Annotated in this window: 44 protein-coding genes, 2 tRNA genes and 2 riboswitches (2 of these 48 cut by a window edge); of the genes, 42 read left to right on the plus strand and 4 right to left on the minus strand. The window is 63.3% G+C overall.

The genetic code is table 11. The features are described from left to right. From ACW4LP_RS03670 to ACW4LP_RS03695, 6 genes are all read left to right on the plus strand, one after another. Positions 1 to 1,592: the 3' portion of a homocysteine S-methyltransferase family protein gene (locus ACW4LP_RS03670; RefSeq protein ID WP_241521307.1), read on the plus strand. The gene continues 1,285 nt to the left of window position 1, outside the view; the window shows 1,592 of its 2,877 coding nt (coding positions 1,286-2,877); its start codon lies off the left edge, out of view; its stop codon occupies positions 1,590 to 1,592. A gap of 84 nt (positions 1,593 to 1,676) precedes the next feature. Beyond that, a complete protein-coding gene (locus tag ACW4LP_RS03675) occupies positions 1,677 to 1,994 on the plus strand; it encodes a hypothetical protein (RefSeq protein ID WP_022738605.1) in 318 nt (105 codons plus the stop codon). A gap of 158 nt (positions 1,995 to 2,152) precedes the next feature. Next, the gene (locus tag ACW4LP_RS03680; RefSeq protein WP_455803471.1) at positions 2,153 to 3,001 is read left to right on the plus strand and encodes a P-loop NTPase; all 849 of its coding nucleotides are present in this window, start codon (positions 2,153 to 2,155) and stop codon (positions 2,999 to 3,001) included. A gap of 109 nt (positions 3,002 to 3,110) precedes the next feature. Further along, positions 3,111 to 3,186: transfer RNA gene (locus ACW4LP_RS03685), tRNA-Ala, on the plus strand. A gap of 357 nt (positions 3,187 to 3,543) precedes the next feature. Continuing rightward, entirely contained in the window at positions 3,544 to 4,941 is a 1,398-nt protein-coding gene (locus ACW4LP_RS03690) for a peptidylprolyl isomerase (protein ID WP_114548193.1), read from the plus strand. Positions 4,942 to 5,232: 291 nt separating this feature from the next. Further along, complete coding sequence (locus tag ACW4LP_RS03695; protein ID WP_114548192.1) at positions 5,233 to 6,669, plus strand: amidohydrolase; 1,437 nt, start codon at positions 5,233 to 5,235, stop codon at positions 6,667 to 6,669. 368 nt (positions 6,670 to 7,037) lie between these two features. Here the strand turns inward: ACW4LP_RS03695 and ACW4LP_RS03700 are convergent, their stop codons facing one another. Further along, positions 7,038 to 7,994 (minus strand): hypothetical protein, encoded by a 957-nt coding sequence (locus ACW4LP_RS03700; RefSeq protein WP_114548191.1) that lies wholly within the window; start codon positions 7,992 to 7,994, stop codon positions 7,038 to 7,040. Between the two features lie 595 nt (positions 7,995 to 8,589). Here ACW4LP_RS03700 and fusA point away from each other — a divergent pair. The 3 genes from fusA (at position 8,590) to ACW4LP_RS03715 (ending at position 18,972) form a co-directional block, all read left to right on the plus strand. Continuing rightward, positions 8,590 to 10,668, plus strand: coding sequence for an elongation factor G (gene fusA, locus ACW4LP_RS03705; protein WP_455803472.1), 2,079 nt, complete (start codon positions 8,590 to 8,592; stop codon positions 10,666 to 10,668). A gap of 350 nt (positions 10,669 to 11,018) precedes the next feature. Beyond that, positions 11,019 to 14,546 (plus strand): DNA-directed RNA polymerase subunit beta, encoded by a 3,528-nt coding sequence (gene rpoB, locus ACW4LP_RS03710; RefSeq protein ID WP_418686414.1) that lies wholly within the window; start codon positions 11,019 to 11,021, stop codon positions 14,544 to 14,546. Positions 14,547 to 14,550: 4 nt separating this feature from the next. Continuing rightward, positions 14,551 to 18,972, plus strand: coding sequence for a DNA-directed RNA polymerase subunit beta' (locus ACW4LP_RS03715; protein WP_455803473.1), 4,422 nt, complete (start codon positions 14,551 to 14,553; stop codon positions 18,970 to 18,972). A 373-nt stretch (positions 18,973 to 19,345) separates the two neighbouring features. Here the strand turns inward: ACW4LP_RS03715 and ACW4LP_RS03720 are convergent, their stop codons facing one another. After that, positions 19,346 to 19,957: a LysR family transcriptional regulator substrate-binding protein gene (locus ACW4LP_RS03720; RefSeq protein WP_278980950.1), complete on the minus strand. Its 612-nt coding sequence runs from the start codon at positions 19,955 to 19,957 to the stop codon at positions 19,346 to 19,348. Between the two features lie 39 nt (positions 19,958 to 19,996). Between ACW4LP_RS03720 and ACW4LP_RS03725 the strand changes: the two genes are divergently transcribed. From ACW4LP_RS03725 to ACW4LP_RS03770, 10 genes are all read left to right on the plus strand, one after another. Continuing rightward, entirely contained in the window at positions 19,997 to 20,833 is an 837-nt protein-coding gene (locus ACW4LP_RS03725) for a molybdopterin dinucleotide binding domain-containing protein (protein ID WP_241521306.1), read from the plus strand. Between the two features lie 18 nt (positions 20,834 to 20,851). Continuing rightward, positions 20,852 to 21,469, plus strand: coding sequence for a 4Fe-4S dicluster domain-containing protein (locus tag ACW4LP_RS03730; RefSeq protein ID WP_270356413.1), 618 nt, complete (start codon positions 20,852 to 20,854; stop codon positions 21,467 to 21,469). Positions 21,470 to 21,472: 3 nt separating this feature from the next. Beyond that, on the plus strand, positions 21,473 to 22,342 hold the full coding sequence (locus tag ACW4LP_RS03735; RefSeq protein WP_455803474.1) for a dimethyl sulfoxide reductase anchor subunit family protein: 870 nt from the start codon (positions 21,473 to 21,475) through the stop codon (positions 22,340 to 22,342). A 68-nt stretch (positions 22,343 to 22,410) separates the two neighbouring features. Then, entirely contained in the window at positions 22,411 to 23,277 is an 867-nt protein-coding gene (locus tag ACW4LP_RS03740) for a DUF6273 domain-containing protein (RefSeq protein WP_114548184.1), read from the plus strand. A 76-nt stretch (positions 23,278 to 23,353) separates the two neighbouring features. Continuing rightward, a complete protein-coding gene (locus ACW4LP_RS03745; protein ID WP_455803475.1) occupies positions 23,354 to 24,037 on the plus strand; it encodes a 4Fe-4S dicluster domain-containing protein in 684 nt (227 codons plus the stop codon). 9 nt (positions 24,038 to 24,046) lie between these two features. Beyond that, complete coding sequence (locus ACW4LP_RS03750; protein WP_455803476.1) at positions 24,047 to 25,057, plus strand: 4Fe-4S binding protein; 1,011 nt, start codon at positions 24,047 to 24,049, stop codon at positions 25,055 to 25,057. A gap of 263 nt (positions 25,058 to 25,320) precedes the next feature. Then, a complete protein-coding gene (locus ACW4LP_RS03755; protein WP_114548181.1) occupies positions 25,321 to 25,851 on the plus strand; it encodes a phosphoribosyl-ATP pyrophosphatase in 531 nt (176 codons plus the stop codon). Between the two features lie 115 nt (positions 25,852 to 25,966). Further along, entirely contained in the window at positions 25,967 to 27,394 is a 1,428-nt protein-coding gene (locus tag ACW4LP_RS03760) for a phosphoglucosamine mutase (RefSeq protein WP_114548180.1), read from the plus strand. Between the two features lie 406 nt (positions 27,395 to 27,800). Then, positions 27,801 to 28,058, plus strand: coding sequence for a PqqD family protein (locus ACW4LP_RS03765; RefSeq protein WP_022738692.1), 258 nt, complete (start codon positions 27,801 to 27,803; stop codon positions 28,056 to 28,058). 415 nt (positions 28,059 to 28,473) lie between these two features. Then, the gene (locus ACW4LP_RS03770) at positions 28,474 to 29,541 is read left to right on the plus strand and encodes a hypothetical protein (RefSeq protein ID WP_455803477.1); all 1,068 of its coding nucleotides are present in this window, start codon (positions 28,474 to 28,476) and stop codon (positions 29,539 to 29,541) included. A gap of 123 nt (positions 29,542 to 29,664) precedes the next feature. Here the strand turns inward: ACW4LP_RS03770 and ACW4LP_RS03775 are convergent, their stop codons facing one another. After that, complete coding sequence (locus tag ACW4LP_RS03775) at positions 29,665 to 29,967, minus strand: hypothetical protein (protein WP_147270611.1); 303 nt, start codon at positions 29,965 to 29,967, stop codon at positions 29,665 to 29,667. Positions 29,968 to 29,977: 10 nt separating this feature from the next. Between ACW4LP_RS03775 and ACW4LP_RS03780 the strand changes: the two genes are divergently transcribed. The 22 genes from ACW4LP_RS03780 (at position 29,978) to ACW4LP_RS03885 (ending at position 54,220) form a co-directional block, all read left to right on the plus strand. Beyond that, entirely contained in the window at positions 29,978 to 31,405 is a 1,428-nt protein-coding gene (locus ACW4LP_RS03780) for a sodium-dependent transporter (protein ID WP_237974370.1), read from the plus strand. Positions 31,406 to 31,421: 16 nt separating this feature from the next. After that, complete coding sequence (locus tag ACW4LP_RS03785) at positions 31,422 to 31,640, plus strand: hypothetical protein (protein WP_147270610.1); 219 nt, start codon at positions 31,422 to 31,424, stop codon at positions 31,638 to 31,640. 624 nt (positions 31,641 to 32,264) lie between these two features. Then, positions 32,265 to 32,990 carry a B3/B4 domain-containing protein gene (locus tag ACW4LP_RS03790; RefSeq protein ID WP_114548178.1) on the plus strand — a complete coding sequence of 242 codons (726 nt, stop codon included), beginning with the start codon at positions 32,265 to 32,267 and terminating at the stop codon, positions 32,988 to 32,990. Next, a complete protein-coding gene (locus tag ACW4LP_RS03795) occupies positions 32,990 to 33,316 on the plus strand; it encodes a DMT family transporter (RefSeq protein WP_114548177.1) in 327 nt (108 codons plus the stop codon). Before ACW4LP_RS03790 ends, ACW4LP_RS03795 begins: the two co-directional genes overlap by 1 nt. 80 nt (positions 33,317 to 33,396) lie before the next feature. Next, positions 33,397 to 34,725: a DNA-binding protein gene (locus tag ACW4LP_RS03800; protein ID WP_114548176.1), complete on the plus strand. Its 1,329-nt coding sequence runs from the start codon at positions 33,397 to 33,399 to the stop codon at positions 34,723 to 34,725. A gap of 201 nt (positions 34,726 to 34,926) precedes the next feature. Continuing rightward, complete coding sequence (locus ACW4LP_RS03805) at positions 34,927 to 35,385, plus strand: argininosuccinate lyase (protein WP_418380146.1); 459 nt, start codon at positions 34,927 to 34,929, stop codon at positions 35,383 to 35,385. Beyond that, positions 35,382 to 35,789 (plus strand): type II toxin-antitoxin system VapC family toxin, encoded by a 408-nt coding sequence (locus ACW4LP_RS03810; protein WP_455803478.1) that lies wholly within the window; start codon positions 35,382 to 35,384, stop codon positions 35,787 to 35,789. Before ACW4LP_RS03805 ends, ACW4LP_RS03810 begins: the two co-directional genes overlap by 4 nt. Before the next feature lie 191 nt (positions 35,790 to 35,980). Next, positions 35,981 to 38,845, plus strand: coding sequence for a polyphosphate kinase 1 (gene ppk1, locus ACW4LP_RS03815; RefSeq protein WP_256156547.1), 2,865 nt, complete (start codon positions 35,981 to 35,983; stop codon positions 38,843 to 38,845). A 64-nt stretch (positions 38,846 to 38,909) separates the two neighbouring features. Next, positions 38,910 to 40,643 carry a polyphosphate--AMP phosphotransferase gene (locus ACW4LP_RS03820; RefSeq protein ID WP_117284199.1) on the plus strand — a complete coding sequence of 578 codons (1,734 nt, stop codon included), beginning with the start codon at positions 38,910 to 38,912 and terminating at the stop codon, positions 40,641 to 40,643. A 442-nt stretch (positions 40,644 to 41,085) separates the two neighbouring features. Next, on the plus strand, positions 41,086 to 41,997 hold the full coding sequence (locus tag ACW4LP_RS03825; protein ID WP_173111657.1) for a class B sortase: 912 nt from the start codon (positions 41,086 to 41,088) through the stop codon (positions 41,995 to 41,997). Beyond that, a complete protein-coding gene (purF, locus tag ACW4LP_RS03830) occupies positions 41,997 to 43,478 on the plus strand; it encodes an amidophosphoribosyltransferase (RefSeq protein ID WP_173111660.1) in 1,482 nt (493 codons plus the stop codon). The genes ACW4LP_RS03825 and purF overlap by 1 nt, the downstream gene beginning before the upstream one ends. 17 nt (positions 43,479 to 43,495) lie before the next feature. After that, complete coding sequence (gene purM, locus ACW4LP_RS03835; RefSeq protein WP_455803479.1) at positions 43,496 to 44,572, plus strand: phosphoribosylformylglycinamidine cyclo-ligase; 1,077 nt, start codon at positions 43,496 to 43,498, stop codon at positions 44,570 to 44,572. Between the two features lie 28 nt (positions 44,573 to 44,600). After that, entirely contained in the window at positions 44,601 to 45,218 is a 618-nt protein-coding gene (gene purN / locus ACW4LP_RS03840; protein WP_114538792.1) for a phosphoribosylglycinamide formyltransferase, read from the plus strand. A gap of 203 nt (positions 45,219 to 45,421) precedes the next feature. Further along, entirely contained in the window at positions 45,422 to 46,414 is a 993-nt protein-coding gene (locus ACW4LP_RS03845; protein ID WP_117284195.1) for an XdhC family protein, read from the plus strand. Positions 46,415 to 46,513: 99 nt separating this feature from the next. Further along, positions 46,514 to 46,596, plus strand: a riboswitch (ZMP/ZTP riboswitch). A 125-nt stretch (positions 46,597 to 46,721) separates the two neighbouring features. Continuing rightward, complete coding sequence (locus ACW4LP_RS03850) at positions 46,722 to 47,357, plus strand: IMP cyclohydrolase (RefSeq protein WP_173111665.1); 636 nt, start codon at positions 46,722 to 46,724, stop codon at positions 47,355 to 47,357. A 258-nt stretch (positions 47,358 to 47,615) separates the two neighbouring features. Beyond that, entirely contained in the window at positions 47,616 to 48,797 is a 1,182-nt protein-coding gene (locus ACW4LP_RS03855) for a phosphoribosylaminoimidazolecarboxamide formyltransferase (protein ID WP_455803480.1), read from the plus strand. Positions 48,798 to 48,952: 155 nt separating this feature from the next. Beyond that, positions 48,953 to 49,068: riboswitch (adenosylcobalamin-variant (AdoCbl-variant) riboswitch) on the plus strand. 31 nt (positions 49,069 to 49,099) lie between these two features. Then, a complete protein-coding gene (locus ACW4LP_RS03860) occupies positions 49,100 to 49,609 on the plus strand; it encodes a DUF4430 domain-containing protein (RefSeq protein WP_302223718.1) in 510 nt (169 codons plus the stop codon). A gap of 90 nt (positions 49,610 to 49,699) precedes the next feature. Continuing rightward, on the plus strand, positions 49,700 to 50,866 hold the full coding sequence (locus tag ACW4LP_RS03865; RefSeq protein WP_022738822.1) for an ATP-grasp domain-containing protein: 1,167 nt from the start codon (positions 49,700 to 49,702) through the stop codon (positions 50,864 to 50,866). Positions 50,867 to 50,909: 43 nt separating this feature from the next. Next, positions 50,910 to 52,109 carry a lysylphosphatidylglycerol synthase transmembrane domain-containing protein gene (locus ACW4LP_RS03870; RefSeq protein ID WP_302223720.1) on the plus strand — a complete coding sequence of 400 codons (1,200 nt, stop codon included), beginning with the start codon at positions 50,910 to 50,912 and terminating at the stop codon, positions 52,107 to 52,109. Positions 52,110 to 52,152: 43 nt separating this feature from the next. After that, positions 52,153 to 52,635: a PaaI family thioesterase gene (locus ACW4LP_RS03875; protein WP_114548164.1), complete on the plus strand. Its 483-nt coding sequence runs from the start codon at positions 52,153 to 52,155 to the stop codon at positions 52,633 to 52,635. A 76-nt stretch (positions 52,636 to 52,711) separates the two neighbouring features. After that, positions 52,712 to 52,788, plus strand: a tRNA-Pro gene (locus ACW4LP_RS03880). 217 nt (positions 52,789 to 53,005) lie between these two features. After that, positions 53,006 to 54,220 (plus strand): acetate/propionate family kinase, encoded by a 1,215-nt coding sequence (locus tag ACW4LP_RS03885; RefSeq protein ID WP_302223722.1) that lies wholly within the window; start codon positions 53,006 to 53,008, stop codon positions 54,218 to 54,220. Between the two features lie 148 nt (positions 54,221 to 54,368). Here ACW4LP_RS03885 and ACW4LP_RS03890 read toward each other — a convergent pair whose 3' ends face one another. After that, positions 54,369 to 56,168, minus strand: coding sequence for an FAD-binding protein (locus ACW4LP_RS03890; RefSeq protein ID WP_302223723.1), 1,800 nt, complete (start codon positions 56,166 to 56,168; stop codon positions 54,369 to 54,371). Between the two features lie 342 nt (positions 56,169 to 56,510). Between ACW4LP_RS03890 and ACW4LP_RS03895 the strand changes: the two genes are divergently transcribed. Further along, positions 56,511 to 57,671: the 5' portion of a helix-turn-helix transcriptional regulator gene (locus ACW4LP_RS03895; protein ID WP_114548161.1), read on the plus strand. The gene runs 510 nt beyond the window's last position; 1,161 of the gene's 1,671 nt are visible here — the first part of the coding sequence; its start codon is at positions 56,511 to 56,513; its stop codon lies off the right edge, out of view.

A 57,671-nucleotide genomic window follows, 5' to 3' on the forward strand; every position in this document is an offset into this window, starting at 1 on the left:
TGTCGCAGGTCACGCGCGCGTTGCAGGCCACCGTGCCTCTGCCGCTGCAGCTGGACTCATCGGATCCGGCCGCCATCGAAGCCGCGGCTCGCGCCTATGCGGGCCGCCCCATGGTGAACTCCGTGAACGGCAAGGCCGACAACCTCGCCACCGTGCTGCCCGTGGTGGCGCGCTACGGTTGCACGGTGGTCGGCCTCACGCTGGACGAAAACGGTATCCCTCCCACGGCCGAAGAGCGCCTGGCCATCGCCGAGCGCATTGTGGCTGCCGCCGAGGCTCACGGCATCCCGCGCGAGGACGTGGCCATCGACTGCCTCGTCATGGCCGCCGCCACCAACCAGGATGAGGTGCGTGAGATTCTGCGTGCAGTGACCTTGGTGAAGGAACGTCTCGGCGTGCGCACGGTGCTCGGCGTGTCGAATGTCAGCTTCGGTCTGCCAGCGCGGCCGCTCGTGAACAGCACGTTCCTCGCTGCCGCCTTCGGGGCCGGCCTCGACATGCCCATTTTGAACCCCCTGAACGTCCGCTACCGCGACACCGTGGCGACGTTCCGCATCTTGAACGGCCAGGATACGGGCTGCCGGGCATTTTTGGAAGCCTACGCGAACGCGAGCGACCCTTACGAAGTTGCCGCCGGATCCACCCCCGTAGGGGGCGACCTCGGTCGCCCCTCGGCTGCGGACGCGGCTACCACTCGGGAGGGCGGCGCAAGCACCGCCCCTACGGAGGGGATGCGCAACGGCGTCGCAGCCACCGGCTCCACCCCCGTAGGGGGCGACCTCGGTCGCCCCTCGGTTCCAAAGGGCTGTCCCGTTCCGATAACGGAAGCCTTCACCGATGCGGCGGACACCGTCGCCCATCTGGCCGAATGCGTGCTGGAAGGACGCAAGGCACCGGTGGCAACGGCCACGGAGCGGCTGTTGGAGACCCACGACGGCCTGGCCATCATCAACGATATCTTCGTTCCCATCCTCGACGTGGTCGGCCAGAAATACGACGAGGGCGCGTTCTTCCTGCCCCAGCTCATGGCCTCCGCCGAAGCCGTGAAAGCCGGCTTCGATCTCATTCGCGACCGCGCTCGGGCAGTCGGCGCAAGTGCCGCTGAAGCCACCCCCGTAGGGGGCGACCTTGGTCGCCCCTCGGGCTCGAGTGCAGTCACCCCTCGCAAGGGCTGCGCAAGCCCCGCCCCTACGGAAGGCGACGCGCACGTCCCCGCCGAAAGCGACCGCGCCATTATCGTGGCCACGGTGCAGGGCGACATCCACGACATCGGCAAGAACATCGTGAAGATGCTTCTGGAAAACTACGGCTTCACGGTCATCGATCTGGGCCGCGATGTCGCCCCCGAGGCCATCGTGGCTGCCGCCCGCGACACCGGCGCGCGTCTCATCGGGCTTTCGGCGCTCATGACCACCACGGTCGGCGCCATGGAGCGCACGATCGCTCTCGTTCACGAGCAGCTTCCTGGTGTGGCGGTCATGGTGGGCGGCGCGGTCATCACGCAGGAGTTCGCCGAGCAGATCGGCGCCGACTTCTATGCAAAGGACGCCGCCGCTTCCACTCGCGTTGCCTCGACCTTCTTCGATGACTAATTCGCGTAGATACGTCCACAGGCCGCCGATCGCGCTATCATAGAACCAGCAGTGACCCACCCTCATCGGAGCAAAGGAGCCTTAATGGGGAAGAAGGACGTTGAAGCCCTCGAGATCACCATCGACGAGCTGCCCACCTACCTGCACACGAATCACTCGGCTTATATGGAAGTGGCCGACGGGCTGTACTACCTGACCGACGTGAACGACCAGTACTGGCGCGCGCAGGATACCAACCAGTTCAACGAGAAGGGTCACTACGTCGATTGCAGCCCGCTCGTGCCCACCATCGCCGAGTTCCTGGATCTGCCGTTCCACGAGGGAAAATCGATCCGCGATTTGGCTGCCGAGGCCACCTTCTACGCATCCGGCGATGGCAAGGACATGCCCGAGGATTTCTAAGCGCCGGCGCGTGTTTTCCGAAGCGGTCTGTCTTTTGTTCTTACGACGTTCAAGAACCCCGAGGTGTCGAAAGGATGCCTCGGGGTTTGTGCTATGATGCCCTGCGAACTACCCTGGTCGCGAAGTGCGCGGCCACTCGAGAAGAGAAAGAAGGAATCATGGCAGAAGAATGTTCCCACGAGTGCTCCAGCTGCGGCGTCTCCGGCTGCGGCGATCGCACCGCCGAGGCTGGCCCCAGCACCCTTGCGCCCAACAAGCGCACCAACGTCAAGCATGTGATCGGCGTCGTGTCCGGCAAGGGCGGCGTGGGCAAGTCCCTCGTCACCAGCCTGCTCGCCTCCGAGATGAACAAGCGCGGTCACAAAGTGGCCATTCTGGATGCCGACATCACCGGCCCGTCCATTCCGAAGTCCTTTGGCGTGGACAGCCGGCTTACGGCCGACGCCGACGGCATTAATCCGGCGAAGTCCGCCAGCGGCATCGAGGTTATGTCCGTGAACCTGATGCTCCCCGAGGGCGACATGCCCGTGGCCTGGCGCGGCCCGGTCGTCACCGGCGCCATCAAGCAGTTCTGGCAGGAGGTGAACTGGGGCGATGCGGACTACATGTTCGTCGACATGCCTCCGGGAACTTCCGACGTGTTCCTGACGGTCTTCCAGTCGTTGCCCGTGGACGGCATCGTCACCGTGTCGGCTCCCCAGGAGCTTGTGGCCATGATCGTTGGTAAGGCCGTGAACTTGGCGAAGTCGCTGGAGGTGCCGGTGGTGGGCCTCGTGGAGAACATGGCCTACTTCAAGTGCGACGAGTGCGGCAAGGAGCACCACATCTTCGGCGAGCCCCAGGGCGCGGCCGTGGCCGAGAAGTACGACATCCCTGCGGTGGCCACGCTGCCGATGGATCCGACCTTCGCCCGTCTGGTGGACGAAGGCAAGGTAGAGGCCTACGAGGTGGAAGGCGCCCTGGACGGCATCATCGACCAGATCGTCGCCGCATCTGAGGCCGAGTAAAGCCGGAGCTGCGAGGGACGCGAGCGCCGCTAGCGGGAATTTCCAAAATTCCTGAAAAAAGTTCTTGCGCGTCGCGTCCGTTGTGTTAATATAGTCCTCGCACTTTTTCGGGGCCTTAGCTCAGCTGGGAGAGCGCATGGCTGGCAGCCATGAGGTCAGGGGTTCGATCCCCCTAGGCTCCACCACATGTTCTACGACCGCCTTCGGGCGGTCGTTTTTTTGTTGATACTGCGGTTCCGGCAGGCACCTGGAAAATGACCCTTCACCTCAGGTTTTAAGGAATCCTTTCAGGAACTTTACAGGTATGTGCGATTATTGTTGACACCGTGTGTGGACTAAGTAATTCGCTTTATACGGTGCGCGCGCATTGAAATAATAGCTCCCTGACCTTACGAAACGTTAAAGAACGTTACGCTAGGGTTGCAACATTCAGTTAGCGCTCATGAAGGAAGGGCGGGAGTCCCGCGGAGGGAGTGGGAGCGCGCTCGATGAGCCTGCGCCGGCAATAGGGCTGACGCAATGTCATGAAAGGTTGAGGACACATGAAATTTGCCTCGTTCAAGAGCTCTGCTCTGAAGAGCGTGGGAGCGGTTTCGCTCTGCGTCGCTCTCGGCGCCGGTCTCGTGGGCTGCGGCGGTAATGGCGCCGGCGGCGGCGCAGTGGCTGCCACGGTCAACGGCCAGGAAATTATGGAGCAGACGGTCACCGACTACATCGCCAACTTCCGCACCTCCAGCTCGCTGGAGTCCGATGAGGCGTGGGGCGAGTGGATGGTCGCCAACGGCTACACCCCCGAGTCCGTGCGCGAAGAGGTCATTGACTACTACGTCAACCAGGATCTCTACGACCAGGCTGCCAAAGAGTACAACGTGACGGTCGAGCAGGCCGACATCGACGCTGCCCTGGATGAGACCAAGGCGATGTTCGAGTCCGATGAGGCCTTCCAGGAGGCTCTCGAGGCGTCCAGCATGACCGAGGAGTCCTACATCGAGGACGTCATTCGCCCGAATCTGCTTCAGACGAAGCTCGCCGAGGCCGTGGCTGCCCAGGATACCGAGGCTGAGGGCGACGACGCTACGCTCGCCCAGGCCCAGGCCATGAGCGAGCAGTTCAACGGCGCTAAGCGCTCGAGCCACATCCTGCTGACCGCCGAGGAAGGCGAGGACGACGCCGCTCTGGCCGCCCGCGCCCAGGAGCTGCTCGATCAGATCAACGCCGGCGAGATCTCCTTCGAGGATGCCGCCTCCCAGTATTCCACCGACACCGGCTCCGCTGCTAACGGCGGCGATGTGGGCTGGGACGCGCTGAGCACCTTCGTCACCGAGTACCAGGACGCTCTGGCCGGCCTTGAGAAGGATCAGATCGTTGCTGCTCCCGTGAAGAGCGAGTACGGTTACCACATCATCAAGGTGACCGATGTCTACGAGGTTCCCGAGGGCGGTATCACGTCGGTTGACCAGCTGCCGACCGAGTTCCAGGAGTATCTGACCTACATGGAGCAGAGCAACGCCTCCCAGAACTTCTCCACCTGGTTCGAGGAGTATCGCAACAACGCCGAGATCACCGTTAACCCGATGCCCGAGGGCCTGCCCTACGACATCGACCTTGCTCCCTACGAGGAGGCTGCTGCCCAGAACGCCGAGGGCGACGCTGCCGCCACCGAGGGCACTGAGCAGCCTTCCGACGAGACCATGTCCGCCGAGGATCAGGCCGCTGCCGACGCCGCCGCTGCCGATGCGGCCGCCGACGAGGCCGCTGCTGGCGAGGCTGGCGCTGATGCCGCTGCCGCCGATGAGGCCGGCGACGCTGCTGCTGCCGATCAGGCCGCCGATGAGGCCGCTGCTGACCAGACGGCTGCCGACCAGGCCGGTGCTGACGCTGCTGCCGACCAGGCCGCTGCCGATCAGGCCGCCGAGGGCGCCGAGGGTACCCAGCAGTAAGCTGCTCTCGACAACCCAGGCGTTTCCCAAGGACCCGCGCTCAGGCACGGGTCCTTTTTCGTGGCAGCGCATGATGCCTCAAGAGGGAATTCCCCCGAGGACGCACTCTCGGCCGCGCAGCCAGCAGCGAGCTTTGCCGACGAAGGGTTCGCTCTCTGCCGGCGGCATTCGAAAGCAGCCAAAGGCGCCGTGTCCATTTGTGGAGGAGCCGCCGCGAAAACCGTTCTCGTCCGCGAAATGCGTTATGCTTCTTCCCTAGAGCCACGTTCCACTCTCTTCGAAAGGCCTTCCATGCTCTTCTGCGATATCGATCTTCTCGACGCCGACTTTGCTATCAAGCACCACCAATGGGTAGGAGTGCGCGACGGCCGTATCGCCTATATTGGCTCGGTGCCTCCCGCACCCGATGAAGCTGCCACCTTCGGCGAGACTTACGATGGCACGGGACGTCTGCTCGTGCCCGCGCTCTACAACGCCCATGCCCATGCCCCCATGACGCTTCTGCGCGGTTACGCCGAGAACTTGCCGCTGCAGCGTTGGCTCGAGGAGAAGTGCTTCCCCTTCGAGGCCAAAATGACCGCCGAGGATTGCTATTGGGGCACGGTGCTCGCCTGTGCCGAGATGGCGCGCTTCGGCGTGGTCAGCTTTTCGGACATGTACTACGCGACCGAGGAGCGTGCCCGTGCGGTGCTCGAGGCCGGCATGAAGGCCAACATGTGCGAGGGACTGGTGGCCTTCGAGGAGAAGCCCTACGCGGAGTACCCCATCTGCGCTCAGATGGAGGCCCTCGTGCGCGACTGGCACGGGGCGGCCGACGGGCGCATCCGCATCGATTACAACATCCATTCCGAGTATCTGTCCACCGAGACGGTCTGCCGCGACATCCTGGACATCGTGCGCGGCACCGACTTACGCCTGCATATCCACCTGTCTGAGACCGAGAAGGAAGTGCGCGAGTGCCGCGAGCGCCATGGCGGAATGTCGCCGGTGGCCTACTTCGACAGCCTGGGGCTGTTCGACGTGCCCGTGACGGCGGCCCATTGCGTGTGGGTCGATGAGGCCGATCTGGATATTCTGCAAGCTCATGGCGTGTTCGTCGCCAACAACCCGGCTTCCAACATGAAGCTCGGCAGCGGTTTCGCGCCCATTCCCGAGATGCTGCGCCGCGGCATTCCCGTGTGCCTGGGCTCCGATGGCATGGCGTCGAACAACAACCACAACCTGTTCCACGACATGTACTTGCAGGCGCTTATCTACAAGGGCGCGACGCTTGATCCGACGGCGGTCACGCCCCAGCAGGCGCTGGCGGCGGCGACGCGCACCGGCGCGCTTTCTCAGGGCCGCGAGGATTGCGGTGTGGTGGCGGAAGGCGCCCGTGCTGACCTGTGCGTGCTGGACATTACGGGCCCGTCGTGGTGCCCGGCGCCCGATCCGGTTTACAACCTGGTCTATGCGGGCGACGGGGCCGATGTGGTGCTCACAATGTGCGATGGCGAGGTGATCTATCGCGCCACCTCCGCCGTGGCTGTTTCCGCCGGCGCCTCCGGTGCTGCCTCCGCCGATGCCTCTGGTGCCGCCTCCGCTGGCGTCCCCGGTGCCACCTCCGCTGGCACCGCTCGTGGCTGTATTCAGCATGCCGTCACGAACGCCGAATGGCCCACCATCGACATCGAGCGCGCCAAGGCCGAGTGCGCCGCCCGCACCGCCCGCATCATCAGCGAGCTCTAACTTGGGGTGGCCCAGCTGCTCCGTCCGCGCTGCGTCATCGGGGGACGCGGCGCTCCGTCTCCGACTGCCTTTCGCGCCACAGCCTGAGGCCTCATTTTGCCATCTAGGTTTGGAGCGAACGGCGCATCGGCCTTCGATCCGCAGCCCGGGGCGCCTTTTTGTCGCATGGTTCTGAAAGGTGCGACATTTTGGCCCCTCGGGCTGCGGTGTTAACCATGAAAAACAAAGTCGCAGCAAGAAAAGTACCAGTTCACAGCTTTGTTCCTTCAAACCTCTCCCCGGCAACCCGCAGCCAGACCGGCAAAAATGTCAGAACGAGGAGGGACGTCTGACAAAAATCGTTCTCGGGCTACGGCTGGCGGTGCTCATTATTGCCAGCAGGGGAGCCCCATGGCTGCTCGCAGGTGTTTGTGCTTTGCATCGAAGTCGCCTATGCGAAATCGGATCGGTTTGCCAAGTATGCGGGCAACCGAGAGTGCGATTTTCCTTGTTTCGCTAACCGAATTGAGCTGTAGTCGTCCCACGGTGATAATCCGGTAGTTCATGGCCTGCAGCGCCATGCGTTTAACGGCGTCTTCCTGCAGCTGTTCGGACGTAAGGTGCCGCTCGTCGCTGTCGTACTCGAGAACGAGCCTTTGGGCGGGCCAGCAAACGTCCGCGACATAGTACTCTTTTCGGGAGAGCGGGCGAGCGAGGCTGGTGAGCTCGATGGAGTAGTTCAGTGTCGGTCGGGCAAAGTGGTAGCCGCCGAGATGGTTGGGGAGCGTCATGAGAAGAGCGAGGGCTGCTTCTCTCGGCGAGGCAGCGTTATTGAGAATCCAAGGAGCGGCGCGTCTCGTCATGGCGCAGCCTCGTATGTCCCGATGGGCTAAAAGAGCTTCTCGAATGCGCTCGGATGAAGTAAGCGCGGGACGATTAAAGACGGTGTCGAAAGGGGGTGTTAGACCGTAGGTGCCGCAAAGGGCGCTTCCTTTGAAGATCACTTCGGCAAGATCGCGACTCCAGTTGCTTTGGAGAAAAGCGATCTCGGGGGAAGGAGCAAAAAGCCCTTGCTCGATACGCAAATAGCAATTTTGCCAAAGGGACTCCTCTGCAACATGGCAGCGCGCGTCTTTGAGATTGCGCTTTTGTTGACGCGAGGGAACGATGACATGAAAAGGCTTGCTCAGCCAAGGGAGCCTATCCTCTAGGTACTGAACGGCGGCAGCGTTGGGGGCGATGTCCTCCTGGTGGGCGATATCGAGCCACAGGGTGGGGAGAGAGGCGAAATCGCCGTGTTGATAGAAGTCGAGGGCGCTTAAGCCCCATAGTATCAGTTTCGACATTGGCCGTCCTTTTCCAATCGATGATGAAGCCGTATGGTGGTGAGGGGTTGCTGGCACGATCCCTCCGCGCTCCGCGCGTTCGAGCAGATTACTCTTTCCGAACCGCATTAATGACGCGAGAATGTCCCGGTTGGCTCCTCGCGCCAACCGTAGCGGAGTCGCATGGGGCGGCGGTGGGGCGTTCGGGCCAGCTCGCGGACCAGCTTGCGGATCGGCTCGCGGATCAACTCGCGAATCAAACCCTGAGAAGCTCCCCCTGAGAAAAGCGCACGAACTTCGTCTCGCGAATTTCTCGCTGTACCCCGCGGACGCGGTGCCCTCTGCTAATATGGATGCCACGGAAAAGACGCCGTTCGTCGGCGCTGAAAGACCGCTCGCTGGCGATGTGCCAGGAGCTCGCAGGCCGCAGACCTGCCAGCCAAGAGCTCGCGGGTCGCGGACCTATCAGTTGGCGCAGCCCCGTCGTGGGCATTTGCGGCAACGGGAATTCAGCGTAGCGTTTGGCGAGAAGGCGCGCGGCCGATGGGCAGCGCGCCCGGGTTAGACCCGCGCAAGGGGTGCGGGCGCCCTCTACTAGGAAGGCAGGTGGTCGCTCATGGCAGCTCCGGCTCCCGAACACGTCAGAAACATCGTCCTTGTGGGACAGGATGGCGCCGGCAAGACCTCGCTGGCCGAGGCCATGCTCTTCGTTTCCGGCAAGACGCCGCGCATGGGCACGACGCACGACGGCAAGTCGTACCTCGACTACGATCCCGAGGAAATCAAGCGCAAGTTCACCATTTCCACCTCCATCGCCCCCATCCCCTACAAGGACTACAAGATCAACGTGCTGGACACCTCCGGCCACCCCGACTTCATCGGCGACACGCTGGCCACCATGCAGGCGGCCGAAATGGCCCTGTTCGTGGTGGACGCCGTCGATGGTCCCCAGGTCATGACGACGAAGCTGTGGCGCGAGGCCGAGGACATGCGTCTGTCGCGCGCGGTGTACATCAACCACATCGATCGCGAGAACGCCAACTTCGACGCCGCCATGGCGCTGCTGCACGCCCGCTTCGGCGGCCGCTTGGGCGCGGTGACCATCCCCATCGGCCAGGCCGAGGAGTTCCAGGGCGTCATCGACATCATCCGCATGGAGGCCCGCTATTTCGAGGACGGCGGCGAGCGCGTGGAAGCGGTGGACACGCTGCCGGCGAAGTACCAGGAAGAAGCGCGCATCGCCCGCGACAAGCTGTGCGATCTGGTGGCCGAGGCCGACGACGAGCTTATGATGAAGTACCTCGAAGGCGAAGAGCAGCTCACCCAAGAGGAGCTGGAAGGCCTGCTGGACAAGGCTATCGCCCAGGAGCTCATCATCCCGGTGTTCGTGGGTTCCACCATCATCATGCAGGGTGTTCAGGGTCTTATGGAAGACATCTGCACCTATTTCCCGCACCCGAAGAGCCATGGCCGTTTCCGCATGGCCGACGACGTGACGGTGCGCATCGACGAGACGAAGCCCCCCTGCGCCTTCGCCTTCAAGACGGTGTCCGACCCGTTCGTCGGGCGCCTCACGTTCCTGAAGGTCATCTCCGGTTACCTGGAGCCGGGGCTCGAGCTCGTCTGCGGGCGCACCGGCAAGAAGGAGCGTCTCGGCAAGATCCAGGTCATGATGGGCAAAGAGGCCGTGGACGTGAAGAGCGCCAAGGCCGGCGACATCGTGGTCGTGCCGAAGCTCTCCGATGTGCGCGCGGGCGACACGCTCTCCTGCGAGGGCACCATCGCCATCGAGCCTCTGCCTTTGCCCGAGCCTTTGTACCCCGTGGCCATCGAGGCCGTGTCGAAGAAGGAAGAGGACAAGCTCGGCACCTTCCTCGCCCGTGCCGCCGAGGCCGATCCCACGCTGCGCATCACCCGTGACGAGGACACGCACCAGACCATCATCCACGCCATGGGCGAGGCCCAGGTGGATATGCTGCTCTCCCGCCTGAAGGAGCAGTCCGGCGTGGAGGCGAAGCTCGTGCCCGTGCGCATTCCCTACCGCGAGACCATCACCAAGCAGGCCGAGGCCCAGGGCCGTCACAAGAAGCAGACCGGCGGCGCCGGCCAGTTCGGCGACTGCTGGCTGAGGTTGGCCCCCATCCCCGGCGAGGGCTACGAGTTCGTGGACGAGATCAAGGGCGGCGCCATTCCCAATGGCCTCATTCCGGCCGTCGACAAGGGCGTGCGCGAGGCCATGGAAGAGGGCTTCCTGGCGGGATATCCCATGGTGGACATCAAGTGCACGGTGTTCGACGGCTCGTACCATTCCGTCGACTCCAACGAGATGGCTTTCAAGACCGCGGCCCGCATCGGCTTCCGCGCTTGCTGCCAGAACGCCGGCCCCATCATTCTGGAGCCCTGGGCCACTATGGAAGTGACCGTGGGCGAGGAGTACGCCGGCACCATCATGGGCGACATCTCCACGCGCCGCGGCCGCATCGTGGGTACCGATGCGGGCTTTGCGGCCGGCGAGACCGTCATCAAGATGCGCGCGCCCTATGCCGAGGTCATCAACTACACCAAGGATCTGCGCTCCATGACCCGCGGCTCCGGCTCCTACACGCTCACCTTGGAAGGCTACGAGCAGGCGCCGGCCGACGTGACGAAGAAGCTCGTGGAAGCCTACGAGGCCGCCCGCGCCGCCGGAAACTAACGGCATTCTCATAGCAGAATGGGACGGAGCGAAAACGCTCTGCCCCATCCCACAAGGGCGGACTTCGGTCCGCCCTTTTCGTTGCGCGAGAGCGTGGCGCTCCAATCCGTAGGGGCAGACCTTGGTCTGCCCTCCTCAAGCGCGGCGCCCTCACCTGAGGAGGGGCGACCAAGGTCGCCCCCTACGGAGGACGGAACGCAACAACGCCCAGCTCCGAGCCCTATTTTCCAGAAAATTTCCATGGCTTGTAAAAATTTTTCTTGACTCGGCCTTCACGCCGTAGTATTTTAGCAAATTGCAACTTTTTTGCAGATTTGCGATGGACGTGAAGGAGGAACAGCCTCGTGGCAATGGATAAGAAATCCGCTCCCACCAGCCTTTACAGGGATCGCCGAAGCTTCGCGAAGATTCCCGACGTCATGGACGTCCCGAACCTGATCGCTATCCAGACGGAAAGCTTCGACTGGTTCAAGAACGAGGGCTTGGCCCAGGCGTTCGCCGATGTGTGCCCGATTGAGAACAACACCGGCGACATGTGCGTGGAATTCGGTAAGCACGAGTTCGGCGAGCCCAAGTACACGGTGGACGAATGCAAGGAGAAGGACGTCACCTATCAGGCGCCGCTCTTTGTGGAGATCCGCTTCATCAACCGTGAGACCGGCGAGATCAAGGAGCAGGAGGTGTTCATGGGCGACTTCCCGCTCATGACGCCGCGCGGCACCTTCATCATCAACGGCACCGAGCGCGTGGTCGTCTCCCAGCTCGTGCGCTCCCCGGGCGTGTACTTCGCCTCTGAGCGCGACAAGACCTCCGACAAGACCATCTATAACGCGAAGGTCATCCCTTCCCGTGGTGCCTGGCTCGAGTTTGAAACCGATAAGCGCGACCTGCTCTCCGTGCGCATCGACCGCAAGCGCAAGCAGCCGGCCACCCTGCTCGTGCGCGCCCTCGGCCTGGCCGAGACCCGCGAGGAGATCATCGAGCTTCTGGGCTCCTCCGAGATGGTGCTGCGCACGCTCGACCGCGACCCCGCCACCACCAAGGAAGAGTCGCTCATCGAGCTGTACAAGCGCTTCCGCCCCGGCGAGCCGCCGACGATCGATTCCGCCCGCACGCTGCTCGACGGCCTGTTCTTCAACCCGCAGCGCTACGACTTGGCCAAGGTCGGTCGCTACAAGATGGACAAGAAGCTCGGCTTCACCCCCGAGGAGAACGACTCCTCCACGCTGACCAATGAGGACATCATCCGCACGATGCGCTACATCATCGGTCTGCACAACGGCGACGAGGGCTTCGTCACCGACGACATCGACCACTTCGGCAACCGCCGCATCCGTTCCGTGGGCGAGCTGATCCAGAACCAGTTCCGCATCGGATTGTCGCGTATGGAGCGCGTGGTGCGCGAGCGCATGTCCATGCAGGAGCCCGACGAGATCACGCCGCAGTCGCTCGTGAACATCCGTCCCATCGTGGCTGCCATCAAGGAGTTCTTCGGAAGCTCCCAGCTCTCGCAGTTCATGGACCAGTCCAACCCCGCCGCCGGCATTACGCACAAGCGCCGTCTGTCGGCTCTGGGCCCGGGCGGTCTGTCCCGCGAGCGCGCCGGCTTCGAGGTGCGCGACGTCCACACCTCCCACTACGGCCGCATGTGCCCCATCGAGACGCCTGAAGGCCCGAACATCGGCCTTATCGGCTCTCTGGCCACCTATGGCCGCATCAACCCCTACGGCTTCATCGAGACGCCCTACCGTCGCGTGATCGACGGCAAGGTGACCGACGAGATCGACTACCTGACCGCCGATGAGGAAGAGAACTTCACCATCGCCCAGGCCAACGACTTGTTCGATCTGGAAACCCGCGAGTTCGGCTACACCGACGAGGACGGCGTCTTCCACAAGTCCGCCCGCGTGCTCGCCCGTACCACCGACACCAACGGCGTGTTCGGCGAGGCCATGGACGTGCCGCCGGAGATGGTCAACTACATGGACGTGTCGCCGCGCCAGATGACCTCCGTGGCTACCTCGCTCATTCCGTTCCTCGAGCACGACGACGCCAACCGCGCCCTCATGGGCTCGAACATGCAGCGCCAGGCTGTGCCGCTGCTGCGCCCGAGCGCTCCGCTCGTAGGTACCGGCATCGAGCACCGCATCGCGGTGGACTCCGGCGAGATCCTCGTGGCCCAGCGCCCCGGCGTGGTCGACTATGTGGACGGCCAGACCATCATCATCCTGAACGACGACGGCGAGTACGACGAGTACCTCATTCCGAAGTTCCAGCGCTCCAACCAGTCCGGCTGCATCAACCACCGTCCCATCGTCCGCAAGGGCGACGAGGTGCAGGCCGGCGACGTACTGGCCGACGGCCCGTCCTGCGACGGCGGCGAGCTGGCGCTCGGCCAGAACCTCATGATCGCCTACATGCCGTGGGAAGGCTACAACTACGAGGACGCTATCATCGTGTCCGAGCGCGTCGTGGCCGAGGACCTGCTGACCTCCATCCACATCTCCGAGTACGAGGTGGACGCCCGCGATACGAAGCTGGGCCCCGAGGAGATCACCCGCGAGATCCCCAATATCTCCGAGGACATGATTTCCGACCTGGACGCCGGCGGCATCATCCGCGTGGGCGCCGAGGTGTTCCCGGGAGACGTGCTGGTGGGCAAGGTCACCCCGAAGGGCGAGACCGAGCTCACCGCCGAGGAGCGCTTGCTTCGCGCCATCTTCGGCGAGAAGGCCCGCGAGGTGCGCGATACGTCGCTGAAGGTGCCCCACGGCTCCGGCGGCCGCGTCATCGGCATCTACCGCTCCTCCCGCGAGGCCGGCGATGATCTGGCCCCCGGCGTGAACGAGCTCGTGCGCATCTACGTCGCTCAGAAGCGCAAGGTGCAGCAGGGCGACAAGCTGTCTGGCCGTCACGGCAACAAGGGCGTTATCTCCCGCGTGCTGCCGGTCGAGGACATGCCCTACCTCGCCGACGGCACCCCGATCGACGTCATCCTGAACCCCCTGGGCGTTCCGTCTCGTATGAACGTCGGCCAGCTGCTCGAGAACCACCTCGGCTGGGCCGCCAAGTGGGGCTGGTCGGACGCCGAGGAAACCGACGAGGTCGTGGAGGGCCCGATGTACGTGGCCACGCCCGTGTTCGACGGTGCCACCGAGGAAGAGATCTCGGACGCCATCGAGAAGGCGAACCGCAACCTCATCAACATGAACCATGCGAAGTACGGCGACATGGCCCGCGACGAGCTGGTGCCCCAGCTGACGCGCACCGGCAAGACGTGGCTGTACGACGGCCGCACCGGTGAGAAGTTCCGCGAGCCCATCACCGTCGGCCAGACCTACATCCTGAAGCTCGGCCACATGGTGGACGACAAGATTCACGCCCGCTCGACCGGCCCCTACAGCCTCATCACCCAGCAGCCCCTCGGCGGCAAGGCCCAGTTCGGCGGCCAGCGCTTCGGCGAGATGGAGGTGTGGGCGCTGTACGCCTACGGCGCCTCCAACGTGCTGCAGGAGATCCTCACGGTGAAGTCCGACGACACGTCGGGCCGCGTGAAGAGCTACGAGGCCATCGTGAAGGGCGAGAACATCCCGGCGCCGGAGGTGCCCGAGTCCTTCAAGGTGCTCGTGAAGGAAATGAAGTCCCTGTGCTTGAACGTCGAGCTCGAGGGCCACGATATGCAACCCATCAGCGAGGACGAGATCGAGGACTACAGTGCCGACCAGGCGCTTTACGCCGCACTTGCCGCTGATGCCAAGAAGACCGAAGACGAAGAGGCCAACGCCATCGATGCCCTGGCTGCCGAGCTGGGCGACCTGATGAGCGGTCTTGAGTCCGACCTGAACACCGACCTCATCGGTGGCGGAGAGGAGGCCTAACCCCATGACGGAATTCGACGTCAACAACTTCGACGCCCTGCGCATTTCGCTCGCTTCCGCCGAGGACGTGCGCAGCTGGTCCCGCGGCGAGGTGAAGAAGCCCGAGACCATCAACTACCGTACCTTGAAGCCTGAGAAGGACGGCCTGTACTGCGAGAAGACCTTCGGTCCCACCAAGGACTGGGAGTGCGCCTGCGGCAAGTACAAGCGCGTTCGCTTCAAGGGTATCGTCTGCGAGCGCTGCGGCGTGGAGGTCACCCGCTCCAAGGTGCGCCGCGAGCGCATGGGCCACATCGAGCTGGCCGCGCCCGTGAGCCACATCTGGTACTTCAAGGGCTCCCCGTCGCGTCTGGGCTACCTTCTGGACATTCCGCCGAAGGAGCTTGAGAAGGTTCTGTACTTCGCCAGCTCCATCATCACCTCGGTGGATAAAGAGGCCCGCGAGGAGGACATCGACGACTTGCGCGACGAGCTGGCCGCCGACATGGAAGAGCTGGACGCCGAGCGCGACCGCCTCATCGAGGCCACCCGCAAGCTGTCCACCGACTACGTGCCCGAGGAGGACGATTTCGTCGACGACCTCGATGACGACGAGCGCTTGACCCCCGAAGAGGTGGAAGAGGAGATCGCCGACATTTACGAGGAGTTCAACGAGCGCAAGGCCCTGCGCCAGGACGCGTTCGACGCCTTCCTGAAGATCGAGCCGAAGCAGCTCATCGGCGACGAGGCCCTTTACCGCGAGATGCGCGCGAACTACCGCGACTACTTCACTGGCGGCATGGGCGCCGAGTCGGTGCGCGACCTTCTGGACGCCATGGATCTGGAGGCGACCTCTGAAGAGCTGCGCGAGGTCATCGCCACGGGCAAGGGCCAGAAGCGCGCCAAGGCCGTGAAGCGCCTGAAGGTGGTGGATGCGTTCCTCAAGTCGGACAACAAGCCTTCCGACATGATCCTGGACGTCATCCCGGTCATTCCGCCCGATCTGCGCCCCATGGTGCAGCTCGACGGCGGCCGCTTCGCCACGTCGGATCTGAACGATCTGTACCGCCGCGTCATCAACCGCAACAACCGCCTGAAGCGCCTGCTCGACCTCGGTGCTCCCGAGATCATCATCAACAACGAGAAGCGCATGCTGCAGGAGGCCGTGGACTCGCTGTTCGACAACGGCCGTCGCGGTCGCCCCGTGACCGGCCCCGGCAACCGTCCGCTGAAGTCCATCTCCGATATGCTCAAGGGCAAGCAGGGCCGCTTCCGCCAGAACCTGCTCGGCAAGCGCGTCGACTACTCCGGCCGTTCCGTTATCGTCGTCGGCCCGTCGCTGAAGCTGCACCAGTGCGGTCTGCCTCAGCAGATGGCGCTGGAGCTGTTCAAGCCCTTCGTCATGAAGCGCCTGGTCGAGCTTGAGTATGCCGCCAACATCAAGGCCGCCAAGCGTGCCGTCGATCGCGGTGCCAGCTACGTGTGGGACGTGCTGGAAGAGGTCATCGTCGACCATCCGGTGCTGCTGAACCGCGCACCAACCCTGCACCGTCTGGGCATCCAGGCCTTCGAGCCGGTGCTCGTCGAGGGCAAGGCCATCAAGCTGCATCCGCTCGTCTGCACCGCCTTCAACGCCGACTTCGACGGCGACCAGATGGCTGTGCACGTGCCGCTGGGCGCCGAGGCTCAGGCCGAGGCCCGCGTGCTGATGCTGTCCTCTAACAACATCAAGTCCCCGGCCCACGGCCATCCGCTGACCGTGCCGACCCAGGACATGATCATCGGCCTGTACTACCTGACGGCCATGCGCGACGGCTTCCCCGGCGAGGGTCGCATGTTCATCGATTTCGATGACGCCCTGAACGCCTACGACGCCCGCGCCGATCTGGACCTGCAGGCCAAGATCCAGGTGCGTCTGCCCTACAACACGAAGGTGGCCACCGCCTTCGGCGTGTTCGAGGACCACAAGGAAGGCGAGCGCATCGAGACCTCGGTCGGCCGCATCATCTTCAACGATGTGCTGCCGCCGGACTATCCCTTCCTGAACTATGAGATGAACAAGAAGGAGATCAGCCGCCTGGTCGAGGACGTCACCAACACCTACGATCTGTCCGAGGTGCCGCCGATTCTCGACGGTCTGAAGGACGCCGGTTTCCACTACGCCACCCGCGCCGGTGTTACCGTGTCGGTGTACGACGCCACCATCCCGCCCTCCAAGCCGGCCATTCTCGCCCAGGCCGATGAGCGCGTCGCCGCCATCGACGAGGACTACGAGATGGGCCTCATGTCCAACGAGGAGCGCCACAAGCAGGTCGTCGACATCTGGAACGATGCCAACGAGGAAGTCGGCGAGGCCATGGCGGAGAACTTCGACAAGTTCAACCCCATCTACATGATGGCCTTCTCCGGCGCCCGAGGCAACATCAAGCAGATTCGCCAGCTCGCCGGTATGCGCGGCCTTATGTCCGACCCGAAGGGCGAGATCATCGACCGTCCGATTAAGGCGAACTTCCGCGAGGGTCTGTCCGTTCTGGAATACTTCATTTCCACCCACGGCGCCCGCAAGGGCCTGGCCGACACGGCGCTTCGTACCGCCGACTCGGGTTACCTGACCCGTCGTCTGGTGGACGTGGCCCAGGACGTCATCATCCGCGAGATCGACTGCGGCACCACCGAGGGCGTGCCCTACCGTGTGCGCAACGAGAAGAACGAGGTGGACGAGAACCTCATCGGCCGCTGCCTTCTGGAAGATGTGGTGGCGCCCGAGACCGGCGAGATCCTCGCCGAGGCCGGTACCTACTTGCACTCCATGGCTCAGCTGCGCGAGCTTGATGCGGCCGGCATCGAGGAGGTCACGATCCGTACGATCATGACCTGCCATGCCGAGCACGGCGTCTGCCAGAAGTGCTACGGGTGGGATCTGGCCACTGCCCGTCCGGTGAACATCGGCACGGCGGTGGGCATCATCGCCGCCCAGTCCATCGGCGAGCCCGGCACCCAGCTGACGATGCGTACGTTCCACACCGGCGGCGTTGCCGGCGAGGACATCACCCATGGTCTGCCCCGTGTTCAGGAGCTGTTCGAGGCCCGCAAGCCCAAGGGCCAGGCGGTGCTCGCGGAAATCTCCGGCACCATGCAGGTCACCGGCGACAAGATGTCGAAGACCATCACCATCCACGACCAGGAGGGCAACTACCGCGAGTACGTGGTGAGCGCCCGTGCCCAGCTTCTGCCGGGCGTGTTTGACGGGTGCGAGGTGCGCGTGGGCCAGCAGCTGACCAAGGGTTCCGTGAACCCCCACGACCTTTTGCGCCTCACTGATCCGAACACGACGCTGCGCTACATCGTGGGCCAGGTTCAGGACGTGTACGTGTCCCAGGGCGTGGATATCAACGACAAGCACATCGAGGTCATCGCGCGCCAGATGCTGCGCAAGGTGGCCGTGCTTGATGCCGGCGACTCCGACTTCCTGCCGGGCCGTCAGGTGAACCGCTTCGAGTTCGAGAAGGTGGCCAACGAGCTGATCGCCGAGGGCAAGGAGCCGCCGGTGGGCCAGCCGCTGCTGCTCGGCATCACCAAGGCGTCGCTGGCAACGGATTCGTGGCTGTCCGCCGCGTCGTTCCAGGAGACCACCAAGGTGCTCACCGACGCCGCCATCGAGGGCAAGACCGATCACTTGGCCAGCCTGAAGGAGAACGTCATCATCGGCAAGCCCATTCCCGCCGGCACGGGTCTGCGTCGCTACCGCGATGTGGGTCTCACCTACAAGGGCCGTCCGGTGGAGAAGGTCACCGGGGACGCGCTGCCCGACTTCGCGCCGGATGCGCTGCGCGAGATCGAGGATCTGCTGCCCCAGCCTCAGGATTGGTCGCTCGACAGCGACGGCTACTTCAACTCCTCGGGCTCGTTCGGTGGCTACTACAGCGCTCTTTCGGGGCACCGCGGCCACAACCTGTCCGACGAGGACGCGCGCCTGTACATCTACGACGATCTGGGCGTGTCCCAGCGCTGGGCGAACAAGTTCTCCGAGGCGGGCATCGAGACCGTGGCCGACCTGCTGGGTCATACCGAGGAGGATCTGCTGCGCATCGAGGGCATCGGCGTGAAGGCCATCGAGGAGCTGAAGGAGGGCTTGGCGGCCCGCGACCTCATGCACGTCATCGAGGACGACCTGGCGGCTTCTTCCGACGACATGAGCCAGCTGCTCGACATGGTGTTCTCGCCTGACGACACCATCCTCATCGGCGGCGACGAGCCCCCGACGTTCAACACCGACGGCGAGGAGATGCTCGGCGAGGCCCTGCCTCCGCGCTCCTACCAGCGCAACCTTGAGGAGCTGGACGCGCTACTCGGTAACATGGGCGGCTTGAGCTCCCTCGGCTTCGGCTTCACCAGCGCCGAGGACGAAGCGGCTTCCAACCAGGCCATGGAAGACGGCGAGGAGTAAATTGGTTTCGCCTGTCCTTGCGAAGCATCACTGACTTCCTTGGACGAACTCGGGAGTTTTCTATTGGGGCGACCTTCGGGCCGCCCCTTTTTTGTGTTTGCTGTTCCCGCGGGGCGCCAAATGGCCAAAAAGTAGCTGCCAGCTGGCAGCTAGGTACCTGTTTTTGACCATGGAGGCTATAGCGACGAAATCAGGCTGGCTGCTCGGAAAGTATTCCCAGGTCAGTGCGTCGACGAATATTGGTACAAAGCAAGCCGCCTTTTCGGTTTGCAGCTAACGACCGATAATTGACCAAAACGTCGCTTCAAGCTCTTCGAACTTGCAGCTGACATTCGGAATTTGGCCACTGAGCGCAGCTTTCCTTTGTGCACGGCTACTCGCTGTCGACCAGGGTGCCGCCTTTGCCATGGTTGAGGATGATCTTGCGAGCGCGGGTGTAGGCGTCCAGGGCCGGCTGCACGCGTTCGTAGTTGTCCTTCTTGTAGATGGCGTACAGTCGGAAGGCCGCATCGTCGTCGGTCACGGGAAGCACCGTCACGCGGGAGAAGTCCGACAGGTAGCGCAGCTGGGGCATGGATGCCTGCAGGATCATGACGTCTTCCACACCCAGCGGAATAGCGCAGTAGTTCATGTAGGTGCGCCCGAGTACCGCCCGGGTGCGGGGCGTGTAGCCGTGCTCTTGGCAGACGCGTTCGATGTTGGTCCAGCCCGACAAGGCATAGCTGTCGGCGAATTTCACGAAGCGGTAGCTGCGCAGATCGTCCATGGTCACCGACTTCATAGAGGCCAGGGGGCTGTCCATAGAGACCATGGCAACGAAGGGCGAACGAATGAGCGGAATGTAGGCAAGTCCCAAATTATCGAGCTTGTCCAGTTCGGCATAGGCCAGCAAGATGTCGGCATCGCCTTCCACCAATTGCTCCAGGTAGTTCGTATCGTTCAGGCTGTTGTAACTGGCAGGAGCCTCGCCCTCGACGCCGAGCACGGCGGCGGCTGCGCTCCCTATGACTCCTGGGACGACTTCGTGGCCGCCTACCAGGAGCACGGCACCTGGAACATGAAGGAAGTGTTCCCGGACGACTGGGGCTCCTACCGCCGCTACGAGATCGGCCAGGCCTACCGCAAGGCGCCGTATCAGCAGCCGACGAAGCTGGACATCAACATTCCCGGCTTCCCCACGCCGACCATGAAGCACGAGCTGTGGGCCACCACCATCGAGTCCCACTTCCCTGAGGGCTCCGACGGCCCCGAGGTGACGCCGGGCTTCCACACCGAGGCTCTGCCCTACTACGTGGAGGGCATCCACTCCCGGGTGCGCGACGCGGAAACCTACGAGGAGTACCCGATCCTCTGCATCACCGGCCGTCGCATCCCCGTGTACTTCCACAGCGAGCATCGCCAGCTGCCCTGGTGCCGCGAGCTGTGGCCGGTGCCCCGCATGGAGATCAACCCGGAGACAGCCGCCGAACTCGGTCTGGAGCAGGGCGACTGGGCCTGGATCGAGAGCCCCTGGGGCAAGGTGCGCCAGACCGTGGACCTCTACTACGGCATCGCGCCCGGCACCATCAACTGCGAGCATCAGTGGTGGTATCCGGAGCTGGCCCAGGCCGACAAGGGCTTCAAACTGTCCTGCATCAACTGCATCGTCGACCGCACGGCCCAGGACAAGTACAACGGCTCGTCCACGGTGCGCGGCTATCCGGTGAAGGTGTACAAGGCCACGCCCGAGAACAGCCCCTTCGGCAACCCCGTGCCCTGCGGCAACGACGGCACCGAGATCATCCACGACTCGTCCGATCCGCGCCTGAAGCTGTGGGCCATTGGCGCCGAGGGCATTCACCCCGATAAGTTCGACGCGTAAGAGAAAGGAGTGGGAGAAATGACACAGCTTGCTATTTGCACCGACCTCGACCGGTGTGTGGGATGCCTCGCTTGCAGCGTGTCCTGCAAAGTGGTCAACGGCGTGCCCATCGGCAATTTCTGGAACAAGACCCTGCGCGTGGGCCCCACCCCCAAAGAGGGCGGTTCCGGCCAGTTTCCGGATGTCGAAACCTACTTTTTGAACGTGCAGTGCCAGCACTGCGAGAACCCCCAGTGCGTGTCGGTGTGTCCCACCGAGGCGTCGCACAAGTTGCCCGACGGCACCATTCAGATTGACAAGTCGAAGTGCATCGGCTGCCAGTTCTGCGTCATGAGCTGCCCCTACGGCGTGCGCTACCTCAACGAGGAAGAGGGCGTCGTGGAGAAGTGCACGCTGTGCCAGCAGCGCACGGCCCAGGGCGAGCTGCCCCAGTGCGTGAGCCAGTGCTGCGGCATGGCCCGCTGGTACGGCGATGCCGAGCAGGGTATCGAGTCCTTCGAGGGCCCGCGCGGCGAGCGGTTGGGCGACTTCGTGAACGACTTCACCGAGGATCAGGTGTACAAGCTCACCGACGTGGGCAACGGACCGAGCATGTTCTACATCATGCGCAACATCAAGTGGCAGGGGGTCGAGTAGCCCATGGAAATTCAAATCCCGCTCGTCATCTTCACGAGCTTTCTGGCCTGGGCCGCGGGCATCTTCGGCACCCAGTGCATCCTCGCGCTGCAGAAGCGCGGCGGTGCGGTGCAGCTGCCGGCGCTCATCTGCTCGGCTGTGGTGCTCGTGGTGGGCGGCATTGCCGTCGTGTTCCATCTGACCCACCCGTTCAACCTGTTCAACGGGTTCGGACACATCACCTCGGGCATCACCCAGGAGCTCATCGCCATTGTGCTTCTGGCGGTGGTCATGGTGCTGTTCTTCCTGATGCTGCGCCGCTCCGAGGATGACACGGTGCCCCAGTGGCTGGCCGTGGTGGGCATCGTGGTGGTGCTCGTGCTCATCGTGGCCATGGGCCACAGCTACATGATGCCGTCGCTGCCCGCCTGGGACACGGTGCTGCAGCTGCTGTCGCTTCTGGGCGCGGCCTGCGTCATGGGCCCGGCCACTGTGGCTTTCATCGGTGCCGCGAAGGGCGTCGAGATCGAGGGCATCGGCCTTCTTACGGTCATCGGCGCGGCTGTGAATGCCGTGCTCTCGGCGGCCTACATGTTCGCCATGGAGGCCTCGAGCGTCACCTTCCAGTCCTTCCAGTACTACTTCGACCCGACGCACCCGAACGTGGCTATGGCCAACCCGGCCAATGTGTCGCTGTTCACGGGCGACTCGCTGGCAGCCCTCGTGGTGGCGGTCATCGCCCTGGTGGTCGCCCTCGTCGGCGCGCTTTTGGGCAAGAAGCAGGGAGCGTGGAAGGTATGGGGCGCCGTGGTCGCCATCGCCGGTTTGGTGTGCGCCGTGGCTCTGCGCATCATGATGTACACCATGGGCGAGACCCTGTTCATGCTGTACTAGCGGGCTTCGGGGAGGCCGCGTGCGCGTGCGCCTCTCCGCCCTTCGAGAAATGAGACAAGGAGGTTCTCATGCGAGGAATATACAAGCGGGCCGGCCTGGCGCTTGCCGCCGGAGCGCTCGCGCTCGGCCTCGCCGGATGCGCTACGGAAAGCGCGCCGGTGAGCGACCCTTCCAAGGGCGACAACACCCAACTGGCCTATACCGGTGCCGAGTCCGCCGACGAGCAGAGCTTCGATACGGTCACTTTCGGCAGCTACCAGGGTCAGGACATCACGTGGCTTGCGCTTGCCGAGGAGAACGGCAAGACGCTGCTCATCAGCGAGTCGGTGCTGGATGCCGTGCCCTACGACAACACGGCCGAGCCGTACCAGTGGTCGGTGCAGTCGCCGCGCCCTCAGAAGGACGTGGAATGGGCGACGAGCTCGATTCGCACGTGGCTGAACGGCGAGTTTTTGAATGCGGCCTTCAGCGCCGATGAGAAGGGCGCCATCGCCGCCACGACACTCGCCGATACGAAGAACAACGTGTCCCATACGGCGGCCACGGCGGCGGACCCTTCGGTGCATGCGGCCGAAGAGACGACTGACCAGGTCTTCCTGCTGAGCCTGGCCGAGGCGAAACAGTACTTCGCCAACAACGCGGCTCGCGTGGCCCATCCCACCGACTACGCCGTGAAGCAGGGCGTCTACGTGGGCGTGGCGAGCAACGACGAGCAGCCTGACGGCGCGGCGGCCTGGTGGCTGCGCTCCAACGGCTACTACGCCGGCTACGCCTCGGTGGTGACCGACGACGGCTACGTGCACGGCGACGGCTACCGCATGGCCGGCGAGCTGCACGACGGCTTCGACGACCACGGAAGCGAGCTTAAGAGCACGCTCGGCGGCAACATTGGCGTGCGTCCCGCCATCTGGGTGGAGACGAGCGCGCTTTCCTAGAAGCGCCGGGAATGGGGGCGGCTGGTTGATCGGTCGCTCCCATTCCTGTTGGTAAGTCCGAGAGAGGAGGATGAGCATGGCTGGTGGAAATTCGCTGACGCGGCGCACGCTGTGTATCGGCGTGGGCGCTACCGTGGCCATGGCCGGGCTGGGGGCGCTGCGCTATGTGGGCAGCGAGCCGCTCGTGCGGCCGCCGGGAGGACAGGACGAGGAGAACCTGGTGTCCCGCTGCGTGCACTGCTACCGCTGCATCGAGGCGTGCCCCGAGAAGGTGATCGTGGCTGCCTCTCTTGATGCGGGCGTGCTGAACATGCGCACGCCGCGCATGGAGTTCTCCGACTGCTACCCTGGTCAGCTGGATGATTTCCGCTACTGCGACTTCTGCGCCGAGCGCAACGGAGGCGTGCCGCTATGCGCCGCCGTGTGTCCTTCCGGGGCTCTGCAGCTTCCCGCCGATTACGCCCCCGAAACCGAGGTCATCGGCGTGGCGATGCTGAATACCGAGACGTGCATCGCCTACCGCAGCAGCTTCTGCGCCTTCTGCCATGACGTGTGCATCCAGGTGCGCGGCGAGGAAGACGCGGCTATCTATTACCAGAACGCCGACGCGACCGACGCTTTGGACACGCGGCTGCCCGTGGTGGATCCGACGAAGTGCAACGGTTGCGGCGCCTGCGAGGCCGTGTGCGTGTCGGCCCAGGCCGGTTCCACTATGAACGCCTCGGAACGCGCCATTGTCGTGAAGCCGCTGGAAGGGTAGGGGATCGTCATGAAGTTCAAGAATGCGCGCACTGCGGTGGCCGCGGTGGCTTTTGCGGCGCTGGCCGTCTGCCTTATTGCCGGCGTGGCCACGGGAACCTGGTGCGGATTCGGGGCGAACGACATCGCGGTTCTGTGCCCGGTGGGCGCGCTGCTATCCATGGTGGCGGCCAAGACCCTCATCCCGCGTGCGGTGCTGAGCATCGTGGTGGCCATCGCCCTCGTGCTGCTTTTGGGCCGCCTGTTCTGCGGCTGGATCTGCCCCGTGACCCTGTGGCGCCGAGTGAAGGAGTTCTTCAAGCCCGTGAAAACGCGCGAGCAGGAGGCGGAGGCCCTCTCTCAAGCGAACCAGGCCCTCGCCGCCGAGGAGATCGCAGCGCTGAAAGAGGCGTCGGCGACTCACGACTGCGCCGCCTGCGGAGCCTGCCACGCCAAGCGCAACGCGCCTTTCGACTCGCGCCATGCGGTGCTCGGCGGTGCGCTGCTGACGACGGCTGTGTTCGGGTTCCCCGTGTTCTGCCTCGTCTGCCCCGTGGGGCTCTCCTTCGCGGCCGTGGCCCTGTTGGTGAGCTTGTTCGGCTCGGGCGATTTGAACTGGTCGCTGCTGTTCGTGCCGGTCATGCTCGTCATCGAGCTGGTATTCCTGCGCAAGTGGTGCGGCCGCTTCTGTCCCATCTCGGCGTTCATGAGCCTCTTCTCCCGCTTCAGTCGCACGGGCATGCCGGTCATCGACAACGAGCGCTGCCTGGAAACAGCCAAGAGCACCCCTTGCAGCCGCTGCGCCACGGCCTGCACCTTCGATGTGAACCTGCGTCATCCCGATTTGGGCGAGCTGCCCCTGCACGACTGCGCCCGCTGTGGCGACTGCATCGACGCGTGCCCCACGAGCGCCATTTCCTTCCGCGCCGTCAGCGGCAAGCCCGTTCCCTTCGCCGATGCCCTCTCCACGGTGCGCTCCGGTGGCAAGGCGAAAACGTCTGCCGCACCGGCTTTGGACGATTTGGAACCCGAAGAAGCGTAAGGGCGCTTTCGCCTGCGGGCATCTTCTCCGAGCGATCGTACCGGTCGATCCCGTAGGGGCAGACCTTGGTCTGCCCTCCAAAGACGGCATCATGCCCGAGACCTAGGGGCGACCAAGTTCGCCCCCTGCGAGGAGCGCGCATAGGGTATTTTCAAAACCTGTGATTTTTATCAGGGGCGGCTTTCGGGCCGCCCTTGCTTTTGCAGGCGGGTATCATAGAACGAAACATCATGGTGGCTGGTCGAGAGAAAGTGCTGCATTCAATGGTCAACAAGACGTTCATCCCCGAAGGCGAGGCGGCCCCGGCCTCGCAGATTGGCGCGACGTTGGAGGCGCTCGCTGCCACTATCGCCGCGCGTCGCGACGCCGATGAGGCGAGCTACACCTACCGGCTTCTGACTGGCAACGTCGACGGCGTGCTGAAGAAGGTCATGGAAGAGTCCGGGGAGGTGGCTCTGGCCGCCAAGGACGTAGAGGGCTGGGCGACGTCCTCGCTCGCGGCGGCTGTGGCGTTGGAGGCGACTGAGGCTGGCGGGACGACTACCGGTGCGGAGACGGCTGACGGCGGCGCCGACTTCCCCCTTTCCGTCCAGCTGCCCCCGGAGTACGGCGAGGCGGTCGATCATCTGCGCTACGAGGCCGCCGATGTGGTGTATCATCTTCTCGTCGTGCTGGAGCGCTACGGCATCACGCTCGACGAGTTTGCTGCCGAGCTGAACAATCGCATGACCGAAGGAGAGCGGCCGCACGGCGCCGTTCGCTTGCACGACGAGTTCGTACGACGCGGAAAGTAGCGTTCAGCTGCAGGTCTTGTGCGGGGAAGAGACGGGAATCTCGCGGCAGCCTGAGCGAGCGAAACGGTATGAAGAACTTCGGGGGAGCCCCCGAGTTGAAGGAAAGAAGGATTTCATGGCCCGACTGTTTGGAACTGATGGCGTGCGCGGTATCGCAAATGTGGAGCTGACCTGCGAGATGGCCTATCGTCTCGGCCAGGCCGCCGCCATCTATCTCGGCAAGACTATCGTTGTGGGTCGCGACACGCGCCGCTCCGGCGACATGCTGGGCGCCGCCCTTTCCGCGGGCATCATGAGTGCCGGTGGTACCGTGCTCGAGGCAGGCATCATCCCCACGCCGGGCGTGGCCCTGCTCGTGCGCGAAATGCGCGCGGCGGGCGGCGCGGTCATCTCCGCCTCTCACAATCCGCCGGAGTACAACGGCATCAAGTTCTTCGACGCCCAGGGTTTCAAGCTGCCCGACGCCGTGGAAGACGAGATCGAGGCCTTCATCGTCAACGGTGGATTGGAAGGCGAGGTCGCTGCCGCCGAGGAGGCTGCCTGGAGCGCCGCTCAAGCCGCTGCGCCCGATGCTCCCGCCGATGCGACGAGCTATCTGGCTTCCGAAATCAAGATGCCTGCTGGTGCCGAGGTGGGCGTGGTCATTCCGCTGGAAAACGCTTGCGACATTTACATCGATCATGCAGCCCGTTCCATCGAGGAGCAGGGCATTTCCTTCAAGGGCCTGCGCATCGCTTTGGATACGGGTCACGGTGCTTCCTCGCTCACGTCCCCGGAGGCTCTGCGGCGGTTGGGCGCCGAGGTGAGCGTCATCAACGATGATTTCGACGGCATGGACATCAACGTGCGGTGCGGCTCCACTCATCTCGAGCCCCTGCGCGCGCTTATGGCCGAGACGGGTGCCGATGTGGGTATTGCGCATGATGGCGATGCTGACCGCGTCATGCTCATGGCGCCCGATGGCACCGAGATCGACGGCGATATGGTGGAAGCGGTCTGCGCGCTCGATATGCGCGAACGCGGCGTGCTGGCCGGCGACACGGTTGTGTCCACGGTGATGTGCAACTTCGGTTTCGTGCGCGCCATGAAAGAGATGGGCATCAACGTGGTGCAGACCAAGGTAGGCGACCGCTACGTTCTGGAGGCCATGCGCGAGCACGGCTACTCCATCGGCGGCGAGCAGTCCGGCCACATGATTCTGCTCGATCACAACTCCACGGGCGACGGCCTCATGACGGCCTGCCAGTTCTTGGCGGCGGTCATCCGTTCCGGCAAGCCCGTGGCCGAGGCCATCCAGGTCATGGAGAAGATGCCGCAGACCCTGATTAACGTGCGTGTGAACGACAAGCATGCTGTGGAGGACAGCGCCGAGGTGGCCGCTGCCGTGGCCTCCGCTGAGGAGGCACTCGGCGAGGACGGCCGCGTGCTTCTGCGCCCGAGTGGCACCGAGCCGGTGGTGCGCGTGATGGTGGAGGCGGTTGATCCGGCCGCCGCGCAAGCGCACGCCGAGGCCATCGCCGCCGTGGTGGAAGCCTGCGCGTAAGGCGAAGGCGACCGACAGGCCCTGTTTTCGAGAACAACGCAGTAAATGCCAGTTCGACCCCGTAATGGTAAGAGTGTCAGTCCCGTTTCTTACCAAAGCGAGGTCGAACTGGCATTTTCGCCCCTCAATCGTCTCCCCTTCTTGCCAAAGCGGGGTCGAACTGGCATTTACTTGGGAGATTTCGAAAATGATTTTGCTCGTCGGAATCATAAGGCTCGCTCGATTATGTTCTTCTATAAGCGAATAGCTCATTGATTTCGCTTTGGCAACAGAACGCGGCATCGCTGTTAACCTGGGGTTATTTACAAGGAGTCACCGTTACACTGTCGTTATTTCTTGGTAGTGATCGGCGCAAGAGCTTTCTGTCCTCGGTCCTGCTTTATCTGCTGCCGAAAGGACGGGCGACATGAAAACGCGATCCCTCGCTCCTGGGGCCTATCTGGCGAGAAGCGGCCAGGGCGTCTCGCTGTACGATGCCGACGGCAAGTGCTTTGCCATGAATAAGATGGGCGGCTCCATTCTCGCTTTGGCCCTCACGGGCCTTTCCGCTGAGGGCATCGCCGATGCGTTGCGTCATTATTTCAACGGGACTCCCACCCAGTCCCGCGACGAGGTGGCGGCATGGCTCGACGAAATGGAAGCGAGCGGTTTCCTGAATTCCTAGCAGTTGGCCACCGACATTGTTGCCCCATGTCGGCCATTGCTCAAAAGTATGCAGGATTTTGCGATTAGGAGAGCCATGCACGCCCTTTCAGTCGCTGCAGGCTCTCCCTATCGCAAAATCCTGCACAAATGGCGCGCCGAGGCTCTCCCTATCGCAAAATCTTGCACAAAAGAGCCCCAACGGTTGACGTGGCAAGTCATTGGGCCGCGGTATACAAAGGATATCCGTAATAAGCCAAAAACGAGTTTGCTTACCTGGGCTGCCATAGCGGCCTTGCTCGTCGGGGCTGCCGTGACGACTTGCCCTGCTTGGCACCACGCTTTTTAAGGATGAGGGCAACAATCATGAATGGGAGATTCGTAAGGTTTCTCAAAAGCGATGATAGTATTAACCGCATTACGCTAAAGTTCGCTCAATGAAAGTATACCTCAGCCATATCACGGCCTTACGCTTCTGGCGCGCATGGTCTATCCTGCGCCCTCTCACGTTGCAGGAGTTTCACAGTACAGGGAAAGTGGCGGACGCCAATCTGTTCCCTTCGAACATCTATCAGACTTCAGCGGTGCTGCGAGATTGCGCTATAAGGGAATGCGACATCCATAGTCTTTTTGACGAGCTGCCTGAGATGCCCGAACTGCGCTTTTGCCTCAAAGACTGCACTGACGGACTTGGCGCGAAACCATGGCATATCCTGCATGATGGTAAAGAGGGTACGAAAAGTTCGATGTTTGCTGAGCGTCATCGCAGCCTCCTGAATTATCCAAGAGGGTCTTTCGTGCGCATCGCTGAGGGGTTATTCGTCTGTTCGCCAGAGCTTGTGTTCGTTCAAATGGCCTCCTGCCTTTCTTTCGGTGAGTTGCTTGCCCTTGGCTATGAGCTCTGTGGGTGCTATCCGCGATCAACGCAAAAGAGTGTTCCGCTGGTGCGTCGTCCTCTTACCACGCCGAACCGCCTGATGGCCTACGCAGCGCGTCTGAATGGTGCAAAGGGTGCAAAGCTCGCGAGAGCGGTTGCAAAGCAGGTGCGGGCAAAATCGGGATCCGTGATGGAAACCGAGCTTGCCGCCATTGCGTTTACGGCGGAGGTTTACGGGGGTCTCGGTATTGCCGAAGCGCTCATCAACGCCCCCGTTGCCTTGTCGGAGGAGGCGCGCCGGGTTGCTCGTACCGATTGGGTTGTGCTCGATTTTTACTGGCCCAAGGCGCATTTCGGCATTGAATACAATGGGCGTACTGCCCATGCGAGCGCCGATCAGCAGGATCGCGATTCTCGCAAGCGGGATGGACTTATGGTTGACGGCATCGAGACAGCTACGATGACGAATTCCCAGTTTCAGAATGTGACGGAATGCACGGCTCTTCTCGATAGGGTATCCGGCCGTGCGGGAAAGAAGCGTCGGAAGCGCAGGGCTGCTCATGCGGATGCCCATCGAAAGTTGCGACGCCAGGTAAGCAAATTCCACCAGCAGCATTTTCCTTTCTAAGCCGACGCTGCACGAGTCGGCTGCCCTCCCTCCCTCTTCGCCTTTCTAGGTTGTGCGCCTGCCTTCCGTACGCGGCAGGCACCTTTCGTGATGCGGTGAGCGAGAGCTCGAGCGGGTGCAGGACTATGCGCTGCTCTGGCCTCGAACTTCCTTTTTTGCTGGACGAATCTCCTTTTGCTCTTTTTGCTGGATGCGCGAGGCCTTGAATTTGTGCAGGATTTTGCGATAGAGAGAGCCGCCGAGGGCTGGCTGGCGATTCAAAGCTCTCCTGATCGCAAAATCCTGCACAAATGGCGCTCGGGGGACTCTCTTAATCGCAAAATCCTGCACGAAAAGAGGAGGAGCGCGTGCGAGATTTGTCCCTCTGGCCAGAACCTGCTTGTTCGTGCCGCGCCTTTCGCTATGATGGAAGGCACGGAAATTCAAGGAGGACGCTGTGACGACAAGAGACGACAACATCGTTGCGGAGGAAGCGCGGGCCATCGAGGTCGGTGAGGAGACGGGTGCGGGAGCGCCGGGCGCATCGGGCGGCTCGGGCCGTGGTCGCCGCGATACCTGGGCCACACATACGGGCTTCATCCTCGCCTGCGTTGGCAGCGCCGTGGGCATGGCCAATATCTGGCTGTTTCCCTATCGCGTGGCTCAGTTGGGCGGCGCGGCCTTCCTCATCCCGTACCTCATTTTCGTGGCGCTGCTGGGCTTTACGGGCGTGATTGGAGAAATGTCCTTCGGTCGGGCTATGGGCGCTGGCCCTATGGGCGCATTCGGCCGCGCCATGGAGATGCGCGGTGTGCGGCACGGCGAGCGCATCGGTAAGATCATCGGACTCATTCCCACCTTGGGATCGCTCGCCATCGCCATCGGGTACGCCGTAGTGCTCGGTTGGGCGTGCAACTACTTCGTGGCCTCGCTCGACGGCGAGCTTATGGCGCAGACCGACATGGGAGCCTTTTTCGGGGCCATCGCGTCGGACTTCGGCAACGTGGGCTTCCACCTGCTGGGCCTGGCGCTCACCTTCGGCATTATGATTTTGGGCATCTCCCGGGGTATCGAGAAGGTGAACAAGGTGCTCATGCCCACGTTCTTCGTGCTGTTCGTCATCATCGCCATCCGCGTGGCCACACTGCCCGGTGCGGCAGCTGGCTACGAGTATCTGCTCGTGCCCCGCTGGGAGGCGTTGCTGAACCCCACTACCTGGGTGTACGCTCTGGGCCAGGCATTCTTCAGCCTATCGCTTGCCGGGTGCGGCACACTCGTCTACGGTAGTTACCTCAAGCGAGATGTGGACGTGGTGGACGCCGCCAAGAACGTCGCCATTTTCGATACCATCGCCGGGCTTGTGGCCGCCTGCGTCGTGGTGCCGGCGGTGTTCGCCTTTGGGCTGGACGTGTCTTCCGGGCCGCCGCTTCTGTTCATCACGCTGGCCCAGGTCTTCCAGGAGATGCCCTTCGGTAACATTTTCGCTGTCATCTTGTTCGCGGCGGTGGTGTTCGCCGCCATCACGAGCCTTATGAACCTGTTCGAGGCGCCGGTGGAGGCGCTGCAGGCCCAGCTGGGGTTGTCGCGTGCAGCGTCGGTGGGTATCGTGGCCGTCCTTGCTGTGGCCGTGGGCCTGTTCCTGGAAAACGGCAGCTCGGTGAGCGATTGGATGGACGTCATCTCCATTTACGTCATCCCCGTCGGCGCGTTTCTGGCTGCTGTCATGTTCTTCTGGGTATGCCCGCGCGGCTTCGCGAAGAAGCAGGCGGAGACGGGCCGCAAAAAGCCCCTCGGCCGTTGGTTCGATTTCATGACCCGCTACGTCTTCGTCGTCATCACCGCGCTCGTCATCATCCTGGGCATCTTCTACGGTGGCATTGGGTAGAGAGTGGGTGAATCGCGTGCTGACCTACGAGCAGGAAACTGAGATGCGCTGCCGCCGCACCAGAGAAGAAGCTCTTGAGCAGGGCATCGAGCAGGGCATCGAGCAGGGCATGGATCGCCTAGGAGCTCTCGTCGGTCGTCTTATTGACGCGGGCCGCCTCGACGACGCAAAGCGCGCCTCCGAGGATGCTGACTACCGCGAAGCGCTGCTTGCAGAATTTGGGCTGCAGAATTGAGAGGGGAGTTGCAGAGCTCCGTTCCAGGGCAACCTGTGGGGAAGGGCTTTGCTCGGTCTCGAAACATAACAGCTGCAGAGCTTTTTGCTGGATGGAAAGGTGTCTATCGGCCACTGTCAGATTGATCCACTGATGGCTATGAAATTAGTTGGGGCAGAGTCGCAGGCGAGCGAGGTCTGGCGGGGACGAGATATTAAGAAATCGCAATAACTTGGCAATATCTCAGATATGGGATTTGGAAGGTGGCGAGCGCGGGATTCCTCTTATCTTCGGGCAATAGTTTGGAAGGAGGGGAATCATGATAGGTCTCGATGCGTCATTGGCAAGGACGGGAATGAATATGGACACTTCGCTGAAGAAGCTGTCGTTGCTCGTGCTATCATAGAGCCAGCTTGAAGTACATAGCCTGCCGCCGGGTAGGCGTGAAGCGCTCGCAGCGCGGACATCGTTAGGCCTTTGAAGATGTTCGCCCCGCGGGCGCTTTTTGTTTAGGCCGCCTTGGGCGTTCGTGCGGAGATCTTTCGACTACGGCCTTCGGCCTTCGCTCAAGATGACATGGGGGGGTCGGCCTTCGGCCTTCGCTCAAGATGACACGTCCGGCGGCGCGAGAAGAAAGGAAGACCTATGAAGCAGTTCGTGACGGAAGAGTCGTTCTGGGAGCTGTTCCCCGAGGCCCAGATCGGCATCGTGGTGGCCCACAACATGAAGCCGACTGCCGAGGTGGCGCCCGCGGATGCCGCCGCCATTGCGCGTGCCCTCGCCGAGGCCAACGGCAAGGCCGATCAGCATCTGGAGAGCAACACCATCTCGCAGAACGAGGTCGTAGCTGTTTGGCGCGAGGCCTATCAGAAATTCAAGACGAAGAAGGGTGCGCGCTGCTCCATCGAGAACCTGCTTAAGCGCGTGCTGAAGGGCAATCCGGTGGGTTCCATCACGCCGTCGGTGGACATCTACAATACCGTGTCGCTCACCCACGCGCTGCCCGTGGGCGGCGAGGACATCGATGCCATGGACGGCGATATCCGCCTCGGCATCACCGAGGGCGGCGACGCGTTCCGGCCGCTCGGCGAGGAGGAGGACGCCCCCACGCTGGAAGGCGAGCTGTGCTACCGCGACGACGCCGGCGCCATCTGCCGCTGCTGGAACTGGCGCGACGGCGAGCGCACGGCGCTCACTGACGATTCGAAGAAGGCCTTCCTCATCATCGAGTCGGTGGACCCGGCCCACGCCGACGATCTGGCTGCCGCCACCGACCAGCTGGCCGCCATGGTCGAGCGCCATCTGGGCGCCACAATCTTCGCCAAACAGATCATCACCCGCGACAACCCCACGATGGTGATCGACGAGTAATGAACTGGCTCGTGCTCATAGCCTCAGGCTGCATGGAGTCGGTGTGGGCCATAGCCCTCGGCAAGTCCGAGGGCTTCACCCACGCGGGCCCCACTATCGTATTCGTGGTGGCTCTGGTGCTTTCCATGCTGGGGCTTTCCTTCGCCGTGAAGACGCTGCCGACGGGAACTGCCTATGCCGTCTGGGTGGGCATTGGTGCAGCCCTCACGGTCATCTACGGCATGGCCACCGGAAGCGAGCCGGCCAGCCTCGCCCGCATCTTGCTCATCGCCGGCCTTGTCGGCTGCATCATCGGCCTCAAGCTCGTCAGCGGGGAAGAGGCTTAAACCTTTACACCTCCAGTTTTCAACCTTTACATTCTCAACTTTCAACCTTTATAATTTGAAAAGTTGAAAGGCGGCTGGAAATGATTGACGGAATCAGCATTCGCGAGGCAGCTTCCGAGCTGGGCGTTTCCGTGCAGACGGTGCATAATCGCATCAAGAGCGGCGCGCTTGACGGCGAAAAAACGAATACCGGCTGGCGGGTAAGCGCACGTTCGGTGGAGGCTGCCAAAAAGACGCCGCCAAGAAAAGGTCGTCCTTGGCACGGGGAGACGTATCTCCTGATGAACGGTCCCTACGAGGTGATGACATTCACCTATCGTCGCGAAACGGACTCGTTCGCTCCAGGTGAGGTCGTCGATGCCGAACGCGCCCCGTTGGGAACGGTGACGCGAGAGGGGCGAGGAAAGGCGTCCGGCCTCAAGACGTGGTGGCAGCATCGCAGCATTCCTGGTTCCCGTGCGGGAATGGATGAGAAGCTGCGCAGTCTCGGCCTCGAGGAGCCCTCCCAGATTCCCTTCCGCAATCTGGGGCTTTCGCTTTCTGATCAATATTGGATTCGCCCCGCCGATCATGCTCTGCGCTGGGAGGACGTCAACTACTTTCAGAACGATTTCGGGGGCGCTGAGGGCGATTGGGACGAGTGGCTGGCCGAGGTGGGGCTCTCGTCGCCGGACAACACGTCCGAGGGCGTTCTTCCGAAGCGGTGGCTCTGCCGGGGGAGTGAGCGAATTCTGCTGAAGGGCCATATCCCCTGGACTGACCAGCAGGTTTACAATGAGGCCGTGGCGACCGCTCTCCATGGCCGCCTCCTCGCTCCGGGCGATTACGTTCCCTACGAGGTTCAGCGTACGGAGGCCTTGGGCGTGGTGAGTGCGTGCCCCTGTTTCCTGTCGCCGCATGAGGAGTACGTGCCCATGAGCTTGGTTCTGGAAGCCGAACGCCGCAGAAAGGGCGAGACGCCTTATGACACCGTGGTACGCGCTTGCGTAAACCGGGGCATTCCGTTGAAAACCGCTGAAACGCAGCTTGCGAAAATGATCGTGTGCGATAGCGTCATGGCCAACACCGATCGCCATCTGCGCAACTTCGGGCTTGTGCGGAACATCGATGATCTTCGTTGGCGGTTTGCGCCGATCTTCGACACGGGAAACAGCCTGTGGTGCGACAAGGACGAAGGTGCTGTCGCTCGGGGCGACTACGCGTTCTCGTCACACCCGTTCAGCGATATGCCGAATCGCCAGCTCATGTACGCGGCGGAACTGGGCTGGTTCGATGCGGGGAAACTGGAAGGCTTTGCTGACGAGGCCTGCGAGATTCTAGCCGAAGGGGATCTGTGCCGCTGGCGCCTCGACTACCTGCGCGAGGGTATCCGCCAGCGCATCGGTGCCGTGCGGGGGCTGCTTAGTTAGAATCTCCATGAATTGAGGGTCGGGCTGTCCGCCAGCTCCTCCGCCGAGCAACGGGGCACGTGAGCCAAGGTGATGGATGCGCTGGCAGGGTTTGACTGTCGTCAGAACGATAGTCAAGAGGATGGAATGCTGCCAATTTGCAATTGCATGCAAAAGTAGGTATAATGCATGCAAAGAATGCTCCCGAAGAGAGGAGGAGAGATGCCGGCGCTTCAGGTGAGGGATTTTCCAGCGACGCTTTACGATGAGTTGAAGGAATGTGCGGCGCGCAATCATCGCTCCATCGCCCAGCAGACGATCATCGCCGTGGAGGAGATGCTGGCTGAAGCTTCGTCGCCATCCTCCGCTCGTGCTGAGCGTGGGTTATCGCGAGATTCCGAATGTGCGCCTTCCAGCGGAGCGGGTAACGAGTTCTCTGCTCCGTTCGATAGGGGGATGGTCGGTTTGCGCGAAGGACGCGCGGCACGAGCGGCGCGGTCGAGGAAGCGCCAGCAGCTTTTCGAAGAGTGCGATGAAATACCTTGGAAAGGCGGTGGCCTTTCAACGGAAGATATCGTCGCGATGGTTCGCGAGGGGCGTGACAGGCTTTCGGATCGCGATTGGCTCGCGCTAGATCCGTTCAGCTCGCAGGAGGAGTCAGCGAAGGCGGTGACGCTATGATAGTGCTTGACGTCAACGCGGCCATTGCGATTGCGAAAGGCACCGAAGAAGGCAGAGTTCTGAGAGAGTTGATGATGGAAGGCGAAGAGGTCGTTGCCCCTCACTTCTTTTTGACGGAATTGGGAAACGTCGTCTGGCAGATCGTGCGTGCGGGAGAATTGGACGAAGAGGACTTCCCGGTGCTGTTTGAGCGAGCCGCTGGCTTCGTCGACCGATTCGTTCCCGCTGAGGGCATTCTCTTAGAAGCGATCCATGCGGCCATTCAGAATAACCACCCTGTCTACGACATGCTCTATTTCATTGTTACGCGGCGCAATGCTGCTACGCTCTTCACGTTTGACAAGAAGCTGAGAGCCATCTGCGAGGCCAATGGGGTGAACTGTCTCGGGGCGGCGAGCTTGTAGGGTGGGCGTTTTGGCGAGGATCTTAGGAGCGGCCTGACGCATCGGACTGCTTTTTCCAGGGCCGTTGACATCCCGTTGCCAAATTTCGGCTAATCGTCCAAAGAATGGTAAAATACATAGGTCGCGCGCGTTCCGGTGCGCGGCTTGATTTTTTCGGCCAGCGACTATGCAAGAGGGAGAAGGCTAGGCCCATGAACGCACAGGCATCGAAGGATACCGCGGCAACGACGACGATTGTGAAGCCGCCTTATATGCAGAACCGTGAGCTCTCGTGGCTCGATTTCAACAAGCGCGTGCTCGACCAGGGCGCCGATCCCACGGTGCCGCTGCTTGAGCGTTTGAACTTCATCTCCATCTTCTGGAGCAACTTGCAGGAGTTCTTCATGGTGCGCGTCGGCTCGCTCACCGACCTGTCGCTTTTGAAGAAGTCCATCATCGACCCGAAGTCCGGCATGACGCCGGCCCAGCAGCTGGACGCCATCTACGCCCGCTGCCACGAGCTGTACCCCTACTACGAGGAAACCTATAAAACGGTCCGCAGCCTCCTCGCCGAACAGGGCATTCGCGGTTTGCACAAGGAAGACCTCACGGCCGAGCAGCGCGATTATCTGCGCGGCTACATGGAAGACAACGTGCTGCCCTTCCTCTCGCCGCAGATCATCAACGCGCGGCACCCTTTCCCGCACCTGGAAAACGGCGGCCTGTACATCGTCGTGCGCCTCGATGAGGAGGCGCGTCCCAAGGCGAAGAAGTCGAAGGAGGAGCGCGCCCGCGACAAGGCCGAGGCGAAGGCCACGAAGAATCTGGGAGCCGAGGGCGTGACGCTGGGCATCATCCCGCTACCGCGCCAGACGAGCCGCGTCATCGAACTGCCCGGCGACGGGCTGCAGTTCATCCTGGTGGAGCGCGCCATCGAGATGTTCGCTGCCGAGGTCTTCTCGATGTACACCGTCAAGCACACCAACATCATCTGCGTGACCCGCAACGCCGATTTGGATGCCACGGAAGGCGCCGAAGAGCAGGGCGAGGACTACCGCGAGCACATGAAGCGCATCCTGAAGAAGCGCAGCCGCCTGGCGCCGGTGCGCCTGGAAAGCGAGCGGCCGCTCTCGCGCACGGTGAAGGGGCTTCTGCTGGAGAAGTTGGGCCTGGCCGAGCACCAGCTGTTCGTCACCCGCGTGCCGCTGAACATGGGCTACACCTGGGGGTTGGGCAGTCGTCTGTCCGCCGAGGCGCGCGCCGCGCTCACCCAGGCGCCGTTCACGCCTCAGTGGCCCGCCTGCCTCGATCGCAAGCGCTCCATCATCGAGCAGGTGAGCGAGCACGAGGTGCTGTTGTCGTACCCCTACCAGTCCATGGACGCTTTCGTGCAGCTTCTGCGCGAGGCCTCGGTGGACCCGGCCGTCGTTTCCATCAAAATCACGCTGTACCGCCTGGCGAGCCAGTCGCATCTGGCCGAGGCGCTCATCAACGCCGCCGAGAACGGCAAGGAGGTCACGGCGCTGTTCGAGCTGCGCGCCCGCTTCGACGAGTCCAACAACATCGAGTGGTCCCAGCGCTTCGAGGCCGCCGGCTGCCACGTCATCTACGGCTTCCGCAACTTCAAGGTGCACTCGAAGATCTGCACTATCACGCGTCAGACGGAAAACGGCCTGCAGCACATCACCCAGCTGGGTACGGGCAACTACAACGAGAAGACGGCGAAGCTCTACACCGACTTCTCGTTCATCACCTGCGATTCCCAAATCGGTCACGACGCTGCCGACTTCTTCCGCAACATGGCGCTGGAGAACACCTCGGACAACTACGACATCCTGTGGGTCGCGCCGCTCATGATCAAGCAGAACATCTTGCGCAACATCGACGAGCAGATCGAGCGCGCGCGCCGCGGCGAGAAGTGTGGGCTGTTCTTCAAGACGAACTCCATCACCGATAAGGAGGTCATCGACAAGCTGGTGGAGGCCTCCCAGGCGGGGGTGCCCATCGACCTGTTCGTGCGCGGCATCTCCTGCATCCTGCCGGGCGTGGAAGGCTACACCGACCGCGTGCGCGAGGTGTCCATCGTCGGCCAGCTGCTCGAGCACAGCCGCATCTACGGCTTCGGCCCGCGCGACGATTGCAAGCTGTATTTGTCCAGCGCCGACCTCATGACCCGCAACATGGACAAGCGCATCGAGATCGCCTGGCCCATTCTGAACGACACGCTGCGCAACCAGGTGCTGGGGTATTTGGGCATCTGCTACTCCGACACCGCCAAGCTGCGCGAGCTTCTGCCCGACGGCTCCTACACGGCGCTCGGCGCCTTCGCTGAGCGCGACGAGAACGGGGAGGTAGAGCTGTTCGATTCCCAGAAGTACCTCATTGCCGAAGCTCAGCGCATGAAGCTCGTGTCGGCCGAGCTGGCCGCCCGTCAGGAGGCCAACAACGGCGGCAGTGCGCGCATGGTGTTTCCGCTCGGGGAGGTGGCGACCGCAGGGAGCGCCCCGGCCGGCGCCGACGAGGTGGTGACGGAAGAGGAGTCGGAGTTTATCGCCCATCGCTCGCCGGAGTTGGAGGCGGCCGAGGCCAAGGCCGTGCGCGATGCGGCCGATGCCATGGCCGCGGCTGCGACGGCTACGGCGGCGTCGGTTTTGGAGGCGGTGACCAAGGGCGTGGCCCAGGAGGTGGCCGCTCTGCAGGCCCGTGAGGCCCAAGGGGCGACGGCGTCCTCGGAAGATGCCCCTGCTGCCGGTTCTGATCCGGTTGCGACCGATCCGGCCGAGGCGGCTGATCCGGCTGCGACAGCCCCGACCGCCGAGGGCCCCGTGGCCGAACGCGCGGAGTTGGATGCCGCGGCGGCAACGGCCGTGGAAGAGGGGCGCCCGCTGCCCGATACCGCGCCGAGCGCTGCTGCGGCACCGGCCCCTGCTCCGGCCCCCGCTCCGGCCCCCGCAACCGAGGTCATCGATGCCGCTCGCACCGATGACGGCCGCGCCATCGTGCCGGCCGCCGTGGTGGAACCGGCGCCTGAGGGCAATGCCATCGCGCGGTTCTTTCGCCGCCTGTTCGGCAAATAGGCCGGCGTCGCAGCGCCCGGTTCTCACAGAAGACGAACGCCCAAAGATAGGGGAAAGGAAAGCCATGCTCGAGAAGGTCACGTTCAACAAGAAGCCCATGAAGAAGGCCGTCTACAAGGAGCAGTGGGACGAACTTCTGGCCAAGCTCGTGGTGCTCCAGCAGCAGGCTCATAACGAGGGCGTGGGGCTCGTGGTACTGTTCGAGGGCTGGAACGGCGCCGGCAAGGGCAGTCGTATCTCCGATCTCATGTATCACTTAGACGCCCGCTCCACCGGGGTTTACGTGGGGCTCGACCTCGATCCGGACACCGAGCGCGAGTTCGTCGGCCGCGAGTGCGGCGTGACGGGCTTCTACCCCATTATGCAGCCCTTCTGGAAGGCCTTAGGCGAGCGGAACTCCATCACGTTCTACGATCGCGGTTGGTATACGGCGGTCATTCAGCATATGCTCTACAACGCGCCGGCCAAACTGCTGCTTCCCAAGAAGGAGGAGCGCCACTACTTGGATTCCGTTCACGACTTCGAGCAGCAGCTTGTGGCCGATGGCTACGTGGTGGTGAAGTTCTTCGTGCATATGACCAAGAAAGCCCAAGTCGAACGCTTGCAGCGGCTGCACGACGATCCCGTGACCCGTTGGCGCGTGACCGAGAAGAAGCTCGAGAGCCATCACGGCTACGAGACCGCCTACGAGCTGTACGACCGTCTGCTCGAGCGCAGCGACTACGACTTCGCTCCCTGGGTGCTGCTCAACGGCGAGGACAAGCGCCGCACGAACCTCACCATCGCCAGCACGCTGGTGGACGCCCTGGAGCGCGCACTCGCCCGCAAGGAGGCCGACGACGTGCTGAAGGCGTCGCTGGCGGCCCGCGAGAAGGCCGATGCGCTTCTCGCGGAAGAGCGCGCCGTGGAAGAGGCCGCCGCTGCCGAGGCAGCCGGTGCGGTGCCAGCGCCGGCGACCCAGCCTGGACGCGGCATGTTAACCGGCGTGGCTTTGGCCCGCGCCGAGGCCCAGGCGGCCGCGGCCCACGATTTGGCCCCCAAGAAGTCCCGCTTCGACATCGTGAAGCACTACCCCCAGGTGGACACGATCGACCACAGCCTGGTGCTCACCTTGGAGGAATACAAAACCGAGCGCAAGCGCCTGCAGGATCGCCTGTTCCGCCTGGAGAACATCATGTTCCAGCGCCGGGTCCCCCTCATTCTCATGTACGAGGGGTGGGACGCGGCCGGCAAGGGCGGCAACATCAAGCGTGTCGCCCAGGCCCTCGACGCTCGCGCCTACACCATCTTCCCGTCGCCGGCGCCCACCAAGCCCGAGCTCGCCCATCCGTTCCTCTGGCGCTACTGGACGCGCCTGCCCAAGGCGGGGCACGTGGGCATGTACGATCGCAGCTGGTACGGGCGCGTGCTGGTGGAGCGCGTGGAGAGTTTCGCCACGCCGGCCGAGTGGTCGCGGGCCTACGACGAAATCAACGAGTTCGAGCACGATCTGGTCGATTGGGGCGCCATCTTGCTGAAGTTCTGGGTCGATGTGAGCCCCGAGGAGCAGCTGCGCCGCTTCCAGGACCGCGAGGACGACCCGGCCAAGCAGTGGAAGATCACCGAGGACGATTGGCGCAATCGCGAGAAGTACCCCCAGTACAAGGCCGCCATCGACGATATGTTCCGCTTGACGTCGACCACGTTCGCTCCCTGGGTGGTGCTGGAGTCCGATGACAAGCGCTACGCCCGCATCAAGGCCCTGCGCATCATCGTGGAAGCCCTGGAGAAGCGCTTGGGCGAGTGCCCCGCCTCGTGATGCCCTCCAAGAGGACAGTTCGCCGTCGTCGCGGGGTTTTTCCTTGCGCCAACCCGGGGTTCAGGGTACTATGAACCCAACATCAGCAAGTTGGCGGGTGCGCAGAGGATGGCCCCGTTGCATAGAAGGAGTCCGCTATGTCTTTGTTCGGTTTCGAAGTGCCCATGGAGGCCATCTGGGTCGTTGTGGCCATCATCGTGCTCGTCATCGTGGTGTTCATCGCCAAGGGCTTCATGGACGAGATGAAGAAGTAGCAGCTCGCCCGCTCGACGGGGTGAGCTCAGGGCCCCTGCGGGGGCCCTTTTGTTTTCCGCCGGCGCAGGGCCGGGGAAGGCGAGAGCGCCGGCACGGGACCGGCGAGGACGTCGTGGGCGGCGCGGCCGAGGGCCGTCCCTGCGGTCCGGCACTACGCAGAGAGATCGATATCGAAGGGGGACGCCTCATGGCTACCGCAGAGAATACCGATACGAGGAAGAAAAAGAAGAAGCGCGGGTGCTTCTGGCGCATCGTGTTCTGGCTGGCGCTCATCGTGTTCATCGGCTCGGTGGGCACGCTGGGCTATCTGTTCTACACCTATTGGCAGGGCCAAAACGAGTACGAGGAGATTGCCAGCCGTGTCGTTGAAGTGCCCGAGGACGGCCATGTCGCGAACTTGGCTGATCTGGTGGTCGATTGGGACGCCCTGCGCGAGATCAATCCGGACATCGTCGCCTGGGTGTATATGCCCGGCACCGTCATCAACTACCCGGTGGCTCACAAAGACGGCGACTCGGAGTACTACCTGCACCACAACTTCAGCCTGGGCGAGGGCTCTTTCGGCGCCGAGTTCGGCTCCATCATGCTGTCGGGCGAGAACGCCGGCGACTTCTCCGACGAGGTGAACATCCTTTACGGCCATCATATGCGCAATGGGTCCATGTTCGCCCTGTTCGCCGAGTTCCGCGATTCGGCCATTTTCAATGAGCACCGCACCATTTACCTGCTCACCCCCGAGGGCAACTACCGCTTGCAGACCTTCGCCGTGGAGCACGTGCCCATGACCCATTCCTCCATCGCCACGCCGAACTACCCGACCGACGAGGAATTCACGGCCTTCAAGGACTGGCTCGTGGAGGAGTCCGTGGTCACGCCCGACCCCGATACCACCGACACCCTCGCCGATGCGACGAAGCTCTTTGGGTTCTGTACGTGCGATGGAGCCGACAACACCTGGCGCTATATCACCTTCGCCGATGTTGCTGAATTCGTGCCCATCAGCTATGTTGGCACCGACACCTACCAAGGCGACACGGCGGTGGAAGACGATGCGGCCGGCGAGATTGCCGCCGACGCGCAAGAGCGAGTGGAGGGCTAGTGGCCGATAGCATATTTCCCGGCGAGCAGCCGGATCGATTGGAAGAGGAGTGCGGCGTCTTCGGCGTCTACGCGCCGGGGGAGGACGTGGCGCGCCTGACCTGCTACGGGCTGCAGGCCCTGCAGCATCGCGGCCAGGAGAGCGCGGGCATCGCCGTGGGCGACGGTTCCACGGTCATCGAGGCGAAGGACTTGGGGCTTGTGACCCAGGTCTTCGACGAGGCAACGCTGGCGGGCCTTGGCGAGGGCGTGGTGGCCATCGGGCACGTGCGCTACTCCACCAGCGGCGGGAAGGCCTCCTGGGAGGCGGCGCAGCCGCACATCTCCGCTATCGACGACACGCTCATCGCGCTCGCCCACAACGGCACGCTGGTGAACACGAACCACCTGCGGGCGCAGCTTATCGACGAGGGGGAGCACCTGCGCGCCGGCACCGATTCCGAGGTGGCGGCCAAGGCCATCGGCCACCTCACGCGCCAGACCCATCATCTGCGCGAGGGCATCCGCTACGCCATGGAGAACCTGGAGGGCGCCTATGCCATGGTGCTCGCGAGCCCCGAGGCGCTCTACGCCTTCCGCGATCCCCACGGCATCCGACCCCTGTGCATCGGGCAGCTGCCCGAGGGCCGCGGGTGGGTCGTGTCCTCGGAAACCTGCGGACTCGACATCGTCGGCGCCGAGTACGTGCGCGATGTGGAGCCTGGCGAGATGGTGCGCTTCACCGCCGAGGGCATGGTGAGCGAGCAGGCCGTGCCGCCGCGCCCGCGGGCCTCTTGCATCTTCGAATACGTATACTTCGCCCGGCCCGATTCCGTGCTCGACGGGCAGTCGGTCTACCAGGCGCGTCGCGCCATGGGCCGCATTCTGGCCGAGGAGGCGCCCGTGGAGGCCGACCTCGTGCTTGGCGTGCCCGACTCTGGCGTGCCCGCGGCCCTGGGCTATTCGGAGGCCTCGGGCGTTCCGTTCACCGACGGCATTGTGAAGAACCGCTACGTGGGCCGCACGTTCATCCAGCCCACCCAAGCCATGCGCCAGCTGGGCATTCGCCTAAAGCTGAACCCGCTGCCGAGCGTGATTTCCGGCAAGCGCCTCGTGGTCATCGATGATTCCATCGTGCGTGGCAACACCTCCAAGAAGCTCGTGCAGATGCTGCGCGATGCCGGTGCGGCCGAGGTGCACCTGCGCATCGTGAGCCCCGAGGTGCTCTGGCCCTGCTTCTACGGCATCGACACCGATACCCGCGAGCAGCTCATCGCCGCGAACATGACGTTGGAGGAGATGAACGATTGGATCGGCTCCGATTCGCTCGCGTTCATCAGCCTGGACGGCCTGCGCGCCTCGCTCGCCGATGCGGGCCACGACGGCTTCTGCACGGCTTGCTTCACCGGCGACTACCCGGTGCCCATTCCCGACGATGTGGCAAAGAAGAGCTTTCTTACCCGCAAGGACTTCGAGGCGGTGTACGCCGGCGAGGTTTCATAGACACTGAAAGGAACCCCATGGAAAACCAGAACAGCGTGACCTATGCCGAGGCCGGCGTCGATATCGTGGAGGGCGCCCGTGCCGTGGACGCCATCAAGGACACGGTGCATTCCACCTATCGCCCCGAAGTGGTGGGCGACATCGGCGGCTTCGGCGGCCTGTTCTCCATCGCGGTGGCCAAGGACATGGTCGATCCGCTTTTGGTGTCGGGCACCGATGGCGTGGGCACGAAGCTCAAGGTCGCTCAGCGTCTTGGCGTGCACGATACGGTGGGCATCGATCTGGTGGCCATGTGCGTGAACGACATTCTTGCCACCGGCGCGGAGCCTTTGTTCTTCCTCGACTACGTGGCCGTGGGCAAGCTGGATGCCGAGGCCATGGCCAAGATCGTCGGCGGCATCGGCGAAGGCTGCCGCCAGTCTGGCTGCGCGCTCATCGGCGGCGAGATGGCCGAGCATCCCGGCGTGATGGACCCGGACGACTACGATCTGTCCGGTTTCTGCGTGGGCCTGGTCGATCGCCCGCGCATGCTCGATCCCGAAAGCGTGCGCGAAGGCGACGTGCTCATCGGCCTCGCCTCGTCTGGCCTGCATTCCAACGGCTACTCGCTGGCCCGCAAGGTGTGTATCGAGGGCCGTACCGAGGAGGAGCTGCGCGAGGCTCGCGAGGACTTGGGTGGCCAGAGCATTCTGGAAGCCCTGCTCACGCCGACGCGCATTTACGTGAAGCCGGTGCGCGCGGTCATGGAGCAGGTGCCCGGCGGCACCCGCGCTCTGGCTCATATCACTGGCGGCGGCATCACCGAGAACCTGAACCGCGCCTTGCCCGCAGGCGTGAACGCCGAGGTCGATTTGGACACCTGGCCCATTCCACCGGTGGTGCGCTTTGCCTGCGAGCAGGCGAATCTCTCGGAGGAGGAGGCCCTCAAGACCTTCAACATGGGCCTCGGCATGATTCTCATCGTGAATCCGGACGAGGCTGAGGCCGTGGAGGCCGCCCTGGCCGATGCCGGCGAGCAGGCCTTCCGCGTCGGCCGCATCGTCGCTGGCGGGGGCGAGGTCCAGTACGCCAACGAGGGCGGCTTGTTCGCGTAGTCCCTGCGACCGAGAGAAGGGAAATGAGATGGAGAAGCTGAAGATCGGCGTGCTGCTCTCCGGTAGCGGAACGAACTTGCAGGCCATCATCGACGAGATTGCCGAGGATCTGCCGGTTGAGATCGTGCATGTGCTGTCCTCGCGCCCCGATGCCTACGGCATCGAACGCGCTCGGGCGGCCGGCATTCCCGTGACGGTGTTCGACCGCTCCTGCTACGAGGATCCCACGGCCGCCGACGGGCGCATTGCCGCCATCATGGATAAGGCTGGGGCTGAGTACCTGGTCATGGCCGGCTATATGCGCAAGCTCACCCCGGTAGTGCTCGACGCCTTCCCCGATCGCGTGCTGAATCTGCACCCGGCGCTATTGCCCTCCTTCAAGGGCGCCCATGCTATTCAAGATGCATGGGATGCCGGTGTGAAGGTGACGGGCGTAACGGTGCATCTGGCCAACGAGGACTACGACAAGGGGCCCATCGTGGCTCAGCGCGCGGTGCCGGTGCTGGAAGGTGACGATATCGACGCTTTGGAGGCGCGCATCCACGAGACCGAGCACGTCATTTACCCCGAGGTGCTGCGCGCCATCGCCGAGGGCCGCATGACCCTGGATGCCGACCGCAAGATTCATATTCAACCGCTCGGTTAAAAGCGCGCTCGGTGACACAAATTTTGGATTTTTTGGTCAAAAACCTGAGAAGTGAGTCTTGCGACGTTGGTTTTGGGCTCGAAACAATCGAAAATGTGTCCCGTTGCGCATCATTTTGGCGTGAATAGCGTCTTGTTGGTCAAAATATAGACTCATTTCTCGACTTTTTGACCATTTTTGAGAAAAATATTGCGGAGGAACCCATGAAACGAGAGACCATCGAAACCATTGTCGCTGATTTGCGAGCCGGTCGTGTGCCCGAGCTGGCCGTCGAGGATTTCCCGGCGTTCTCGGAAGAGGCGACGGCGGGCGATGCGCACATCGGCCCCGCGACGCTGGAGGCTATCGCCGCCACGCTAACTGAGGCCGATATCCCCACGTTCGAGCGCGCCTTGCGCGCTATGGACGAGGGCGATTTGGCGTGGCTCGGCTTCAAGGTCGTCTACGACGGGGCTGCTGCCCAGGGCAATGTGGACAATGAGGTCACGAAGAAGTACGGCGAGCAGGGTTCCGCCGACAGAGAGCTGCTTGTGTTCTTCTGCAACGATGCCAAGGAAATTGTCGCCTCCCGCGAGCTGTCGCCCCGCGATATCTTCCAGGCGAAGGACGTCACCCGCGGCCCCTCGATGCACAACGATCAGTTCGACGGTCTCACTTGGGCCAGCGAGCCTTTATTCGGGAAGGTGCGCGTCTGGCTGCTTGGAGCGTCCGATGCTGCCGTGGAGGTGGCGCAGCTGGCCGACCACGTGGGCTTCCATGTGGTGGCCGTCGATTACGACCCGGCGTTTTTGAACGAGGAACGTTTCCCGACTGCCGAGCGCATCATGCTGCATGGGGGCAACTTCGACGAGCTGGCTAACATGCCGGGGCGCCCTGAGGACTATGTGTGCGTGCTGACTCGCGGGCATATGTTCGACCCGGAAAGCTGCGTCTGGGCGCTGCAGAACGGCGTGCACTATGTGGGCATGATGGGGTGCGCGGGCAAGAACTCCACGGTGCACGACCTCGTCATCAATGCGGGCATTTCCGAGTCCGATTGGGATCGCGTGAAGCGGCCCATCGGTCTTAGCTTCGGCGCGAAGACCCCGGCGGAGCTGGCCATCGCCATTGTCGGCGAGCTGGTGGACGTGCGCTACAAGCAGCGCTACAGCGAAGAGGCGCAGGCCCGCCACGAGAAGAGCCTGGGGCGGGAATAGCCGCTCTGGCCGCGCTTGCGCCGCCGACGGAAAAGCCGTGGGAAAACGAGGAGCGCTCTTCCTCAGGAGGCTCTTTCCGTGATACCCTGCTCCCTGAAGCGAACGCGCTGTGACTGACGGGTACGCGTGGGAAACCACGGGGGAGCAGCGCGCTTATCCCGCCGACCGTCTGGGCAAGCCTTCTCGCAGGAGGGGCTTGCCCTTTTTCATTGGGCGGGATGCAGAAAATACCGACGCGCCGAGGGCCGATGCGGAAAGCGCAGGAGTCGCGGCAACGCCGGAGAGCCTCAAGAGAAAGGGAATGCCCGTGCAAGACCTCGTCGAACTGCTGGAAAACAATCCCTACCCGGGCCGCGGTATCGTGGTGGGCAAGGACACCGTGTACTACTTCATCATGGGCCGCTCGGTGAACAGCCGCAATCGCATCTTCGCCGCAGAACCCGACGGCATCCGCACCGAGGCCCACGATCCCGCGCTTCTGGAAGATCCGAGCCTCATCATCTACCACCCCGTGCGCACGATGGGCGACGCGCTCGTGGTCACCAACGGCGATCAAACCGACACTATCGTGGAGGCGGGCGATTTCCGCGCTGGCTGCATGCAGCGCGAGTACGAGCCCGACGCGCCGAACTTCACGCCGCGCATCTCGGCCATTGTGAACCCCGACGGCTCGTTTGAGATGTCCATCTTGAAGCACGCCGATGGCGACCGCTGTATCCGCGAGTTCTTCGCCTACGAAGGTGCCGACGAGGGGCAAGGCTACTTCATCAGCACCTATCAGGGCGACGGCAATCCGCTGCCTACCTTCGCCGGCGAGCCCATCCCGGTGACGCTGCCGACTCCCGATGAGCTGTGGGCCGCGCTGAACGATGACAACAAGGTGAGCCTCTACGCCAATGTCGGCGGCGAAGTGACCCTCTACAACAAGAACCTCGGGGATTAATCGCGCCCATCTTCAACTACGGTTGAGCTTGGCGGGATGCGGGGCGCCGCTCACCAATCGAGTTCCGCAGCGAGCGCAACTGCGCACTCTCAACTACGGCTGAGCTTAGCGAAGATACGGGGTGTTCTGACCGAGCGAGTTCCGCAGCGACTGGAAATGCCCAGTGGGCATTTCCACAAAGCGAGGACTGTCTGAGCGAATCAGAATACCGCGTAGCTTCGCCCCCGAGGACCCAGAAACATCATAGATAGGAGAATCATGAACGAACTGGAACTCAAGTACGGCTGCAATCCGAACCAGAAGCCGTCCCGCATCTTCATGAAGGACGGCAGCGACCTGCCCATTCAGGTGCTGAACGGCAAGCCCGGCTTCATCAACTTCCTCGACGCTTTCAACTCCTGGCAGCTTGTGAAGGAGCTGAAGGAGGCCACGGGGCTGCCGGCGGCCGCTTCCTTCAAGCACGTGTCCCCGGCTGGGGCCGCCGTGGGCCATCCCCTCACCGAGACCGACCGCGCCATGTACTTCGTGGAAGACGCGGGCGAGCTTTCTCCCATCGCCTGCGCCTACATCCGCGCCCGCGGTGCCGACCGTCTGTGCTCCTACGGCGACTGGGCGGCGCTGTCCGACGTGTGCGACGCCGATGTGGCCCGCTATCTGGCGTGTGAGGTGTCCGACGGCATCATCGCGCCGGGCTACACCGACGAGGCGCTGGAGATTCTGAAGACCAAGCGCAAGGGCTCCTACAACGTGGTGCAGATCGATCCCGATTACGTGCCGGCCGAAACCGAGCTGAAGGACGTCTTCGGCATCACCTTCGAGCAGGGTCACAACAACTTCGAGATCAACGAGGCGCTGCTGGAGAACGTGGTGACCGAGAACAAGGAGATTCCCGAAGCCGCGAAGATCGACATGATCGTCGCGCTCATCACGCTGAAGTACACCCAGTCCAATTCCGTGTGCTACGTGAAGGACGGCCAGGCCATCGGTGTGGGCGCCGGCCAGCAGAGCCGCATCCACTGCACGCGCCTGGCGGGCAACAAGGCCGACCAGTGGTGGCTGCGCCAGATGCCCGAGGTGCTGAACCTTCCCTTCAAGGACGACGTTCGCCGTCCCGATCGCGACAACGCCATCGACGTGTACCTGTCCGACGACGAGTGCGACGACGTGCTGCGCGACGGCGAGTGGCAGCGCGTATTCACCGAGCAGCCCAAGGCGCTCACCCGCGAGCAGAAGAAAGACTGGATCGCGAAGATGAGCGGCGTGACCGTGGGCTCCGACGCCTTCTTCCCCTTCGGCGACAACGTGGAGCGCGCCCGCAAGTCCGGCGTCGATTACATTGCCGAGCCCGGCGGCTCCATCCGTGACGACAACGTCATCGAGGTGGCGAACAAGTACGGCATCGCCATGGCCTTCACCGGCATGCGCCTGTTCCATCACTAATCGGGCGTTTGGGGCCTTGTCTGGGGCCTAAGGTGTCGGTTGTCGAACCCTTTGCGGCCGCTCTTTCGGGGGCGGCCGTTTTGCGCCATAATGGGTACGTCAATGGCCCGTCGGGCCGCGCATGGGAGCGCGGTGCGCGCCGTGGATGAGGATGCGGCAGGTACGTGCCTCGGGAAATGCGGGTGGAAAGCCCGCGCTATACCAGTAACCGTAAGGTTCGCCGTTGCGCCGAAGGGCGTGGCGGCGGCGAAGTCGGAACACCGAGCCGAGCAAGAGGGCCCTGGAAGAAAGGATAAGGAACTATGAACAAATTCGACATCACGGAGCTTCCCAAGCAGTGGCTCGTGGCCTTGGTGGCCCTGACCTTCACCTTCTTGCTGGTAGTGCCGGGCTGTGCCGGCGAGGCGGCCGATAACGGCGGCAGCGACAGCGGAGAGAACGCGGCCGAGCAGGCGGCCCAGGTGGCCGAGGAAGAAGGCCCCATCGAGGCCGGCCAGGCGGCGGAGGACATCGTCGTGCCCGTTTCCATCACGATGCCCGAAAGCGCCGGCGCCGAGCCCAAGACCATCGAGGTGACGGTAGCCGATGGCTCCACGGTGCTGCAGGCGACGGAGGCCGCCGGCTGGGACGTGCAGGTGGAGAACAGCGACTACGGCAAGTTCGTCACGTCAATCAACGGCATCGCCAATGGCTCGGAAGGCGATGCTTCCGGCTGGGTATACACGGTGAACGACGAGCAGGTGATGGAAGCTTGCGACGTGCGCCAGCTGACCGCCGGCGACTCGGTGCAGTGGTCGTTCTACGTGGGCTAACCCGCAGCTCGTGTAATCCGACGGGCTCCTCCCCGCGAGGAGCCCGCTTTGCAGCTCCGTTGTTTTTCTTGGCGTTCTAAGGAGTTCCCCATGATCATTCTCGACGAGCCCTACGCCTCCGTTCCGCTGCTCGATTGGATGGAGGCCTCGGCCCATCCCGTGCTCACCAACGAGTTTACCGAGAAGCTGACGGCCGGCGGCCGTGCGTTGAACTTGGTGGACGCCGCCGAGTGCGCCCGGCGTCTGGAAGCGGGGGAGCGCATCTACACGAACTCCGAGAATGCTCTGGCTTGGATTCTCGATCACGTGGAGAATCCGACGCTCACTGACGCCATCCGCCTGTTCAAGGACAAGGCGGCCATGCGCGAGAAGCTCGCGCCCTTAAGTCCGGGCCTGTTCCACGAAACCGTCGATCGCGCGGGGCTGGAAGCGGTGAACGTCGCCGACTTGCCGTTGCCGGTGGTGTTGAAGCCCTCCGTGGGGTTTTGCTCGATGGGCGTCTACGTTATTGAAGAGCCGGAGGACTGGGCGGCCGCCGTGGCCGATATCGCCCGGCGCGAGGACGGGTGGCACGAGCGCTATCCGGAAAGCGTCGTCGGCAGCAGCGAGTACCTTATCGAGGGTTACCTCGCGGGCACGGAATACGCCTTGGACGCCTACTTCGACGAGGGCGGCACACCCCATATCCTGAACATCCTGCGCCACGACTTCGCCGGCCCCGAGGATACTTCCGATCGCATGTACCTCACCGACGGTGCCATCGTGGACGCCTGGAACGACCGCTTCACGGCGTGGCTGGCGGCCGTGAACAAGGTGGTGGGCGCCCGCAGCATTCCCGTGCACGTGGAATTGCGCGTCGATGAGGACACGATTGCCCCCATCGAGTTCAACCCCCTGCGCTTCGCGGGCCTCGGTGGCACCGATGTGGCTTTCTACGGCGTGGGCCTGCGCACCTACGAGGCCTTCCTGGAAGATACGCCGGTCGATCTGGAAGCGCTGTACGCGGCGCATCCGGGCAAGGTGTACTCCATGTCGCTGCTGAATCCGGCTCCCGAGGCCGACTTGGCGCGCCCCTTCGACGGCGCGGCGCTCTGCGAGCGGTTCAGCCATGTGCTCGCCTACCATGGGTTCGACCCGGTGACGGTGGGCTTCTACGGGTTCCTGTTCCTGGAAACCGATGCGGAAGGCACGGGGGCCGACGAGCGCGATTGGCTTTTGCGCAGCGATCTCATGGAGTTCGTGGGCGGCGCGTTATAATGATGCATCTACCCCTGTCTCCTACCACGACGGAGGTGCGCTGATGCGCGGCAATTTGCAGAAAATCATGATCGGCCTGGTGGTCGTCATTGTGCTTGCGTTCATATTCTTTTCCGGCGACTCGCTGGTGAAGCTCGTCGACACCATCAAGCAGGGCACGCCCTTCTTCATCATTGCGGCGGTGGTGGCCCAGCTGTGCAAGTACCTGGCCCAGGGCCGCGGCTTTCAGGCCTGCTTCAACACGGTGAACGGGCACATCAGCTACCGCACGGGACTTTCGCTCGTGTTCGGCACCTTCTTCATGAACACGGTGGCGCCTTCTATGAACCTGGCCGGCACGTCGCTCGTCATGGCCACGGCCACGCGCAACGGTATGCAGGCGGGCAAGGGCACCACGGCGGCGCTGCTCATGCAGCTGTCCATCGATTCCGGCTTCGTCATCATCATGCTCACCACCTTCGGCGTGCTCACCTTCACGGTGGGACTGCAACCGGGCTGGCTGGCGCTCGGGCTGGTGGCCGTGGCGCTCGTGGGCGGCCTTGTGTTCGTCATCGCCGTGGGCGGCCTGAAGCCCCAGCTGGTGCTAAAGGTGCTGCGGCCCTTCGTGAAGCTCGCCGACAAAATCCTCGCGAAGTTCAAGAAGCCGGCCATCGACGAGTCCGTGGAGCGCACCATCCACAACTTCTCGAGCGCCGCGCACCTCATCACGAAGAATCCGCGCAAGACGGTGCAATCGTTTTTGTGGACGACCCTTTCCAGCATCTGCGAGATGAGCTGCTTCGTGCTCGTCGGCTTCGCGTTCGGCGTGCACCACCCAGAAGCGCTCATTTGCGGGTATGTTGTGGCCACGCTGTTCGCTATGATTTCCTTTGTGCCCCAGGGCGTCGGCGTTGTGGAGGCGGCGGTAACCGTGGCCTTCGCGCTCTTCGGCATCGATTCGGCCACGGGCCTTGCGGTGGTCATCGTCTACCGCGGCATTGTGTTCTGGCTGCCGTTCCTCGTGGGCGCGGTGGTCATCCAGCGCATCAAGGCGTTTATGCCGCTGGGAAAGCGCGATCTGAAAGGCAAGGCCGAAGCCATGGAGAACGGGCTGCCCGACAAGGTGGAGGCCGTGAAGCAGGTTGAAGCCAGCGAGGCCGCCAAGTGGGAGACTGCCGAGGCGCGGCCTGAGCTTGAGAAGGTGCCGGCAGGGGCCTCGGGAACCGCGACCGGGCCAGGGGCGGTCCCAAAGGAAACGAAGTAGGCGGGAGCCGGGAAGACGCCTGGCGCGAAAGGATGCAAACGCGATGACGGAGACGAATCTGACGGGCGCGGCCCTGGAAGTGGCGCAGAAGCGCGAGACGCAGGGGCTCAACCACACGCTGGGCGTTCACTTCACCAAGGTGGAACCGGGCCTCGTCGAGGCGGAGATGCCCATCACTCCGGCGCTTTTGCAGCCTTTTGGTTTTCTGCACGGGGGCGCCACTATCGCGCTTCTGGAATCGGTCGCTTCGGCCGGCGGCGAGCTGGCGTGCGACTTGGAGACCGAGCAGCCCTTCGGCGTGGAGGTGACCATCCGTCACAAGAAGAGCGGTCGGGAAGGAGACGTGGCTCGCGGCGTGGCGAAACTCGCCGAGCGCAAACCGTCGTCGAAGGCCGGCTACAAGCTGTACTGGGATGTGGCCGCCTACGACGGGGACGGCGACGTCATCAGCGACGGCGTCATCGTGGTGAAGGTGGTGCCGAAAGACTACCTCGCCCAAAAGCTTGCCGAACGCGGGCAGGCGTAAAATTCCGCCGACTTTTCTCTTGCGCTGTGCGGGCTCTGTGGTATCATAGCGTTCGCTGTCCGCAAGGACGCACTTTCGGGTTGTGGCTCAGTTTGGTAGAGCGCTGCGTTCGGGACGCAGAGGCCGCAGGTTCAAATCCTGTCAACCCGACCATCGAATTCAAGAGCCGGCCTCGCGCCGGCTCTTCTTGTGTCTGCCTGCGGATGGGTTCCAAGGGTCGGTGAGGCTTTGGCTCGCGCCTTCGCGTGCCGTATCTAAAACAGCTGTCTTAGGCCCTGCGGTCTAGCGGGGAAGACACGGTATAATGCCAGGTTGACGTTGTGCGCTCTCGGTGCCCCGAAGGGCCGTTTTAGTGCAAGGAGGAGATCTCATGCGCATACTGGTAGTGAATGCGGGCTCGTCGTCGCTGAAGAGCCAGCTCATCGAGACCGACGGCAAGGTGTCGCTCATGAAGTGCCTGGCCGAGAAGGTGGGCACGCCCGACGCCTATATGAACGTGTCCTTCGCGCCGGATTTCCAGAAGGCCACCTATCGCGTGGCGGACATGACCGTGGCCGAGTGCTTGAAGAAGCTTTTGGAAGTGCTCGTCGACGATCCGGAGAGCCCCATCAGCGACCTCTCGCAGATCGACGCCATCGGCAACCGCATCGTGGCCGGTGGCGAGTACTTCACCAAATCCGTGATCATTGACGAGCCGGCCCGCGAGAAGCTTGAGCTGTGCGAGGAGCTGGCACCGCTGCACAACCCGCCGGCCGACGCCTGCATCGACATGATGGCCGCGCTCATGCCGAGCACGCCCCAGGTCGCCGTCTTCGACACGGCCTTCCACGCCACGATGCCGCCTAAGGCCTACATGTACCCCCTGCCGGCCCGCTACTACGACGACTACCGCATCCGCCGCTACGGCGCCCACGGCACGAGCCACCGCTACGCGGCTCAGCAGGCGGCAAACCTGCTCGGTCGCCCGCTGCGCGATCTGGGGCTCATCACGTGCCATTTGGGCAACGGCGGCTCCATCACGGCGGTCAACCACGGGAAGTCCATCGACACCACCATGGGCTTCACGCCGCTGGAGGGCCTCATGATGGGCACGCGCTCCGGCTCCATCGACCCGGCCATTCTCACCTACATCATGCGCCGCGAGGGCATCTCCTTCGACGAGATGGATGCCGTGCTGAACCGCGAGAGCGGCGTGCTCGGCGTGTCAGGGCTGTCGGCCGACATGCGCGACGTGCTGGCGGCGGCCGATGCGGGCAACGAGCAGGCGCGGTTGGCCATCGACATGTACGTGTACCGGGTGCAGAAGGCCATCGGCGGCTTCTACGCGGCCATGACCCGTACCGACGCCGTGGTGATGACCGCCGGCATCGGCGAGAACTCCGCCGAGCTGCGCGAGCTCATCTTCGAGGGGCTGGCTCATATGGGCATGATCCTCGACCGCGAGCGCAACCACGTGGTGGGCCAGATTGGCGTGAACCGCATCATCTCCATCGATGACAGCCCCATCAAGATTTGCGTGGTCACCACCGACGAGGAAATGCGCATCGCCCGCGAAACCGACAACTTGGTGAGTCAGCTGGGGTAGAAAGTGGGCGCGCGGGCCACCGCTCAGCGGCTCCGAAGACGACGAAAGCGGGGGGAAGCCGAGGGGGGTCGACTTCCCCCCGCTTTAGGGGAGGGTTGGTTTGTGCGCCGCGTTGGCGCTGCACGCAGCGGCTGGGCTGGTGCGACGCTTACTTCCCGGCGGCGGCGTTCTCGCCGGCGATCTTGCCGTACACCATGCACATGCCGCAGGAGAGACCCTTCAGCGAGATGGGGTACTGCACCGCGAAGCGGCCGCCTTGGGTGGCGCCGGCCGCGTACAGGCCGGGAATGAGCTCGCGGTCGGTGTTATACACGTGGCAGTCCTCGTCGGACTCCAGGCCGCCCAGATTGCCCAGGGTGAGGGCGCATCCGCACTCGGCGGCGTAGAAGGGGCCGTTCTCCAGGGCGAACAGGCGCTGGGGGCTCTTGAAGAAGTCGGTGTCCTCGCCGGCGCGGGCCAGCTCGTTGTAGCGCTCGATGGAGGCCTTGGCGGTCTCGACGTCCATGCCCTCGATCATGCCGAGCAGTTCGTCGATGGTGTCGGCCTTAAGGCAGCGGCCCTCTTCCACGGCCGCATCGATATCGGCGGGGGTACGCACGTTGATGCGCAGGCCGGAAGCGGTGTACTCGGGCAGAGGCTCGTCGCGATAGATGCAGGCCACGCCGTGGGCGGCGGGGAAGTACGCCAGCTGCTCGGGCCAGGAGGCGTCGAAGAACTGGTAGGCCTTGCGCTGCGGCTGCAGCTCCACCTGGTTCTCCAGCTGCTGGCCGGGCAGGTCCTCGTTCATGAAGCGCTTGCCGCGCAGGTTCAGCCAGAGATAGCCGTTGTTGCCGATGACACCGCGGCCGTCGGCGCCGGCACCGCCGCCCATGTGGTGGATCATCGGGGCGTGCCACTGCTCGATGGCGGCACCGGCCCAGGCTCCCATCTTGTGGCCCTCACCGACATTGGTGTAGTTGCCTTCGTCATCAAGGTCGATGCTCAGGATGTTGATGCCGTTTTCCACGCATTCCGGCGCGTAGAACTTCATCATGTCCTCGTTGCCCAGGTAATCGCCCGTGGCCAGAATGACGCTGGGCGCGGTGATCTTGATGTAGCCGTCGGAGCCGGCGGCCTGGGCGTAGATGCCCGCGACGGCGCCCTCGTCATTCAGGATCAGCTCGACGCCCTTGGTGGAGTAGCGCACCTCGGCGCCGGCGTCCACGGCGGCCTGCAGGTTGTCGGCCATGACGGTGGCCAGGCTGGAAAAGCCGACGGAAGTGGGATAGCAGGGCAGGTCCTCTTTGGTGTAGTCGTAGGTCTCCGGCATCGGGTACATGTAGGGGAACATATAGTTGGCCTGGGCGTCCGCCGGAATCTCGGCGTAGCTTTCGGGCGCCATGTACAGGTTCTTGCTGGCGCCGACGAACCAGTCGAGCGCGGCGCCAGACTCGTCGTAGTAGCGGCTGATGATGCTCTGGCTCACGTGGTGGCTGCACTCCTCCATGTGCATGTTCACGACCATCTTCTTATCGAGGAAGCCGTCGCCGCGGCCCCACTGGGCCTGGGTCTGGCCGCCGAAGATGGCCATGTCGCTGGCCACGCTGTTGAGGTGCGAGGAAGACTCAAGGCACACCACCTTCGCGCCAGCCTCGGCCGCGGCGCGGGCCGCCGGCACGCCGGCTGCGCCCAGGCCCACCACGACCACGTCGGCCGTCAGCTCTTCTTCCACCTGATCGTCGCTGATTGCGGGCGCCTCGCCGAGCCAGGGCAGCGTGCCCGTGCCGTCGAAGCCGACGGTGGAATTGGCTGCGCCCGTGGTGCCAAGCGTCTCGCCCGCGCTGCTTGAAGAGGCGGCCGGCGCGGCCGATTGCGGTGCGCAGCCGGCGAGTCCGGCCCCCGCGATGGCGGCGCTGACGAGCGCGGCTCCGGAGAGGAAGTTGCGGCGAGTGACGTTCATTTCAGACATGAGAACCTCCCTGTTTCCCGTGGGGCGCTTCCGTGCTGCCCCGTGGCGTCCCCGGCGGTTCCGGGGGCGTTTCTTCGTCGGCGCCGTGGCCGACCTGCTGGGGCTATCATGGCCCGTGCGGCGGCGGTGCGCATCAACCGCCGGGGTCGAATCGGGGTTGAATGCGAGCCGCAACGGCGCTTCTTCGACGGGTGGAAAAGGCGAAATCACGGTTGAATGAGCGGCAAAACCCCAGGTGGAGTATCGTCCGTTAGGGTTGAATGGCCGTTTGTGCCCGGTATTTCGACGGGGTCGCGCCCAGGTGGTCTTTCTTGTGCCATAATGCCCCTGGAAGGGAGGATCGTGACCAAACGCAACGCCATAGGGATACGTCCGGAGCATATCCGCTTTGCGGTGGGCTACGGAAGCGTCAGCGCCTGGGGCGTTATGATGCTCTATGTGCCGTGGGCCGCGTCGCCTGGCTTCTCGTTGCAGGCGCTTCTGTCCATGGTGCCCGGGCTCGTTGTGTGCCTGGCATGCCTGCTTCTCTTCCGGCAGCGCCTGTCGCTTTCGGGACGCACGCCGCTTGTGGCCGGGGCGGCTCTTCTTACGAGCTTGGGGACCCTTGCGTGTACCTATCCGACCCTGGCCGCCATACCGGGCGCTTTTGTGACAGGCATGGCGCTTTCGGGTGGGTTCGCCATCTTGCTCATCATGGCGTGGTTCGATGCCTTCGCGCATATTGGCCCGCGCGGCATCATCGTTCTCTCCGGCTGCAGCATCGTCGTGACGGCACTGGGAAGCTGGTTCTTCGTCCAATGCGACGACGCCTTGGCCAGTGTGCTCACCTCGCTTCTGCCCATGCTGTCCTTCGTGCTTCTGCCTTTGGCGTCTGCGAAGGCGCCGAAGAGCGGGGAAGGGGAGGAGACGCCAGGGGCCTTGCAAGGTAGCGCGGCGGCCGTTGATCGGGAAGAAGAGCGCGGAGAGCGTGCCCCCGAGCGCTTGCTGGCGCGAACGCCGAGACTTGCTGATGTGCTGTCGGCGGCCGTGCCCCTGCGCACGCTGGCTGGCTTCGCTATCACCTTCTTCGTGCTCAGCTCCATTACTACCATTGTCGTCGGTCGCGATAATCTCTCGCAGCTCGGTGCGCCTTCGCTCGTCATTCCGCTGGCGGCGGCGCTCTTCTTCGTGGCCAGCGGCTTTTTCGCCCGCGGGAAGATCGATCCCTCCATTCTCTACAAAGTGCTGCTGTGCGCGTCTGCGGCCTTCGTTTTCTTTTCGTTCTACCTGGGGGATGTCAACGGCGCGCTCACGCTGCACGCCCACAACATCATCGAGGCCATGGCCTGGGTCGTGCTGGCCTTGGGTGCGAAGAAGACGCCGGTGGCGCCGCATCTGGTCTTTGCCGTGGGCTGGATCGCCGAATGCGTCGGCAAGACGCTGGGCCAGCTGGTGGCGCCTTTGCTCGCCGGAGACCCGCTCGTGCTTATGGCCGTCGTCGTCATGCTGGTGCTTTTGGGCGTC

The sequence above is a fragment of the Adlercreutzia sp. CNCM I-6215 genome (assembly GCF_977072315.1).

Bases quoted from the DNA above. Each gene is read 5' to 3' on its own strand.
- ACW4LP_RS03675 (WP_022738605.1), top strand. From the start codon at position 1,677: ATGGGGAAGAAGGACGTTGAAGCCCTCGAGATCACCATCGACGAGCTG.
- ACW4LP_RS03680 (WP_455803471.1), top strand. From the start codon at position 2,153: ATGGCAGAAGAATGTTCCCACGAGTGCTCCAGCTGCGGCGTCTCCGGC.
- ACW4LP_RS03690 (WP_114548193.1), top strand. From the start codon at position 3,544: ATGAAATTTGCCTCGTTCAAGAGCTCTGCTCTGAAGAGCGTGGGAGCG.
- ACW4LP_RS03695 (WP_114548192.1), top strand. From the start codon at position 5,233: ATGCTCTTCTGCGATATCGATCTTCTCGACGCCGACTTTGCTATCAAG.
- ACW4LP_RS03700 (WP_114548191.1), bottom strand. From the start codon at position 7,994: ATGTCGAAACTGATACTATGGGGCTTAAGCGCCCTCGACTTCTATCAA.
- fusA (WP_455803472.1), top strand. From the start codon at position 8,590: ATGGCAGCTCCGGCTCCCGAACACGTCAGAAACATCGTCCTTGTGGGA.
- rpoB (WP_418686414.1), top strand. From the start codon at position 11,019: ATGGATAAGAAATCCGCTCCCACCAGCCTTTACAGGGATCGCCGAAGC.
- ACW4LP_RS03715 (WP_455803473.1), top strand. From the start codon at position 14,551: ATGACGGAATTCGACGTCAACAACTTCGACGCCCTGCGCATTTCGCTC.
- ACW4LP_RS03730 (WP_270356413.1), top strand. From the start codon at position 20,852: ATGACACAGCTTGCTATTTGCACCGACCTCGACCGGTGTGTGGGATGC.
- ACW4LP_RS03735 (WP_455803474.1), top strand. From the start codon at position 21,473: ATGGAAATTCAAATCCCGCTCGTCATCTTCACGAGCTTTCTGGCCTGG.
- ACW4LP_RS03740 (WP_114548184.1), top strand. From the start codon at position 22,411: ATGCGAGGAATATACAAGCGGGCCGGCCTGGCGCTTGCCGCCGGAGCG.
- ACW4LP_RS03745 (WP_455803475.1), top strand. From the start codon at position 23,354: ATGGCTGGTGGAAATTCGCTGACGCGGCGCACGCTGTGTATCGGCGTG.
- ACW4LP_RS03750 (WP_455803476.1), top strand. From the start codon at position 24,047: ATGAAGTTCAAGAATGCGCGCACTGCGGTGGCCGCGGTGGCTTTTGCG.
- ACW4LP_RS03755 (WP_114548181.1), top strand. From the start codon at position 25,321: ATGGTCAACAAGACGTTCATCCCCGAAGGCGAGGCGGCCCCGGCCTCG.
- ACW4LP_RS03760 (WP_114548180.1), top strand. From the start codon at position 25,967: ATGGCCCGACTGTTTGGAACTGATGGCGTGCGCGGTATCGCAAATGTG.
- ACW4LP_RS03765 (WP_022738692.1), top strand. From the start codon at position 27,801: ATGAAAACGCGATCCCTCGCTCCTGGGGCCTATCTGGCGAGAAGCGGC.
- ACW4LP_RS03770 (WP_455803477.1), top strand. From the start codon at position 28,474: ATGAAAGTATACCTCAGCCATATCACGGCCTTACGCTTCTGGCGCGCA.
- ACW4LP_RS03790 (WP_114548178.1), top strand. From the start codon at position 32,265: ATGAAGCAGTTCGTGACGGAAGAGTCGTTCTGGGAGCTGTTCCCCGAG.
- ACW4LP_RS03795 (WP_114548177.1), top strand. From the start codon at position 32,990: ATGAACTGGCTCGTGCTCATAGCCTCAGGCTGCATGGAGTCGGTGTGG.
- ACW4LP_RS03800 (WP_114548176.1), top strand. From the start codon at position 33,397: ATGATTGACGGAATCAGCATTCGCGAGGCAGCTTCCGAGCTGGGCGTT.
- ACW4LP_RS03805 (WP_418380146.1), top strand. From the start codon at position 34,927: ATGCCGGCGCTTCAGGTGAGGGATTTTCCAGCGACGCTTTACGATGAG.
- ACW4LP_RS03810 (WP_455803478.1), top strand. From the start codon at position 35,382: ATGATAGTGCTTGACGTCAACGCGGCCATTGCGATTGCGAAAGGCACC.
- ppk1 (WP_256156547.1), top strand. From the start codon at position 35,981: ATGAACGCACAGGCATCGAAGGATACCGCGGCAACGACGACGATTGTG.
- ACW4LP_RS03820 (WP_117284199.1), top strand. From the start codon at position 38,910: ATGCTCGAGAAGGTCACGTTCAACAAGAAGCCCATGAAGAAGGCCGTC.
- ACW4LP_RS03825 (WP_173111657.1), top strand. From the start codon at position 41,086: ATGGCTACCGCAGAGAATACCGATACGAGGAAGAAAAAGAAGAAGCGC.
- purM (WP_455803479.1), top strand. From the start codon at position 43,496: ATGGAAAACCAGAACAGCGTGACCTATGCCGAGGCCGGCGTCGATATC.
- purN (WP_114538792.1), top strand. From the start codon at position 44,601: ATGGAGAAGCTGAAGATCGGCGTGCTGCTCTCCGGTAGCGGAACGAAC.
- ACW4LP_RS03845 (WP_117284195.1), top strand. From the start codon at position 45,422: ATGAAACGAGAGACCATCGAAACCATTGTCGCTGATTTGCGAGCCGGT.
- ACW4LP_RS03855 (WP_455803480.1), top strand. From the start codon at position 47,616: ATGAACGAACTGGAACTCAAGTACGGCTGCAATCCGAACCAGAAGCCG.
- ACW4LP_RS03860 (WP_302223718.1), top strand. From the start codon at position 49,100: ATGAACAAATTCGACATCACGGAGCTTCCCAAGCAGTGGCTCGTGGCC.
- ACW4LP_RS03865 (WP_022738822.1), top strand. From the start codon at position 49,700: ATGATCATTCTCGACGAGCCCTACGCCTCCGTTCCGCTGCTCGATTGG.
- ACW4LP_RS03870 (WP_302223720.1), top strand. From the start codon at position 50,910: ATGCGCGGCAATTTGCAGAAAATCATGATCGGCCTGGTGGTCGTCATT.
- ACW4LP_RS03875 (WP_114548164.1), top strand. From the start codon at position 52,153: ATGACGGAGACGAATCTGACGGGCGCGGCCCTGGAAGTGGCGCAGAAG.
- ACW4LP_RS03885 (WP_302223722.1), top strand. From the start codon at position 53,006: ATGCGCATACTGGTAGTGAATGCGGGCTCGTCGTCGCTGAAGAGCCAG.
- ACW4LP_RS03890 (WP_302223723.1), bottom strand. From the start codon at position 56,168: ATGTCTGAAATGAACGTCACTCGCCGCAACTTCCTCTCCGGAGCCGCG.